Origin of the sequence: Burkholderia catarinensis, assembly GCF_001883705.2 — a bacterium.
Lineage (GTDB): Bacteria > Pseudomonadota > Gammaproteobacteria > Burkholderiales > Burkholderiaceae > Burkholderia > Burkholderia catarinensis.
Map to the genome: position 1 here is coordinate 280570 of NZ_MDEQ02000006.1, position 55452 is coordinate 336021.

A 55452-nucleotide genomic window follows, 5' to 3' on the forward strand; every position below is an offset into this window, starting at 1 on the left:
CCAGCAGCGCACCGAGAACCGCCATGCGCTCGCGATCCTGTTCGACCGGCCGCCGCAGCAGCGCGCGGCCGAACCGCCGGCGCTGCCCGACGCGGCGCCGCCGGACGTGGCGGCCGGCCTGCCGGCCAGCCTGCTCGGCCGGCGCCCCGACCTGCGCGCGGCGGAATTCCGGCTGCGCGAGTCGCTCGCGCAGGTCGACGCGACGCGCACGAGCTTCTACCCGGCCTTCACGCTGACCGGCCAGGCCGGCACGTCGAGCACGAGCCTCGAGCGCGTGCTCGCGAATCCGGTCGGCACGCTCGGGCTCGGCCTCGCGCTGCCGTTCATCCAGTGGAACACGATGCAGTTGCAGATCAAGGTGTCGAAGACGCAATACGAGGAAGCGGTCGTCGGGTTCCGCCAGCGGCTCTACACGGCGCTCGCGGAAGTCGAGAATGCGCTGTCGGCGCGCGTGCAGCTCGAACGCGAGGCCGAACAGCGCGCGCTGTCGCTGGCCCAGGCGCGGCGTGCCGAGCAGCTTGCCGCCGCGCGCTTCGCGGCCGGCGCGACCGCCGTGCAGCCGTGGCTCGACCAGCAGCAGGTGCTGAGGAACGCGCAAAGCGCCGACGAACTGACGCGGCTGAACCGGCTCAACAACCAGATGACGCTCTACCGCGCACTCGGCGGCGGGACGTCCTGACCGGCGGCCCAACGTACCGGCCCGGCCACGCACGGCGTCATTCGCACACGGCCGCCCTGCGCCGCGCCGGCGCGAACGCCACCGCGCTCGCGGTCGCGAGCACGGCCACGCCCGCCGCGCCGTACACCATCACCCAGCCGAACCCGTGCACGAGCGCCACATGCAGCGCCGCGCCGGTCGGGTCGGCCTGCGCAAGCGCCGGCGCGATCGCCTGCAACCCGTCGGTGCGGCCCGACGCGATCTCCTGCGCGAGCCGGCGCAGCGCCGCGTCGCCGATCGCGCCCGCCGCCCCGCCCTTCAGGCTCGCGACGATCCCCGCGACCAGCACGAAGCCCATCGCCGCGATGTTCAGCGCGAGCGAGATCATCCGCGCGCTCATGTCGATGCCCGACGCCATCCCGGCCCGCGCGCTCGGCACCGCGCCCGTCGTCGTGTTGGTGACGGGCGTGTTCGTGAGCCCGAGCCCGATGCCGGCGATCACGCAGCCAGGCAGCATCGTGAGCCAGCTCGCGTGGTCGGCCGCGCTGCCGAGCCGCATCAGCGCGAAGCCGGCCGCGATCGTGAACAGGCCGCCCGGAATCACGACGCCCGGCCCGTAGCGCAGCGCCAGCCGTTCGCCGAACGGCGGCGCGACCAGCGTCGGCAGTGTGTAGGCGAGCAATGCAAGACCGGCCGTCACGCTGTCGTAGCCGAGCGCGACCTGGAACCAGATCGGCAGGTAGATCATGAACGGCCAGAAGCTGAAGTTCATCCCCATCGAGCCGAAGATCGCGCCGGTAAACGCGCGAATCCGGAACACGGAGAAGTCGAACATCGGCCGCGCGCTGGCGCGTTCCGCGACGAAGAAACCGGCCACTGCGAGCACGGTCGCGCCGAGCACGCCGAGGCCGGCGGCGCTCGTCAGCCCGAGCTCCGCGCCCTGCGTGATGTAAAACGCGAGGCCGAGCACCGCGAGCGACAGCGTGACGATGCCCGCGACGTCGAGCGTGCCCGCATGCGGATCGCGCGACTCCTGCACCGCGCCGCCGATCAGCGCGAGCGCGACGGCCGCGAGCGGCGCATGGACGAGGAACACCCACGGCCAGCTCGCCAGCGCGACGATCGCACCACCGACGATCGGCCCGAAGCCGAGCCCGATCCCGAACACGATCCCCCAGATCCCGAATGCACGGCCGCGCTCGCGGCCCTCGCGGAACTGGTGCGACAGCACGGCAATCTGGCAGATCAGCATCGCGCCGCCGCTGGCGCCCTGCAGCAGCCGGCCCGCGACCAGCACCGGCACGTTCGGCGCGAGCCCGCACAGCAGCGACGTCGCGCCGAACAGCACGGTGCCGATCACGTATACGCGCTTGCGGCCGAACCGGTCGGCGAGCGTGCCGGCCGCCATCAGCACCGTCGTGCACGCGATCGTGTACGCATTCATGATCCACTGCATGCCGTTGAAGTCGCCGTGCAGCACGTGTTCGAGCGTCGGCAGGATCACCGGCACGCTCGAGATTTCGAGGCCGAACATCAGCGACGTGAGACAGACGGCCGCGAGCGCGACCGCATTCCTGCGGGAGTCGGATAGCGTCATGCGTATTGCGCCGCGGCCCGGCAACGGGCCGTGCGCCTCCAGGTGAGAAGGATTCGCCGCGTGCGGCCGGCGACGCACGCTGGACGGGAATCGGTACTATAGTGAGAATTTCAATCCCCATTGACGCACCTGCTTCTCCTGACTGGGGAATCACAGGACTCAATCAACACAACCTGCCATGACTGACAGACTCGACGGCGTGACGACCTTCGTCCAGGTGGTGGAATCGGGCAGCTTCGCGCTCGCCGCGGAGCGGCTCGACATGACGCGCTCGGCCGTCGGCAAGGCGGTCGCGCGGCTCGAGAAGCGGCTCGGCGCGCGGCTTTTGCAGCGCACGACGCGCAGCCAGAGCCTGACCGACGACGGCCAGGCGTACTACGACCGCTGCGTACGTGCGCTGTCGGAACTGGAAGCGGCGGAAGCCGATCTCGACTGCGGCCGCAACGAGGCGCGCGGCAAGCTGCGCCTGAGCGTGCCGCTCGCGTTCGGGCACCACTGCGTGATGCCGATCGTGCTCGACCTCGCGCGCACTTATCCGCATCTGCGGATCGACGTGTCGATCACCGACCGCTTCGTCGATCTCGTCGAGGAAGGCATCGATCTCGCGGTGCGGATCGGCACGCTCGCGGACAGCACGAGCCTCGCGGTGCGGCGGCTCGGCACGCAATACGGCAGCCTCGGCGCGGCGCCGTCGTATCTCGCGCGCTACGGGATGCCTAAGACGCTCGACGACCTGAAGCACCACCGGACGATCGCGTATTCACGCTCGGGCGTGATTCAGCCGTGGGACCTGCGCGCGCCGGACGGCTCGACGGTGCGCGTCGACATGCCGCACCAGCTCAGTTTCGACGACGTGCAGGCGATCGCGGCCGCCGGCGCGTCGGGGTTCGGGATCGCATGGCTGCCGAGCTGGCTGCTCGACCACTACGTGAAGCGCGGCGAGATGACGGTCGTGCTCGACCGCTGCTTCGTCTGCGAAGGCGACATCCACGCGATCTGGCCGAAAACACGTTATCTGCCGCGCAAGACGCGCTGCGTGATCGACGCGCTCGCGCAGGCGATTCCGCCGATGATCGAGCGCCAGGATCAAACGAGGTGAGGTGAAACCGACGCGCCGCGCGGCGCGTCGGGTCATCACGCCGCGCCGAGGTCGGCGAGCGGATGCGCGAACAGCTTCCACGGCGACGTCAGGAAATGCCGCACACGTTCGGCGCGCAGCTCGACGAGCGACGCGGGCGCCCAGCGCGGCTTGCGATCCTTGTCGACGAGATGCGCGCGCACGCCCTCGCAGAAATCGCCTTCCTCGATCGCGCGCGCGACGATGCCGAGCTCCATCCGGAACGATTCGGCGAGCGTCATCTGCCGGCCGCGCAGCAGCGCCTCGCGCGTCACGTGCAGCATCGTCGGCGAATGGCCGGCGAGCGCATCGAGCGTCGCCTGCAGCCATTGACGGTGCTCGCGCGACAGCTCTTCACGAGCGAGATCCTGCGTCAGCGTCGCGACGATCCGCTCGACGGTCGAGCGTTTGTCGAAGTGGCGGACGATCCACGGCATCTGGCTGTCGAGCGTCGCATGCGGCACGACGTTGCACGGCGGCTCGAACACCTTGCGCAGCAACGGCAGCGCATCGCCGTCCCACTTGACGCTCTCGATGCGCGTCTCGAACGTGTCGAGCCACGCGGACGGCACGCACAGGTCCGCGAGCTTCGCGGCCAGCGCGTCGGCGCCCGACAACATCGCGCCGGTCAGCCCGACATACAACTCGAGTTCGACCGGCATGCGCGACAGGAAATGCGTCGCGCCGACATCGGGCACGAGGCCGATGCGCGTCTCCGGCATCGCGATCCTGCTGCGTTCGGTGGCCACGCGCAGCGCCGCGCCCTGTGCGAGGCCCATGCCGCCGCCCATCGTCACGCCGTCCATCAGCGCGACCACCGGCTTCGGGAACGTGTGGATCGCGTAGTCGAGCCGGTATTCGTCGACGAAGAACGGCAGCCAGGTTTCGCGCTGAGCCACCATCCGGTACAGCGCACGCACGTCGCCGCCCGCGCAGAAGCCCTTCTCGCCCGCGCCGCGCAGCACGACCGCGACGATCTGGTCGTCGTCACGGCAGCGCTCGAGGAGCGCGGCCAACTCGCCGATCATCGCGTACGACAGCGCGTTGAGCGCGGCCGGCCGGTTCAGCGTGATCAGCGCCACGCGGTTCACCACGCGGAACAGCACCTCGGGCGCATGCTCCGCGAACCCATCGTGATTCGTCACCGGCGTGCTCATCGTTGCGGCTCTCCCTCGGTATGCCATTGCGGCGCGCGCTTGCCGAGAAACGCGGCCACGCCTTCGCGCGGGTCGTTCGTGTCGAACAGGTCGACGAAGCGCTCGCGCTCTACCGCGAGCGCCGCGCCGCGCGGCACGCCGCGGCGTGCAAGGCCGATCAGCTCCTTGCTGTACGCGACCGCGTGCGGGCTTTGCCGTGCGACGTTACGGGCCAGCGCCAGCGCCGCATCGCGTGCGGCCCCGCTTTCGACCACGTCTTCGACGAGGCCGATCCTGAGCGCGGTGGCCGCATCGACGCGCGCGCCGGTCAGGATGATCTTCTTCGCCCAGCCTTCGCCGACGAGCCAGGGCAGCGTCTGCGTGCCGAGCCCGCACGGCAGCAGGCCGACCGACGGCTCGGGCAGCGCCATCTGCGCATGCGTCTCGGCGATCCGCAGGTCGCAGGCCAGCGCACATTCGAGACCGCCGCCCATCGCATAGCCGTTGATCGCCGCGATCGTCACGACGCGCGCATCGTGCAGCGCCTCGAACGCCGCGCCGAAGCGCGACGCCATCGCGCGCGCGACCGCGCGGTCGCCGTCGGCGAACGTGTTGAGATCGGCGCCGGCGCTGAAGAACTTCGGGCCGTCGCCGGTGATCACCAGCGCGCGCACGCGCGGGTTCGCATTCAGTTCGGCGACGGTTGCCTGCAATTGCCGCAGCCCGTCGGCGGTAAAGGCGTTCGCGGGCGGACGCTTGAGCGTCGCGCACGCGATCGCGCCGTCGTCGACGTAGTCCAGTTCGATCATCACGCGTCCTTCTTCGTTGCCGGTTGGTACAGGCGGATCACCGCCGAGAAATCGAGCTGCCCGTCGCCGCGGCTGCTCATCGTCTGGTACAGCTGCTGCGCGAGCGCGCCGAGATAGACGGGCTGGCGCGCCTGCTTCGCCGCATCGTTCGCGAGGCCGAGATCCTTCAGCATCAGGTCGGTGCCGAAGCCGCCCGAGTAGCCGCGCGACGACGGCGCGGTCTCGATCACGCCCGGATACGGGTTGTAGGTATCCGAGCTCCAGCAGCGGCCCGTCGACGTGTTGACGATGCCGGCCAGCACCTTCGGGTCGATGCCGAGCGCGACGCCCAGCGACATCGCCTCCGACACGGCCGCCATCGAGATGCCGAGCACGAGGTTGTTGCAGACCTTCGCAACCTGCCCCATGCCCGTCGCGCCGCAGTGGACGATGTTCTTGCCCATGCCCGCGAGCACCGGCTTCACGCGCTCGAAATCCACATCGCTGCCGCCGACCATGAAGGTCAGCGTGCCGGCCGCCGCGCCGCCGGTGCCGCCCGAAACGGGCGCATCGACGAACGCGCCGCCGTGCTCGCGCACCAGCGCGCCGAACGCCTGCGCGCTCGCCGGGTCGATCGTGCTCGAATCGATCACCGTCGCGCCCGCGCCGAGGCCGGCCAGCACGCCGTTCTCGCCGGACAGCACCGAACGCACGTGCGGCGCGGCCGGCAGCATCGTGATCACGAACGTCGCGCCCGACGCCGCATCGCGCGGCGACGCGGCCACCTGCGCGCCGGCATCCTGCAGCGCGCGCAATGCGTCGGCGCTCAGGTCGAACGCGTGCACTTCATGGCCCGCCTTCAGCAGGTTCAGCGCCATCGGCGCGCCCATGTGGCCGAGGCCGATAAATCCGATTTTCATTTTCGTGTCCTCCGCCGCTCAATGCAGCCGGATCGTCGTATTCACCGGGCCGGCCGTCGTGTCGTCGTCGAACCAGCGCGCGGTGACCGTCTTGGTCTGCGTATAGAACTGCACGACCTGCTTGCCGTACGGGCCGAGATCGCCGAGCTTCGAGCCGCGCGAACCGGTGAAGCTGAAGAACGGCACGGGCACCGGAATCGGGATGTTGATGCCGACCTGGCCGATGTCGATCTCGCTCTGGAACTTGCGTGCGGCCGCGCCGCTCTGCGTGAACAGGCCCACGCCGTTGCCGAACGGGTTCGCGTTGACGAGCGCGATCGCGTCGTCGAGCGTGTCGGCTTCCATCACGACCAGCACGGGCCCGAAGATTTCGTGCGTATAGACCGACATGTCGGGCGTCACGCCCGAGAAGATCGTCGGGCCGATGAAGTTGCCTTGCTCGTAGCCGGGCACCGTCACGTCGCGGCCGTCGAGTTCGAGCTTCGCGCCTTCCTTCACGCCCGTTTCGACCAGCGACAGGATGCGCGCCTTCGCGCCGCGCGAGACGACCGGCCCGACGTCGGTGCCCGCTTCCGAGCCCGCGTTGACCTTCAGCGCCTTCGCCTTCGCGACGATGTCCGGCAGCCAGTCGCGCGCGTTGCCGACGAGCACGGCGACCGACGTCGCCATGCAGCGCTGGCCGGCCGCGCCGAAGCCCGCGCCGACGAGCGCGTTGATCGCCTGCTCGCGGTTCGCGTCGGGCAGCACGACCGCATGGTTCTTCGCGCCCATCATCGACTGCACGCGCTTGCCGTTCGCGCTGCCGAGGTTGTAGACGTGCGTGCCGACCGCAGTCGAGCCGACGAACGAGATCGCCTTCACGAGCGGGTGCGTGCAGATCGCGTCGACGACTTCCTTGCCGCCGTGCACGACGTTCAGTACCCCTTTCGGTATGCCGGCCTCGATCGCGAGTTCGACGAGTTCCATCGTCGACATCGGGTCCTGCTCGGACGGCTTCAGCACGAACGTGTTGCCGCACACGATCGCCATCGGGAACATCCACAGCGGAATCATCGCGGGGAAGTTGAACGGCGTGATGCCCGCGCACACGCCGAGCGGCTGCCGCAGCGTGTAGGTGTCGACGCCGCCCGCGACGTTCTCGGCGAATTCGCCGAGCTGCAGCGAGCCGATCGAGCACGCGTGCTCGACCACTTCGAGGCCGCGGAAGATGTCGCCTTCCGCATCGGGAATCGTCTTGCCCTGCTCGGCCGTCAGCGTCTTCGCGATGCGCTGCTGGTTCGTGCGCACCAGATCCTGGAACTTCAGCATGATGCGCATGCGCGCGGCGATCGGCGTGTTCTTCCACGTCGCATAGGCGGCGTGCGCGGCCTGCACGGCCGCGTCGACTTCCGCGACGGTCGCGAACGGCACGCGCGCGAGCACCTGCTGCGTCGCCGGGTTGACGATGTCGCGCCACTCGTTCGTGGCGGACTCGACGAAGGCGCCGTCGATCAGCAGCTTGACCGTCGGCACGTCTTGCCCCGTACGGGGCGTCGGATTCGCGTTCATCGATCCTTTCTCCTGGCAGAGGGCCGCGAAGCGGAATTCCGCCCGGCGGCCGGTTCAATTCGGCTGCGGGTGCCGGCCGCGGAATGCGGCGCGCGCGGCCCGCGGTCGGTCATTTCAGTTCTGCGGCGAAATCTTCTTCCCAGTATTCGCCGGGCATTCGCGCGGTCACGTCGTCGCCGCGCTCGATTTCGCGGCGGCGCAGCTCGACGCGACGGATCTTCCCCGAGATCGTCTTCGGCAATTCCGCGAACTGCAGGCGGCGGATGCGCTTGTACGGCGCGAGCTTCTCGCGCGAGAAACGGAAGATTTCCAGCGCGAGCGCGGGGCTTTCCTCGTAGCCTTGCCGCAGCGTGATGAAGGTCTTCGGCACCGACAGCCGCACGGGGTCGGGGCTCGGCACCACGGCCGCCTCGGCAATCGCCGGATGCTCGATCAGCACGCTCTCGAGTTCGAACGGGCTCAGCCGGTAGTCGGACGACTTGAACACGTCGTCCGCGCGACCGATGTACACGTAGTAACCGTCGTCGCGGCGCATCGCGATGTCCGACGTGCGGTAGTGGCCGTCGCGCATCGCGTAGGCCGTCGCGTCGGGGTTGTTCGCGTAGCCGTTCATCAGCCCGACCGGGCGCGTGACGTCCGCGCCGATCGGCAACGCGACCTCGCCTTCGGTCACGGGCGCGCCGTCCGGATCGAGCAGCGCGATCCGGTAGCCGGGCAGCGGCCGGCCCATCGAGCCCGCGACGACCGGCTGGCCGGGCGAGTTGCCGATCAGGCAGGTCGTCTCGGTCTGGCCGTAGCCATCGCGGATCGCGATGCCCCACGCCTTCTTCACGCGTTCGATGATCTCGGGATTCAGCGGCTCGCCTGCGCCGACGATCTCGCGCAGCTTCACGTCGAACGACGCGAGCGGCTGCTGGACGAGCATGCGCCATACGGTGGGCGGCGCGCACAGCGTCGTCACCTGGTATTTGACGAGCGCATCGAGCACGACCTTCGGCTCGAAGCGCGCGTAGTTGAATGCGAACACGCACGCCTGCGCGTTCCACGGCGCGAAGAAGCAGCTCCACGCGTGCTTCGCCCAGCCCGGCGAGCTGATGTTCCAGTGGATGTCGCCCGGCTGCAGGCCGATCCAGTACATCGTCGACAGATGGCCGACCGGATAGGTGCGGTGCGTATGCTCGACGAGCTTCGGCTTCGACGTCGTGCCCGACGTGAAGTACAGCAGCATCGGATCGTTCGCGTGCGTGACGGCGTCCGGCTCGAACGCGGCGCTCGCCGCGTAGCCGTCGTTCATCGCGAGCCAGCCCTCGCGCGGCGTGCCGGCGACGATTTTCTGCTTGAGGCCGAGATCGGCCTGCTCGAACTTCGCGGTTTCGTTCTCGTCGACGATCGCGTATTTCGCGCCGCCGATCCGCACGCGGTCGCGCACGTCGTCGGGCGACAGTTGCGTGGTGGCGGGCAGCACGATCGCGCCGAGTTTCATCGCGGCGAGCATCGCGTCCCACAGCTCGACACGGTTCGGCAGCATCAGCAGGATCCGGTCGCCGCGCACGACGCCGATCGAGCGCAGCCAGTTCGCGATCCGCGACGAGCGCTCGGACATCTGCGCGAACGAGTACGGATCGCCCGTGCCGGTCGCCGCGTCGACGATCCACAGCGCGGGCTGGTCGTTGCCGCGCGCCATCGGGTCGAAGTAGTCGAGCGCCCAGTTGAACGCATCGAGCACCGGCCACTCGAACTCGCGGTATGCGGTTTCGTAGTCGGTGCGATGGCGCAGCAGAAAGTCGCGTGCGTCCAGGAATGCCTGTACCGTCATCGTGTCGTCTCCTGTCGGTGAGAGTTAGCGCTTTAGCGCTTACTCTCGCCCCATGCCCTGCGCGGTCGACCCACGTTAGCGCTTTAGCGCTTACGCCGGCCCCATGCCCTGGCAAGTCTCCATGCCTCGCGGTCAACCGGCGCATGCGCCGCAGCCCATGCCCGATTCCCTGTTGCGCGGCGCACGGTCACGTCGTTGCGTGCCGCGTTCACCGCGCTGCCCTCGTGCCCTGCGTGATGCTTCGATCGGTGCGACCGTCGCGACTCAAAGCTGCCGCGCGATCACCATCCGCTGCACTTCGCTGGTGCCCTCGTAAATCTGCGTGATGCGCGCGTCGCGATAATGACGCTCGACTTCGTAATCGACCAGGTAGCCGTAGCCGCCATGGATCTGGATTGCGTCCGAGCACACGCGCTCGGCCATCTCGGATGCGAACAGCTTCGCCTGCGACGCTTCCGACAGGCACGGCAGCCCGGCCGTGCGCAGCTTCGCCGCGTGATGCACGAGCAGGCGCGCGGCGTTGATCTGCACGGCCATGTCGGCGAGCTTCTGCTGGATCGCCTGATGCTCGGCGATCGGCTTGCCGAACTGCACGCGCTCGCCCGCATAGCGGCGCGCCTTGTCGAACGCCGCGCGCGCGATGCCGAGCGCCTGCGCGGCGATGCCGATGCGCCCGCCCTCGAGGTTCGACAGCGCGATCTTCAGCCCTTCGCCGCGATTGCCGAGCAGGTTCTCTTCCGGAATCGCACAGTTCTCGAACGTGATCGCGCACGTATCCGACGCGCGGATGCCCATCTTCTTCTCGGGCTTGCCGACGATGAAGCCCGGCGTGTCGGTCGGCACCAGGAACGCGGAAATGCCGCGCTTGCCGGCCTCCGGGTCGGTCATGGCAAAAACGATCGCGATACCCGCGCGCTGGCCGTTGGTCACGAACTGCTTCGCGCCGTTCAGCACCCAATGGCCGTCGCGCAGTTCCGCCCGCGTGCGCAGGTTGTGCGCCTCGGAGCCCGCATGCGGCTCGGTCAGGCAGAACGCGCCGATCACGCGGCCGGACGCCATGTCGGCCAGCCAGCGCTCCTTCTGCGCCGGCGTGCCGAAACCGAGGATCGGCCCGCAGCCGACCGAGTTGTGCACGCTCATCATCGTCGCGCACGCGGCGTCGCCGGCCGCGACCTCCTCCATCGCCAGCGCGTAGGCGACGTAGTCCGTATACGCGCCGCCCAGCTCCTGCGGCACGATCATCCCGAGCAGGCCGAGTTCGCCGAGCTGCGCGACGACGGCATCGGGCAGGTGCGCGTCGTGATCCCACTGCGCGGCGTTCGGCGCCAGCACCTCGGTGGCAAAAGCGCGCGCGGCATCGCGAATCATCCGCTGGTCTTCGGTGTAAAGCTCGTCCATGGTGCTGCTGTCTCCCGCGGCCGCCGGGCGCGACCGTCCTTGCGTTTCGATGCAACAAGTGTAGGCAAGCCTGCGCGACTGTTCGATGCTCGCGTCGCTCATTTACACTGAGCGTTTTTGCCACACCGGCGGCACGGATGAAGCAGGAAGACAAGGGAACCGTCGCGATCAGCCTCGTCGCTTACAGCGTCGCGCTCGCCACCCGGCGCGACGTCGCGGCCGAGCCGCTGCTCGCGCAGGCCGGCATCGCGCCCGCGCTGCTCGCGCAGCCGCGCGCGCGCGTGTCCGCGCAGCAATACGGCGCACTGTGGAATGCGATCGCGCGCGCACTTGACGACGAGTTTTTCGGGCAGGATCGCCACCCGATGCGGTGCGGCAGCTTCATCGCGATGAGCCAGGCCGCGCTGTCCGCGCGCGACGGGCTGCACGCGCTGGCGCGCGCGGTGAATTTCATGCACTGCGTGCTCGACGACCTGCATGCGGAGCTCGACGCGAACCCGCAGCGCGTGCGGCTGCGTTTCGTGCACCGCAACACCGGCGCGACGCCCGCGATGTTCACGTATGCGACCTATTTCATCATCGTCTACGGGCTCACCTGCTGGCTGATCGGGCGGCGCATTCCGCTCCTGCATGCGAGCTTCCGCTGCGACACGCCGCCGGCCGACCACGAATACCCGTCGATGTTCTGCGACGACATGCGTTTCAACGAACCCGATTCGTATGTCGATTTCGATCCCGAATTCGCGACGCTGCCGGTCGTGCAGAACGCCAAGACGCTGAAGACGTTCCTGCGCAACGCGCCGGCGAGCTTCATCGTCAAGTACCGCAACCCGAACGCGCTCGCGCAGCGCGTGCGCACGGTGCTGCGCGGGATGCCGCCCGCCGCGTGGCCGGGCGCGGGCGGGATGGCCGCGCGGCTGCACGTGGCCGAGGCCACGCTGCGCCGCAAGCTGCACCAGGAAGGCCATGCGTACCAGTCGATCAAGGACACGCTGCGGCGCGATCTCGCGTTCGAGGCGCTGGCCGACCCCGCACGCACGATCGCCGACGTCGCGGCGGCGACCGGCTTCGCGGAACCCAGCGCGTTCTACCGCGCGTTCCGCAAATGGAGCGGTCGCAGCCCGGCAGACTATCGCGACGAAGTGCTCGCGCGGGGCGGCGGCGCGAGCTGAATCCGGCCGGCGCGGCCGTGGTTTCGCGCTTTACGCTGAAACCGCCTAATCTTTAAGCATCGGGCCCAGGCCCTTTCCGCAAGCCGGACGACACGCGGTCGCGCGCCGCCCGGACGTAGCAATGCACTTTCATCGTCACGGGTTGCCGCCGGCGCCTGCCGCGCCCGACGGCCACCCTCGTCGCCCGCTGTCCGCGCGGGTCGCACGCGTCGCGCTGTTCGCGGCGCTGCTCGCCGTATGCGCCGCGGCCGCCGCGCCGCCGCCCGCCGAGGCGCCCGCCGCCGCGCGCCCGGTTATCGTGATCCCCGTCAACGGCGCGATCGGGCCGGCCAGCGCCGATTTCATCGTGCGTTCGCTCGACCGCGCCGCCCGCGAGCACGCGCCGCTCGCGATCCTGCAGCTCGACACGCCCGGCGGCCTCGATACGTCGATGCGGCAGATCATCAAGGCCATCCTCGGCTCGCCCGTGCCGGTCGCCGCGTTCGTCGCGCCGGGCGGCGCGCGGGCCGCGAGCGCGGGCACCTACATCGTCTATGCGAGCCACTTCGCGGCGATGGCGCCCGGCACCAATCTCGGCGCCGCGTCGCCCGTGCAGATCGGCGTCGGCGGCGCCACGCCGCCGGGCGCGACGCCCGCCGCACCACGGGCGCCCCCGGCCGGGATGCCGGGTGCATCGGGAACCTCGGGCACGTCGCCGGCCGCGCTGCCGGCCGACACGCAATCGACCGAGATCCGCAAGGCGATGCAGGATGCCTCGGCCTATATCCGCGGCCTCGCACAGTTGCGCGGGCGCAATGCCGAATGGGCCGAGCGCGCGGTGCGCGAAGCCGTCAGCCTGTCGGCCAGCGAAGCGCGCGCGCAGCACGTCGTCGACCTGATCGCGCAGGATCCGGCCGACCTCGCGCGCCAGCTCGACGGCCACAGCGTGACGACCACCGCCGGCACGGTGCGGCTCGCAACCGCGCATGCGCCGCTCGTGGTGGTCGAACCCGACTGGCGCAGCCGCTTCCTGTTGATCATCGCCGATCCGAACGTCGCGCTGATCCTGCTGACGATCGGCATCTACGGCCTCTTCTTCGAGTTCGCGAACCCCGGCTTCGTGCTGCCGGGCGTCGTCGGCACGATCTGCCTGCTGGTCGGGCTGTTCGCGATGCAGTTGCTGCCGATCAGCTACGCGGGTCTCGGCCTCGTGCTGCTCGGTCTCGGCTGCCTCGTCGCCGAGGCGTTCCTGCCGACCTTCGGCGTGCTCGGTTTCGGCGGGATCGTGTCGTTCACGATCGGCGCGCTGATGCTGATCGACACCGATGTGCCCGGCTACGGGATTCCGTGGCCCGTGATCGGGAGCCTGGCGCTCGGCGGCGGGCTGCTCGTCGCGGGCGTGTCGAGCGTCGCGCTGCGCGCGCGGCGCCGGCCGGTCGTGACGGGCGCCGAGGCGATGGTCGGCAGCATCGGCGAAGTGCTCGACGACGGCCTGCTTGCCGACCAGCCGCACGGCGCGGCGGGCGCCGCGCCATCGGCCGCGGGCTGGGTGCGCGTGCATGGCGAGCGCTGGCGCGTCGCGAGCAGCGTGCCGCTCGCCGCTGGCTGCCGCGTGCGTGTCACCGGCCGCCACGGATTGCTGCTCACCGTCGCGCCGCTCTACGACATGCCGACGCAGGAACAACAACACCAGGGAGAACCAACATGATGGGTTACACGTTCGGCTTCAGCAGCGTCCTGATCGTCTTTGTCGTGGTGCTCGTCGCGTCGTCGATCCGCATCTTCCGCGAGTACGAGCGCGGCGTCGTGTTCATGCTCGGCCGGTTCTGGAAAGTGAAGGGGCCGGGGCTCGTGCTGATCATCCCGATCGTCCAGCAGGTCGTGCGGATCGACCTGCGCACCGTCGTGTTCGACGTGCCGCCGCAGGACGTGATCACGCGCGACAACGTGTCGGTGAAGGTCAATGCGGTCGTGTATTTCCGCGTCGTCGATCCGGAGAAGGCCGTGATCCAGGTCGCGCGCTTCTTCGACGCGACCAGCCAGCTCTCGCAGACGACGCTGCGTTCGGTGCTCGGCAAGCACGAGCTCGACGCGCTGCTCGCCGAGCGCGAGCAGCTGAACGCCGACATCCAGAAGACGCTCGACGCGCAGACCGATGCGTGGGGGATCAAGGTGTCGACGGTCGAGATCAAGCACGTCGACCTGAACGAGACGATGGTGCGCGCGATCGCGCGGCAGGCCGAGGCCGAGCGCGAGCGGCGCGCGAAGGTGATTCATGCGGAAGGCGAATTGCAGGCGTCGGAGAAGCTGCTGCAGGCCGCGCAACGGCTCGCGCTGCAGCCGCAGGCGATGCAGCTGCGCTACCTGCAGACGCTGACGACGATCGCGGCCGACAAGAACTCGACGATCGTGTTTCCGTTGCCGATCGATCTGGTGGGGGCGTTGGTGGACCGGTTGGGCTCGCCGCGCGAGCGCTGAGACGCTCGTTTTCCGGCCCGCGCGGCGCTGCCATCGATCCCGATGGACGCGGGGCCGCAACGGCCCGGCGCCCGGCGCACGTCAAGCCAGCAGCTTGCGCTCGGTCTTGCCGTACTTGATCGACTTCTCGTCCGGGATCATCAGGCCCGTGCGCTCGTCGCGACCCTGCAGCAGGAAGCGCGCGTCCGACTTGCCGATCTGTTCGGCCGCGAGCTTGCTGTCCGCGCCGATCTCGCCCTTCTTCATCCGGTTGACGATCACGCCGGCCGCGGTGTCCTTGAAGTCGCGCAGCATCCACGCGTCGCCGTCGCTGTCGCCGAACACCAGCAGCGGGCCGTAGCCCTTCTTCGACTCGAGGACGTTGCGGATGCCCACCGTCTTGCCGGGCCCCCAGTTGAAATGCCAGCCGGCCGGATACGTGCTCGTGTACTTGCCGTCCCGCATGTCGAGACGCAGGCCGATCACGTTCCCGGGCGGCACGCCGTAGCCATAGTTCGGATTGCCGGCGAACACGCGCACGACATCGTCGAGCGACGCCGTGCTCACGTACACGTCGATGCCGTTCGCACGCAACGTGTGCATCACCGCGCGGATTTCCTCATGAATGCGAATCCCGTGGAAATGCGTGTCGGCCACCACGCCGGCCTTGCCCGGCAGCGTCTTCGGGCTTTCGTAGCGGGTCTTGCGCAGCGCGTCGCCGATGCCGTAGTCGTTCGACGCTTCCGCCATCGCCTGCAGCTCGGCGGTCGTCATGTTCTTGTAGAAGTAGATGATCCACTTGTAGCCGATCTCGAGCGGATGCGTGTCGCAGATCGCGTCGTACATGAAGTACAGCTTCGCGCGGAAATCCTTGAACTGATCGGTCTCGCGAATCTCGTCGAGGCTCTTGTCGCCGCCGAATCCCTTGTAGTTCGCGTAGAGCCAGCGATAGTCGGATTCGACATCGGCCGCGAGGTCTTCCATCGTCACCGGCTTGCCGTCCACCGTCGTGTAGTCCTTCATGAAGGCGCCCTTCGGCACGTCCTTCCACATCACGTCGACGAATTCGTCCGGCGTCAGCTTGTACTGCAGATGGTTGATCTGGTACATCAGCAGCGCCTCTTCGCAGTCGTTCATGATGCACGTGTTGTCCCAGTCGAACACCGCGTACGGGCGGCGCTTTTCGTCGTAGCGCGCGCTCGCGACGCCATGCTGGTCGAGCACCGCCTGCAGGCGCGCGGCGTTGAACGGCGACCAGCGGCCCGGGTCCAGCGCATCCGGCGCGGTTGCGCTCTTCGCACCGGCCGTGCCGGCCTTGAGCATCAGCGACGTCGCAGCGGTCGCCGCGGCAAGGGTATTCATGAACTGGCGGCGTTGCATGGTCTCTCTCCGTGGAAATGTCGAATTGGCTTCAGTCACTACCCCGCGCGGCGCACTCCGCGCACCGGCGGCTCATCAGCGCGGCGAAGCCGGGACGGCTTCGAACTGGGGGCGAATGATGTGACGAAATTATTTCGGCAATTTGACAACGTCACGTCGCGACGCGACGCGAAGTTGATCCGGCACGACATGGCGGGCCGTCGCAAGGCGGCCGCACGCACGGCCATCCGGCCCCAACCTCCGGAAACCTAGAGTCTCCGCTCCATTTCGGCCCTTCATTAGGAGAAATCCTCATCTCCGGGGGCTGGCGCGCCACGCCGAACCGGCTATTATCGTTACATTACTCAATGGCACATTAAATGCTGACTGAATAATTCGCGACGGGAACGCCAGCGGATGCATTCCGGATCAGCGCCCCCCGCTTTGCACAGGCCCCGAGTAAGCGCCGAAGCGCCAACGCTGGCCGACATTTGGAGACGCATCATGGCTGACCACCCGCTGCCGGAAGTCCACCTCGACGAGCTGCCGCAATTCCGCGCGCTCCAGCAGCTTGCCTACCGCTGCGTCGAAACCGTCGGCGCGATGCTCTACCCCGGCATCACCGAAAAGGCCGCCGCGCGCCTGCTGACCGAATGGCTGCAGGACAACGGCGTGCACGACTGGCTGCACAAGCCGTTCGCGTGGTTCGGCGACCGCACCGCGTTCGAGGGCTTCTCGGGCCTCAAGCACATGGGCGGCTTCAATCTCGCGTTCTTCCCGAGCAACCGCCAGCTCGAGACCGACATGCCGGTGATCCTCGACGTCGCGCCCGTGCTCGACGGCATCGTGGCCGACGTCGGCTACGCGCACTGCCTCGGCCGCAACCCGATCCTCGAACAGCTCCAGGACGACCTGATGGACCATCGCGACATGATCGTGCGGCTCGTGAAGGAGCGCCGGTCGATGGCCGAGGTCGCGCAGGAAGTCGACGCACTGTGCCGCCGCCAGGGCGTCGAGCCGCGCCACAAGGCCTATCCGTTCAAGGTGCTCGCGCATCGCGTCGCGAAGATCCACAAGCTCTCGAAGCCGCACTTCGTCGCACGCTTCGGGCTGAACGCGACACGCAACCTGCTGCTCGACCAGGGCCGCGCGGCGAAACAGCAAGGCTGGTCGCCGCTGTGGTCGATCGACCGCCGCTCCGAGCATGCGCCCGTGCCGGGCCTGTGGGCCGTCGAGCCGCATCTCGGCTTCGACGGCGTCGGCGCGAAATTCGAGGAACTGCTCGTGATCACCGACGACGACGCGTACTGGCTCGACGACGACCTGCCGCACGTGCGCCGCTGGCAGCGCCGCCAGGCCGAGCGCAAGCAAGCCGTCGCGACCGTACCGGCCGCCGCCTGACGCGCCCCCGCACCCTTCCTCCCGAATCCCTGAACGACGGACTCACGATGCAGCCTCTTTCCGACGAAGCGCCGCTGGCCCTGTTCGAATCGGTTCATGGCGAGACGGCGGTCGCCTCGGGCGACCTGACGCTCGCGGTCAGGATCTGGGGCGACCCGGCCCGTTCGCCGGTCGTGCTCGTCCACGGCTATCCCGACGACAGCAGCGTCTGGCAGCACGTCGCGCCGCTGCTCGCGCGCAAGCACTACGTGATTGCGTACGACGTGCGCGGCGCGGGCCTGTCCGGCGTGCCGAAGCGCACGGCCGACTACCACCTTGCGAAACTGACCGACGACTTCGTCGCGGTGATCGACGCACTCTGCCCCGGCCGCGCCGTGCACCTGATCGCACACGACTGGGGCTCGATCCAGGGCTGGGAATTCGTCACCGACCCGCGCCTTGCCGGCCGCATCGCGTCGTACACGTCGTGCTCGGGACCCTGCCTCGACCACGTCGGCTTCTGGCTGCGCGAACGCGTGCTGCACCCGACGCCCGCGTCGTTGGCCAAGCTCGGCGGCCAGATCGTGCGATCGTGGTACGTGTACCTGTTCCACCTGCCGTTCATCCCCGAACTCGGCTGGCGGCTGTGGCTCGGCCGCGCATGGCCGGGCCTGCTGCGCCGGCTCGAGAAGACGCCCGCCGCGCCGCGCGCGACGCAGGCCGATGACGGTGCGCGCGGCGTGCGTCTCTATCGCGCGAACTTCATCCGCTGCCTGTTCGCGCCGCGCGAACGCTACGCGCATGCGCCGGTGCAGACGATCGTGCCGCTCGGCGACAAGTACGTGAGCCCCGCGCTGTCCGAGAACCTGTCGCGCTGGGTGCCGCAGTACTACCGCCGCGAGGTCGCGGCCGGCCACTGGCTGCCGCTCGCCGATCCCGCGCGCTTCGCGGGCCTCGCCGGGCAGTTGATCGACGCGGTCGAATCGGGCAACGAACCGCCCGCGCTCGCGAACGCGCGCCGCCGCGCAACCAGCGGGCGCTTCAGCGGCAAGGTCGCGGTCGTCACCGGCGCGGGCAGCGGCATTGGCCGCTGCGCGGCGCTCGCGTTCGCACGCGAAGGCGCGACGGTCGTCGCGTGCGACATCGATCTCGCCAGCGCCGAACGCACCGCGCTGCTGATCGGGCTGACCGGTGCGCAGGCACACGCGAAACGCGTCGACGTCGGGTCCGCCGACGCAATGGAAGCGCTCGCCGGCTGGGTCGGCAGCGACCTCGGCGGCGCGGACATCGTGATCAACAACGCGGGCATCGGCATGGCCGGCGGCATCCTCGACACGAGCACGCGGCACTGGGAGCGCATCCTGCACGTGAACCTGTGGGGCGTGATCCACGGCTCGCGGCTGTTCGCGCAGCAGATGGCCGCACGCGGCACCGGCGGCCACATCGTCAACACCGCGTCGGCCGCCGCGTTCGGGCCGTCGCGCGACCTGCCCGCGTACGCGACGACGAAGGCCGCCGTGCTGATGCTCAGCGAATGCATGCGGGCGGAACTCGCGGAGCAAGGCATCGGCGTGACGGCCGTGTGCCCCGGCTTCGCGGAAACCGGAATCATGGCATCGACGCAGTACGCGGGCGCCAACGCGCAGGACGAAGCGCGGCTGCGCAAGCGCGCGACGAAGCTGTACCAGATGCGCGGCCTGAAACCCGAAACCGTCGCGCAGGCGATGGTCGACGGCGTGCTGCGCAACCGCCCGGTCGTCGCGGTCGGCGGCGAGGCGCACGCGATGCGCTTCGTCGGCCGCTTCATGCCGTGGCTCGGCCGGATGATCGCCCGCGTCAGCATGGCATCGCATTGACGGCGCATGACGCCGCACAGGGAGACACAGATGACCGCTACCGCCGAATACCACAAGATCAAGGCCCGGCACGTGAAGTTCGACTTCAGCGACACGCCGATTACCTGGGTGCCGAACGACCCGGGCAGCACGCACATCATCAACACGCTGAACCTGCTGTTCCCGGAAGGCGAGCTGTGGTTCTGCCGCGTGTACAACAAGGCGCTGCCGCTGATCACCGATGCACGCCTGCACGACGAGGCCGAAGGCTTCCTGCGGCAGGAAGCCGTGCATTCGCGCTCGCACGGCGGCGTGCTCAAGCACTACTACGACCGGCACGGGATCGACACGAAGCCGTTTACGCAAAAGCTCAACCGGCTGTTCACGCGCGTGCTCGGCGAGCAGCCGCTCGGGCTGAAGATCGGCCATACGCGTTTCTGGCTGCGCCAGCAGCTCGCGGTGATCGCGTCGCTCGAGCATTTCTTCGGCTATCTCGGCAACTGGGTGCTCAACGCGCACGGGCTCGACGAAGGGAAAGCCGACCCGACGATGGTCGACCTGCTGCGCTGGCACGGCGCCGAGGAAGTCGAGCACCGCACCGTCGCGTTCGACATCTACCGGCACATGGGCGGCACCTATCCGGAGCGCTGCATGCACATGGCGTTCGTGATCCTGCTGCTGCTCTACTACATCACGACCGGCGCGAAGTTCATGTACCGGCGCGACCCGGACGCCGGCCGCTACCCGGGCTTCGCGCTCGCGTGGTGGCAGGGTTCGCGGCGCGGGCACCTGCCGTCGTTCTGGAAGGTGATCGGTGCCGCGCTGCGCTATTTCAAGCCGGGCTATACGCCGCACCACGAAGGCTCGACCGAGCAGGCGCTCGACTATCTCGCGCGCTCGCCGGCCGCGCAGGCGGCCGCGCACGGCGGCAACTGGGGCACGACGAAGGGTGCGTAAAACGGGTTTCTTGCGGGCGCCGCGGGCGGCGTCCGCCGAAATGCGTACAATCGCGGCTTCATTTCCCGGAGGTGCCGCGATGGCCATGAAGAAAACCGATCTCGAAAAGAACAAGGCGCTCAAGCTGACGCAAGCGATGAAGCAGCCGGGCGGCGCACGTTTCGGCAAGGGCGCCGACGACGCCGCCAAGCTCGACCGCCGTGCGCAGCGCAAGCTCGACCAGGAACAGGGGCTTGTGCCGTTCGCGTGCAAGCTCAACGCCGAACTCGTCGAACAACTGAAGGCACGCGCGGCAACGCACCCGGAAGGGATGACGGGCCTGTTGTCCGAACTGCTCGTGAACGGGCTCGCGCAACGCGACGCGTAACCGCCACGCATCTCGAAATTACCGTTGACATTGCTGCGCTGCCACGACACACTCGTTCGCATGCCTACGTTCAAGCTCATCGCCATCGCGAATCATTGCCCGGTGAACATTCGAAAGAATGGATCACGGGAGGCGCTTGTGCGTTAGCATCCGAGCAGTACCGCATGTCACACAAGGCCTCACCGGAAACGGATGAGGCCTTTTTGTTCTGGTGCGCGTCATCCGTCCGGCTCAATGAATGGAGAAGACGATGGACCAGGCAAGCCAGCTGTTTGACCGTTCCGATCGGCGCCGCGCCGGCACGATCGCGTTACCGACTGTCGTGATCCGCTTCGCGGTCGCGCCGCGCACGACGATGACCTGGCGCGCGCCGCAAGACGCGGAAATCCGCGCGCACGGCGCGGCGCTGTGGATCACGCGCCCGCCGAGCGTCGACGATTACTGGGTGCAGCCCGGCGACGTGCTGCGCATCGCGCGCGGCGACCGCATCTGGCTCGGCACCGATGCCGACCGACCGGCCGAAGCGTCGATCACGACCGCTTACGTCCGGCGCGGCGAGCGCTTCAGACGCACGCTCGCACAAGTGCAACGTTTGCTCGTCGGGGTATGGCGAAGGAGTGGATGAGCGACGCGCCGTCACGCACGCGAGACGCGGAACGGCCGCGACCGGAAACGGACGCACCCGCGGCGCAACCCGCCGCGGGTGCGCATCGAATGACGCGGCAAGCAGGTACGTGCCGCGAGCGATCGCACGATGCGCAGCACCTGATGCAGCACGTGCATCAGGTGCTGGCGGCGAGACGCGGGCCCGTGCTTCGGGGAGTGGAATCAAGGTCGGGACGTTGCGAGGCCTGCGAGGTCACCCACGGATCGATGCCTTGCTTCTGCACCTCCTCGAGGAATGACACACGTGTGCGCCAGTAATCCGCCTGTAATTTCGCATCGATGACGCGCTGTTCGGCTGTGAACAGTTCCATGCGCGCCGTCACGAGCATCGACGCGGCGGTTTTTTCCGGCGTGGGGGCGTGTCGCATCGCCCAACGGCTGATCCAGTTCAACATGCTGACCTCCGTGATTGCGGACGAACCCGCATCGGGCAATCGCAATCGGCCGTGCCTGCCCGAACGCGCAACGGCCTTGACCGCCATTCACCGCCTGGCCTGCACGGACTGCGACTCCCCCGCGTCGGCAATTACCGGCCGGCGTGTGCATGCGCGGTGTATCTATCCTAGAAAGACTTGCCGGTTTACGCGATGGGGTCTTGCAATCTTTTACACAGAAACCACAGTCGCCCCCGCATCGCGAAATGACAGTTGCGGGCGGGACGGCTTCGGCGCAGGATAGCCCGATATCTGCAGCCGCCTGGGCTGCCGAATGGCCGCTGCACGCCGCTGCGCAATCGCACCGGTCGCGCGCACGTTCACGCGCATCCGATGCCCGCACCACGTGCGTGCAGCATGCGGGCGCTCCATTTCAGGCGAATGTCATCGTGCACCTGCCACGCGCGCTGCGTGCGCACCGTTGTGTACGCATCGGCCGACCTCGTTCGTTCCTCCCGCTCCCCTTTCCGCCCTTTCTGCCGGTCCGTTCCGTCCGAACCGGTAAAATGCGCGCCTTCGTCGCGCGGCCGGGCTGCCAGACCGTTCGCGCGCAGGCAATCGATCGTGCCCCCAACTATATCGTCCGAGCTATCCGCGCTATTACAATCCGCCGATAGCCGGGCAATAGTGGCTGGTTACAGTACGCCGGCCGTGCACTGCCTTTACAACAATTCGGCACAACAATCAACACGACAACCCGACCGGAGAAACGCCTTCATGGAATCCATCAAGCGGTATTTCGGCTTCGCTGAAGCTGGCACCGACTTCCGCACCGAAATACTCGCGGGCGTCACCACGTTCCTGACGATGGCATACATCATCTTCGTCAACCCCACGATCCTCGGCGACGCCGGTATGCCGAAGGAATCCGTGTTCGTCGCGACCTGCCTCGTCGCGGCGCTCGCGTCGATCATCATGGGGCTGTACGCGAACTACCCGATCGCGTGCGCGCCCGGCATGGGCCTGAACGCGTATTTCGCGTACACGGTCGTCAAGGGGATGGGCTTCACGTGGCAGGCCGCCCTCGGCGCGGTGTTCATCTCCGGCTGCCTGTTCCTGCTCGTCACGCTGTTCCGCGTGCGCGAGGCGATCGTCAACGGCATTCCGAAATCGCTGCGGATCTCGATCACGGCGGGTATCGGCCTGTTCCTCGGCATCATCTCGCTGAAGACGTCGGGCGTGATCGTCGGCAGCCCGGCCACGCTCGTCACGCTCGGCGACCTGCACAAGCACGACACGATCCTCGCGATCATCGGCTTCTTCACGATCGTCACGCTCGACCACCTGCGCGTGCGCGGCGCGATCCTGATCGGCATCATCGGCGTGACGATCCTGTCGTTCTTCTTCGGCGACAACCAGTTCCACGGCGTGTTCTCCGCGCCGCCGTCGATCGACGCGACGCTGTTCCAGCTCGACATCCGCGCCGCGCTGTCGACCGGCATCATCAACGTGATCCTCGTGTTCTTCCTCGTCGAGCTGTTCGACGCGACGGGCACGCTGATGGGCGTCGCGAACCGTGCGGGCCTGCTCGTCGAAGGCAAGATGAACCGCCTGAACAAGGCGCTGCTCGCCGACAGCACGGCGATCGTCGCGGGCTCGGTGCTCGGCACGTCGTCGACCACCGCGTATATCGAAAGCGCATCGGGCGTGCAGGCCGGCGGCCGCACCGGCGTGACGGCCATCACCGTCGCGGTGCTGTTCCTCGCATGCCTGTTCATCGCGCCGCTCGCCGGCGTCGTGCCGGCCTATGCAACGGCACCCGCGCTGCTGTACGTGTCGTGCCTGATGATGCGCGAGATGGTCGACGTGCCGTGGGACGATGCGACGGAAGCCGTGCCGGCCGCGCTGACCGCGCTGCTGATGCCGTTCACGTACTCGATCGCGAACGGCGTCGCGTTCGGCTTCATCTCGTACGGCGGCCTCAAGCTGCTGACGGGCCAGGCGCGCACGGTCAAGCCGATCGTGTGGGTCATCGCGGCGGTGTTCCTGTTCCGCTTCTTCTATCTCGGCAGCGAGTGACCGAAGCGCGTCGGCGCGATGCACGATGAAAAAAACGCCACCTTCGGGTGGCGTTTTTGTTTGCGCACGGTTTCTTCTGCGATCCTGACGAATCGGCGCGCGCTGTCATGCCGGCACTCGAGCAGCCAGCACGGCCCGCATACGAAAATGCCGCCCGGCCCCGCCGAACGGCATTGCGCGACAGGCAACATCTTCGCGTACGCAGCGTTCAGTCATGCGCGCCGCAAGACGAGCGTCGTTTCGTCAGCTTTCGTCAGCGCAAGTTGGCCTCGTAGAAGCGCACGTAACCGCTGCGCAGCGTCACGCATTGCGCGCGCGTCTCCGACAGCAGGCGCCGTGCGGCCGCCTCGATACGATCGCGGTGCTGGTCGAATGCACCGACCATGTCCTCGAAACGCGGCGATGCCGCGCCGAAGTGATCTTCCAGTGCCTCGGCCGTGATCTGACATTGGACGCGCTCGCCATTGACCAACGCCGTGAACGCAAGCATCAGGTCACGCCCCGAATACTCAGGCTTCTCGTTCGTGAAATGGATCTGCATGGGGAGCCGCCTCGATCGGTAGAAAACGAATGACCGCGTTCGTCGTCCGCTACCGGCCGGACGAAATGTACGCGGGCTCGCCGACGGAGGCACGGCCCGCGGGGATCTGGCGCGGACAATGCATGCCGGTTGCTTTCCACTTTAGACGGTTTCGCGCAGGAGACAAATTTTCCGGCGTGCGTCGTTCCGACGCGCATTTCGTCTGACCTGAACGGCATCCGGCACCATTTCGGAAACCGGCGTCAGTGCGGATCGGTGGGCCAGACGTTGAGCGCGATCGCGGCCGTCGTGACGCCCACCGCAATCGCGGCCGCCCCGTATCGCACCGCATCGGTCAGATCGAACAGCAACCCGTGGATCGCCACGGCAATGCCGCCCAGCATGATGAAGGTGGCGATGGCCGCCAGCACGACTCTCAGTTCCGTCCGAACCATGATGCGTCTCCCGAACGGATGCATGTCGCGTCGCATGCATGTTGCAGTGCGGAACACGGCGCGCGCGTGCTCCATTTCCATCATTGCAGGCGGGCGCTTAAAAGCAAGGGGATTTTGTTCGCAGTCGCGCATCGCACGTGGCGCTTGTATGATGATGCGTACCCGGACGGCCGGCCTTCGTGCATCGATGGTGCGCCGCAAGCGGAGGATGCAATCCGCGGATGGTTTCGGCGCGTGTGGGCGCGCCGGATTGGCCGGTCGAGGAGCATGGGGCCCGCGCAAGCGCTGAAGCGCTGACTGGGACCGACTGCGAAGCATGGGTCCAGAGTAAGCGCTAAAGCACTAACTGGGCCGACCGCGAAGCATGGGACCCGAGTAAGCGCTAAAGCGCTAACTCTGGTCGACCGCGAAGCATGGGGTCCCAGTAAGCGCTGAAGCGCTAACTGGGACCGACAGGAGACAAGTCATGCCGCAACCCTTCGTGCTGCCCGCCACCGCGGGTCGCACCGACCTGCTCGCGCAGGCGCATGCGCGTTCGACCGCGGTCGGCCTGCGCGCGCACGAACGCCCCGATTTCTCGCCGCTGTCGCGCATCGCGCTGCGCGAACTGCTCGACACGAATCAGACGCTGTTCTCGCACGCGCGCCCGGTGATGGAGGACCTCCACGCACAGATCGCCGATACGCAAAGCCTCGTGCTGCTGACCGACGCCGACGGCGTCATCCTGCACAGCATCGGCGACGCGGACTTCATCGAGAAAGCCAATCGCGTCGCACTGTGCACGGGCGTGTCGTGGGCCGAAGGCGCACGCGGCACCAACGCGATCGGCACCGCGCTCGCGTCGGGCCAGGCCGTCGTCGTGCACGGTTCCGAACATTTCCTGCGCGCGAACCACATCCTCACCTGCTCGTGCGCGCCGATCGTCGATCCGTTCGGCCGCACGCTCGGCACGCTCGATGTCAGCGGCGACCCGCGCGGCTCCAGCCCGCATACGCTCGCGCTCGTGCGGATGTCGGCGCAACTGATCGAGAACCACCTGTTCGCGAACCAGTGCGGGGAAGCACTGCGGCTGCGTTTTCACGCGCACGAGGAATGCGTCGATTCGCTGTTCGCGGGACTCGTCGCGTTCGGCCCCGACGGCGGGCTGATCGCCGCGAACCGCAGCGCGCAATTCCAGCTCGGCGCGTCGTTCGACGCACTGCAACACCAAGCCAGCGATGCGCTGTTCGGCATGCGCTTCGGTCAGCTCGCGCAACAGGCCGCCCGCGCGCCTGGCGCCACCTTCCGCCTCACGCTGTCGACCGGCGTGCGCGTACTCGCACGCTGCGAATTCCCGGAAGCGCAGAAGACCACCATCGCCGTCACGCCGCCCGCGCCGGCCGCACGCGTGCGCGCACCGGATCCCGACGCGATCACGTTCGCGACGCTCGACACCGGCGACGCGCGCATGGCCGCCGTGCTCGAACGCGTCGCGAAGATCCGCGGGCGCGACCTGCCGCTGCTGATCCTCGGCCAGACCGGCACCGGCAAGGAATGGCTCGCCCGCGCGCTGCACCAGGCGTCACCGCGCGCGGACGGCCCGTTCGTCGCGGTCAACTGCGCGGCGCTGCCCGATTCGCTGATCGAAGCCGAGCTGTTCGGCTATGAGGACGGCGCGTTCACGGGCGCACGCAAACGCGGCAGCCCGGGCAAGATCGCGCAGGCCGACGGCGGCACGCTGTTTCTCGACGAGATCGGCGACATGCCGCTCGCGCAGCAGGTCAGGCTGATGCGCGTGCTGCAGGAACGCGCGGTGATGCCGCTCGGCGGCGCACGCGCGGTGCCGGTCGACGTGCGCGTGGTCTGCGCGACCCATCGCGACCTGCGCGCGATGATTGCGGAAGGCACGTTCCGCGAAGACCTGTTCTACCGGATCAACGGGCTTGCGGTCACGCTGCCGGCGCTCGCCGCGCGCACCGACCTGCCCGCGCTCGTCGAACGGATTCTCGCGCGTCTCGCGCACAGCGAACCGATGCCGCACCGCATCGCGGCCAACGTGCTCGACGCGTTCGCGCGCCACCGCTGGCCCGGCAACCTGCGACAAATGACCAACGTGCTACGCACGGCCGGCATGCTCGCCGAAGACGAAACCGAAATCGCGCTCGCGCATTTGCCCGACGATTTCTGGCTCGACTGCGACGACGCACCGGCTGCGCCGGCAGCAACCACACCGGCCACGCCGGCCGGCGCGCACGAACGAACGACGCTGCAAAGCCACCAGGCCGCGGTGATCGACGCCGCGCTCGCACGGCATGGCGGCAACGTATCGGCGGCCGCGCGCGAGCTCGGTCTCGCACGCAATACCGTGTACCGGTACCTGCGCCGGCATTGACCCGGCCGGCGCCGGCCGCCGGCGGTTCGGGTATGCTTGGCGCGTTGCCGCCGAACCACCGCCCGCGCCGCCCGCCTCGACCATGACCGATCCGGAACACCCGCCCCTCGTGCGCATCGAGCCGCTCGGCACGACCTTCGATGCGCCCGATTCGCTGACGCTGCTCGAAGCCGCCGCATTCGCGCACGTGTCGCTGCCGCGTTCATGCCGCAACGGCACGTGCCGAAGCTGCCTTTGCCGGATCGTCAGCGGCAGCGTACGCTACACCATCGAATGGCCGGGGCTGAGCCGCGAGGAAAAGGCCGACGGCTATACGCTGCCGTGCGTGGCCGTCGCCACGTCGGACCTCGTGCTCGACGTGCCCGACGCGGTCATGCTCGACTAGACTGAAACTCGGCGCGCGATCGCGTGCCGTCCTGCAACGGTTGATCCTGCCTGGAGAACGTCATGACCCAGCAAACCGATCGCATCGAAAAGCAGACCCAGCTCGCCGCAACACCGGACCGCGTGTGGGAAGCCGTCAGCAATTCCGGGGAATTCGGCACCTGGTTCGGCGTCACGTTCGACGGGCCGTTCGTGGCCGACCAGCCGCTGTTCGGCCGCATCACGCCGACGCGCGTCGACGACGACGTCGCCAAGGCGCAGGAACCCTATGCAGGCACTGTGTTCGAAATCGTCGTCGATCGCGTCGAGCCGAAGCAACTGTTCTCGTTTCGCTGGCATCCGTTCGCGATCGACCCGAATTTCGATTACACGTCCGAGCCGATGACGCTCGTCACGTTCGCGCTCGCCGCACAGGCCGGCGGCACGCTGCTCACGCTCACCGAAACGGGCTTCGACCAGTTGATCGAAGCGCGCCGCGCGAAGGCCCGCGAGATGAACGACCAGGGCTGGACCGCGCAGATGATGCTGATCACGAAATACCTGGCGAAACACGCGTAGCGCGCCGCAATGCCGCACGCCGTGCCGGCGTCGCGACGTGCGTGGCATAATCCGCTCCATCGTCGTCCACACGCCGCCGCGCATCGCATGCTGAGTCGTCGTCTCCGGAAAATCGGCAGTCTGATCGGGATGCTCGCCATCCTGATGACGGCGCTCGCGCCGACGATCTCGCAGGCGCTGACCACCCAAGGGCGCGTCGACGCGCTGCTGGCCGGCTACTGCACGGCCGCGCCGGCCGGCGCCGACCACGCCGCCGATTCGGCGTCGAAAAGCCTACAGGCTCATCTCCACGCATGCGGCTATTGCAGCCTGCTTGCCCATACACCCGCGCTGCCCGCGCCCGAACTGACGTTCGCGGCCAACGTGGGCGTCATCCAGCACCGCGCAGCAACCCGCTTCGACAGCCTGCGCCGCGCGCTGCCACTCACGGCCGCGCAACCGCGCGCCCCTCCGCTCGCGTCCTGAACCGTCGTCATCACGCGTGATGCCGTAGCGCATCGCGTGGTCCGCGCACGCCGCCGGCGTGCGTGACGTGTCACGTTTCGAAGGACGATCATGTCTCACCGTGTTGCGCGCGGCGTCGTGCCGTGCGCGCGGTTGGCCGCTTCCCGTTCGGACTGTCGCGCCGGCATTCGCTCGCATGCGAACGTCCGGCCGCGCACGTTCGCGCCGGCGGCAGCCGGCACCGGTGCCTTTGCGATGCCGCTTGCGCATCCGTCCGTCGAATCCGTCTTTCTCCATCCGATTCGCCACTCAACCAGCCACCCATGAAAACCGCCACTTTCGCTCGCGGCGCACTCGCCGCACTCGGCTTCGCCGTCATCCAGGCCGCCCATGCGCACGCGTTCCCGAAGATGCAAGACCCGGCCGCCAACGCCACGCTCTCGGCCGCGCCGCACGCGGTCACGATCGATTTCAGCGAAGCGCTCGAGCCGGCGTTCAGCTCGATTGCCGTCACCGACAGCCACGGGCAATCGGTCGCCGACGGGAAATCGGCCGTCGACGCCGGCAACCGGAAGCGGATGCACGTCGCGCTCGCCAACCTGACGGCCGGCGCGTACACGGTCGCGTGGATCGCAGCGGCCAGCGACGGCCATCGCACGCAAGGCCGCTACACGTTCACGCTGAAGTAATTCACGCGATACCCCCGCATCCACCCATAAGGAAAACCAACAATGAAACACCCGATTCCGGCCGGCCTGCTCTTCGCGCTGCTGGCGCTGCAAGCTCCCGCCACGTTCGCCGCGCCGGCCGTGCAGGCCAACGCCTGCTGGATCCGCGCGATGCCGGCAACGGTGCCGTCGTCCGGTTACTTCACGCTGAAGAACGACGGCGACGCGCCCGCCACGCTGACCGGCATCGACACACCCGCATACGGGATGGCGATGGTGCATGAAACGCAGACGAATGGCAGCACCGCGAGGATGGTTCATGTCGACTCGGTCGTCGTCCCCGCGCACGGCACGGTGACGTTCAAGCCGAAGAGCTATCACGTGATGCTGGAGCAGCCGCGCCAGGCCGTCGCGCCCGGTGCGAAGGTGCCGTTCCGGCTGCATTTCGCGGACGGCTCGACGGTGTCCGTGACGTGCGACGCCAAGGCGCCGACGTACACCGGCCAGTAACGCCGCCCGCACCACGATCGAAGGAGACGTATATGAAAAACCGCCTGCCGCTGGCCGCCCTGATCGTCCGCTACCGGACGCCGCTGAATCTCGCCGTACTGATCGCCTGCGGGTTATGGGCCGCGTGGATCGCGTGGATGACGCGGCCTGCCGCGATCGATACGCCGCCGTCGATCCCCGCGTACTGCATGCGCGACGCGCGCTGACGCGCCGCGACGGCACGGTTCCGGCGCAAGCCTGCGCCATTTTGGCGTGGCATCATCGATTCATCCCGACCGCCGGAACCGCCTCTCGGAGCGACGCATGTCCATTCAGAGCTGGATACTGTTTGCCGCAGCCTATCTCGCCACGACGCTGTCGCCGGGGCCCAACGTGCTGCTCGTGATCCGCAACACGGTGCGCTACGGCACGCACGGCACGGCCGCGACGATCGCGGGCAACCTCGTCGCGCAGGGCGTGGTCGTGCTGCTCGTCGCGCTCGGCGTCGGCGCGGTGCTGGCCGCGATGCCGCCGCTGTTCGTTGCGATGAAGGTCGTCGGCGCCGCCTACCTGATGTTTCTGGGTGTCCGGCAACTGCGCGGCGACCGGAAGGCCGCCGCCGCGGGCAGCACGGAGGAGATCGTCGTGCCCGGCCGCGTGAAGCTGTTCCGCGAAGCGCTGTTCGTGTCGGGCAGCAATCCGAAGACGATGATTTTCCTGTCGGCGTTCATGCCGCAGTTCGTCGTGCACGACCGCCCGCTCGCGCTGCAGTTCGTCGTGATGTACGCGACGATCGCGTGCACCGTCGTGGTCGTTCACAGCGTCTATTCGGCCGGCGTGCGCCGGTTCCATCGCGGCTTCGCCATGAGCCGCGCGATGCGTGCGCTCAAGCGCGCCAGCGGGCTGCTGTTCGTCGGGCTCGGAATCAGGCTGCTGACTGCGCGGCAGGCGTAAGCAGGCGCGATCCCGTCAGCGCATGCATGCGGCCAGCGCAGCCGTAATCCCGTCGAAAGATGGCCGGGCATCGACGTCCTCGTTCAGGCAGGCCGCCGCAAGCGCATCGAGCGCGCTCCTGCCGGCCCACGCGCGCGGTTCGCATCGCTCGAGCAACTCGCCGAGCAGATAGCCGAACGCCCGCACCTCGAGCCGTTCGAACCTGGCGCCACGCGTGTGATCGTTCACGTCGTAGAGCGACGCCGCACCGAAATCCCCGAGCAGCGCGCAGCCTTGGCCGTCGTGCAGGATGTTGTGCGCATACAGGTCGCCATGCATGATGCCGCGCGCGTGCAGATGGCCGGCAACCGACGCGATGCCATGCGCGATCCGCACCGCTGCCGCCGGCTCGAATCGCGCATCGGCCGCATACACGTCGCGCGTACAGGACGCGAAGCTCGGCGGCCCGGCGAGGTTCGTGAGCGCGGGATCGACCAGTTCCATCACGAGGCCGTGCGTGCCGTCCGGATGCCCGCGCACCTTGCCGATCACCGGGATCACGTTCGGGTGACGGCCGGCGTGCAAGCACGCCGCCATTTCGCAATCGGGCAGGCCGTCGCTCGTCACCGCCCCCTTGAACAGCTTGACCGCGACCGCTCGCGGCACCTGGCCGTCCGCCCGCCACTGCGCGCGGTAGATGACGCCCGATGCGCCTTCGCCGAGCTTCTGGTCACAGGTGAGCGACGTCCAATCGACGTCCGCAACGTCCGGCCCGGCCGACGCCGCGGCCTCCGGCGCCGCACCGAACGGATTGCCGGCCACGGCGAGCCACGCGAGACGCGGCAGGTGCAACAGCCAGTCAGGCAACGCATCGAGCCGGTTCGCCGACAGGCGCACCAGTTCCAGCGCGCGGCAGGCGGCCATTTCCGCCGGCAGCGCACGCAGCCGGTTGCCCGCGAGCATGAGCTTCTGCAAGCGCGAACAATCGCCGATGTCGGCGGGCAACGCGTCGATTTCGTTGTCGGTGAGGATCAGCCAGCGCAGCGCGCGCGGCAGCGAACCGCGCGGCACCGTGCGGATCCGGTTCGCCTTGAAGCCGATCATGTCGAGCTGCGCACACGTACCGAGGACTTCGGGGAACGCGGTGAAGCGGTTGCCGGACGCGAACAGGATGCGCAGGCGATGCAGCCGCGGCAGGTCGTCCGGCAGCGCGGACAGCGCATTGCCGGTCAGGTCGAGCACTTCGAGCGTGTCCGCCAGATCGAAGATCTCGCGCGGGAATTCGGTCAACCCGCATGCGAGCTTGAGTTGCCGTGCGCCCGACAGTTGTCCGGCCTGCAGTTGTTCGAGGGTGTTTGTCACGGGGAGAAAGCGGGTTGCGGTTGCGATGATCGTCGGACCGATCGGATGAATTCTACCGGGATCGCTTCCGCACGCACCGCAATCGTGTCACATCCCCTTCACAAACGCGCAATGTGACGCTAGAATTGCGCCCCTGCAGTGCCGACGTGGTGAAATTGGTAGACACGCTATCTTGAGGGGGTAGTGGCGAAAGCTGTGCGAGTTCGAGTCTCGCCGTCGGCACCACATGCGATTCCATCGTGCGCAACACACGCGCAGCCATTTCAGGGTCGTGCATGACCCTGGCGACGTCAATTGGTCGACGATTCTTCCGCGAACTTGTCGAACACGTCCTGCACCAGTGAATTGATCCTGCGCATCGTGACCGACTGGGTTCTGCCTGCGAGCACGACGATCCCGAAACGGGCCGAACCGGCCAGCGGCGGATCGAGCGGCACCGGGTGCAGCCGTCCCGCCCGGACCGCTTCATCGAAGACCGGAAGGCTGCCGAGAATGACGACGTCGCTCACGGCGGCCGCCGCTTCCAGTTCGCCAAAATCGTCGCTCTGAAGCTTGATGCGATCCGTAATCGAAAATCCGAGATGCTGATGAAGATCGTCGAGCGCGTACTTCGACAGGTGCGTGCAGCCGATCGGGTATTTCAGCAACGCTTCCGGCGACACGCACGCCATGCCGCCGAGCGGATGTGCGCGACCGCAAAAGAATGCGGCCCGCCATCGCGGCAGCGGCGTGATTTCGATTTCCGGCTGCTGCGTGAGCGACGCGATATCGCCGACGAACATGTCGATGCGCTCCGCCAACAACATGCCGAGCAGATCCGCGGTATTGCCTCGCTTGAGTACCACGCGCACGTCGGGCGCATTGACGGCCCCGAACGTCAGAATGGGTTGTCTGAGCAAAGCGGCCGGTGTCGCGCCCAAACCGATGCAAAGATCGCCGAACTCCCCGCGCTCGAGCAGCGCGAGATCGCGCCTGAGTTCCCGCACCTCGAAATCGATCCGACGCGCCCGCTCGACGAATACCTTGCCGTACGGCGTCAGCGCGATGCGTTGCGCGCTGCGGTCGAACAATGGAAAACCGAACTCCGATTCAATCGACTGGATGCTGCGGGACAACGCGGATTGACTCAGATGGACCTCCGCGCACGCGCGGCTGAAGGTCTGGTACTCAGCGAGCGCGAGGACGTGTTGCAGTTTGCGAAGATTCATGGGAAACCACGGCAGGAAACCAGGCATTCGAGGGCAGCGACCCCGCCCGCATGCGGCAAGTATATTCGCACCCTCCACCTGCTCGGTGCAATCGCGGCAACCGGGCGAGTGCGACTATACGCCCGATCGACCGCCCGTTGCCGGCCGTCATTCCGCGAGCAGCGCCCGCATCAGAACTTGTGGTGGATGCCGACGCTCACCCCGACCTGACTCTTGCCGGGCTGGCCCACACTGGAAAAGCTGTTGACGCCGAACGCGCTCTCGCCGGAGTTCCAGACCGTGCCGACATGGGCATACAGAAACGTTGTCTTCGACAGCAGATACTCGGCCCCGCCGACGAAAAGCGTCGGGTGTTCCGGCGCGTTCTGGAAATCGTAACGGCCGCCCAGCACGTACCATTGAATCGTCGGCGTCGCGAAGCCCTTCGCGCCGCCCCAGTAAACCGTGCCGCGCGGCGTCAACTGGAGGTCGCCCAGCACGCGGGTGACGCCTGCGGAAAGGGTCACGCCGCCGACCGTATAACGGAGCGCCGCGCTGTAACGCTCATCGGCCCGCCCGGACGCATCGACACCGCCGGCGCTCGCACCTCGACTCTGCTCGTACAGCACGCGAGCGACAAGCGCTCCGCGGACATATTCGAGCGCCGCACCGATGTAACGACCGGCCAGCCTGTTGCCGGGCAGTTGCTGGCCGAAACCATACTCGGCCTCGACATTGAATCCGTAAAACGGCTCCGACTGGAACTTCACCGCATTGTTCAACCTCAGCGTCGCGAGCGGGATCAGGTTCAGCGACAGCGTTGAATCGTTCGCGAAATACGTCGGATCGTAGAGCACCGTCTTGTCGAACTGTACGCTGTACTGACGCCCGAACGTCAGCCGGCCATAGGGCGATCGAAACCCGACGCTCGACAGCCGGTTGAACAACGTCCCCGGCGTCACGAACGTACCCTTGCCGAGGTCGAACCCGTTTTCAAGCTGAAAGATCGCACCATAGCCGCCACCGAGATCCTCGTCGCCCTTGAACCCGAAGCGGGAAGGCAAGAATGCACTGCCCAACATGCCGAGCGACGATTTCCCGTCTCGTCCGACGTTGGTCAGGCTCTGCATGCCGATATCCAGAATGCCGTACATGACCACTGAACTCTGCGCGCGAGCGTTACCCGTGCCCGTTGCGCACGCAATGATCAGCGCGGCAGCAGCCAGTCCCCTCATTGATTTTCCCTGATTCATGTCGTTCCATCACTTGATTAGGATTTCGCTCAGATCCGGTGTCGATCCTGCGGACTGATTCGTCTGCTCCAGGCTTCGTCGTCGCGCATGATTCGATCCATTCCAATTAATTCGTATAACGAATCATAAAGAGAATGAATACACCGTCGAATCCAACGACCCGCGCGAAATCCAGAGCACTTGACGGACCACCGTTTCGCGTAGCGCCCGCGCCCTCGTCGGCATTTCATGCGCAGGCGAATGCGCGGCACACGCGCGAACGGCCACATGCGGCTTCAATACCGCGACGCATCGTAAGCAGCTAAAAAATCACAATCCAATGAGATTCTTGTCGTCGGGCGATGCAGGATTTGCATGCCCTCGGGCGGCGGCGCACGAGATGCGCAGGCCAGGTGTGTTTCAGTCTCAACCGGAAAATTTCACCTTCGGACGTCGCCGGTCATGTCGCCGCGACCGACGCGATCTTCAGCGTCAAAAAAAAACGCGTATCGGTCGTCTGACTGACACGCGCTCAAGGAGACACGGCTCTGTTGAAAATGGTGAAAAACACCCGGTTCGACTTCGGGCTACGGCGAAGCACGGCGACCTGAAGAGGCATTCGGCGTGGCCGCTGCCGCTGGACCGTTCCGCGGAATCCCGGTCGCGCGGCGTATCGATTCGTACCGAGCGCGGCACGTCCGCGCACCGCATTTCATCGTCGCGGATCCGGACGCGCCGGCTGCTCGTTCATTGGGCGATACGGTGAACGAGCGGGTCGATCCACCGACCCGCTATCCACACGTACGCCCCCGTCGCGATCGCGCAGAACCAGTAAAGCCCGACGCCGACGACAATCCCGATCGTCATGGGCGAATCGACGGAGAAAGGTCGCGTCAGCACGCCCGGCGCGAACGCGACGGTCAGGATGAACGTAAAGTAGACGCCCAGCACGAGCAGGCTCATGCCGATGCTCAAGCGGGCGCGACGCCGAATCAGGCGGGTGACATCCGGTGCAGGCGCGTCGGCGCGTGCGTTGGCATCGGCGCCGCTCGCCATGGCTGCCGGGTGATTGACGTTCGACATGGTTGCTCCTGTGTTCAGTGAGTTTGGGCGACACTGATGCCGACGCCGGTCGCGCTGCGGAACATCTGCGCATCGAATCGCGCACGCTCCGCCGCCGCGCGAGCGGATGAATCGGTGATCGACGCGAGCCACGCAACGCCGAACGCCAGCGTCATCGAGAACAAGGTCGGATTCGCGTACGGAAAGAGCGCGGCATCGTGCTTCAGAATGCCCACCCAGATCGTCGGCCCGGTAACGAGGAGCCCGACCGAGGACACCAGCCCGACCATCCCGCCGGCCAGTACGCCGCGCGTCGTCAGCCCGCGCCAGAACATCGACAGCATCAGGATCGGGAAGTTGGTGCTCGCCGAAACGGAGAACGCGAGTCCGACCAGGAAGCTGATGTTGAGGTTCTGCACGAGATGCGACAGCAACAACGCGGCCGCCACCAGCACGAACGTCGCCCAGCGGGACACCGTCAGTTCGCGCGCCGGATCTGCGTGCCCCCTGCAGACGATTCGCTTGTACAGATCGTGCCCGACCACCGACGCGCCCGAGATCGTCAGCCCCGCGACCACCGCCAGGATCGTGGCGAACGCCACCGCGGACATGATGCCGAGAAAGACGTCGCCGCCAATGTAATGGCTCAGATGCATCGCCGCCATGTTCCCGCCACCGATCAGCGTGTGCGTCGCCGGGTCCAGAAACGCCGGATTGCCGAGCACGAACACGATCGCACCTGCACCGATCACGACGACCGCGGTATAGAACCACGCGATGATCCCGGTTGCATAGAATGCCGATTGCCGGGCCGCGGCACCGTCGCGCACGGTGAACAGGCGGCTCAGAATATGCGGCAGGCCCACCATGCCGAAGATCAGCGACATGCCGAGCGAAATCGCGTCGACGGGGTTCGTGACGAGCCGGCTCGGCGCCAGCACGGCCGTGCCGGCCGGATGGGACTGCACCACCGCGCCAATCAGCCGGTTCGCACTGAAGCCGGTCGCCTGCAGCACCTTGAACGACAAATACGTACCGATCGCGACCATCAGCACCGCTTTCACGATCTGCACCCACGTCGTGGCCAGCATGCCGCCGATCAGCACATAGACCAGCACCAGGGCGCCGACCGCCAGCATCGCGACCCCGTAAGGCACGCCGAACAACAACTGGATCAGTTTGCCGGCGCCGACCAACTGGATGACGAGATAGAACAGCACGATCACCAGTGAATTCACCGCGGCCATGCTCCGTACCGGACGCTCTTCAAGACGGAATGCGACGACGTCGGCGAGCGTGAAGCGGCCGAGATTGCGCAACGGTTCCGCGACGAGAAACAACAGGATCGGCCAGCCGATCAGCGTGCCGACGCCATAAATGATCGAGTCGTAGCCGGAGCCGGCCATCATGCCGACCGCACCGAGGAACGACGAAGCAGACATGTAGTCGCCGGCGAGCGCGAAGCCGTTCTGCAACGGCGTGACACCACCGCCGGCCGTATAGAACTGCGACACCGAGCGGTTGCGACGCGATGCCCAGTACGTGATGCCGAGCGTCAACGCAACGAAGCTCAAGAACGGCACAAGCGTATACCAGCTTGCGACGCCCCGTGTCGGCGCACCGGCTGCGGCATGCGCGGCCGGCGCGAACACGGTGCACGCGCCTGCCGACAGGACGGCCATCGTCCGCCAGGCGCGGAACGTTGCGTGTCCCATGATGTTCTCCTCCAGTTTTTTTAAGAATGTTCCGGCCGCGCGACGTCGATTCGGCCGCGCGAGCGATGCATCAGACGCCGAGACGACGCCGCACGACTTCGTCGAAAATCGCGACGCCGATCGGCGCCACGTCATCGTTGAAATCGTATTCGGGGTGATGGCACATCGGGCCGCCCTGCCCGAGGAAGAAGTAACAACCGGGCCGCGCCTCGAGAAAGCGCGCGACGTCGTCGCCGGCCATCAACGGCGCCACGTCGGTCAGCACGTTCGCGGCGCCGACCACCGCGCCCGCTGCGGCCATGACGCACCGCGCCGGGGCCTCGGCGTTGATCGTCGGCGGCGTGCCGTGCGAAATGTCGAGATCGATCGTGCAACCGTGCGACAGCGCAACGCCGTCGCAGATCTCGCGCAAGCGCCGATGCACGCGTTCACGCGCCATCGGGGACAACGCACGTGTGGTGCCTTGCAGCGACGCGCGATCGGGAATGACGTTCGCCGTCGCACCTGAAACGAACTGGCAGATACTCAGGACCGCACTGTCGAGCGGGTCGATCGAGCGGCTGACGACGGTCTGCAATGCCGTGACGAGCAACGCGCCGATGGCGATCGGATCGACGCTGCGATGCGGCGTCCCGCCATGGCTGCCGGTGCCGCGAATTTCGATCGAGAAGAAATCCACCGCGGCCAGTTGCGACCCGACGCGCACGCCGATTTTTCCCGGTTGAAGCTGCGGATGATTGTGCAACCCGTAGATTTCGTCGAACGGGAAACGCTCGAGCAACTGGTCGTCGAGCATCGCCTGGCTGCCCTTGACGATTTCTTCGGCCGGCTGGAATACCAGCACGACGCGTCCCTTGAACTGGCGATGGTCGGCCAGCAACTTCGCCGCGCCGAGCAGGATCGCGGTGTGTCCGTCGTGACCGCAACCATGAAACAGTCCGTGATGGACCGAGCGATAAAACGGCCTGCCCTCTTCCTGGATCGGCAGCGCGTCCATGTCCGCGCGCAGCGCAAGCGTGGGGCCGGGCCCGCCTTTGCCATCGATCACGCCCACCACGCCGGTGCGGCCGATTCCGGTATGCGTGTCGATGCCGAACGAGCGCAACAATTCCGCGACGAACGCGGCCGTGCCGGTTTCCTGAAACGCGATTTCCGGGCGACTGTGAATCTGTCGGCGCCACGCTTTCATGTCCTCGGACAGTGCGGCGACAGGTGAACTGATCTGCATCGAGCGATTCCTCGTAGTGCTGACGCGCGGCGAGCGCGGCATCGGAAACGAACCCTTCGAACAAGGTTCAACATTCGCCCGATTCTAGAAATCGCAAAATGTGCAGTCCAATGCAAAGTTTCGGCATTTCCTATGCAGAGACCGCATAGGCCAGCGGCGGCGCACGAGACCGGCTTCGCCCCCTGGATCGCCGCTTCGGCGCATGCCGCGCTCACAGCACCGGCAACACCGCCCGGATATGCTCGGCAAACGCCGCGGTCAGATGCGACGGCCGCTTGCGATCGAACCTGAGCGTGATGCCCACGGCCGGCAACGCCGGCAACCGCGGATCGCCATTGACGATCGCCAGATCGGCCGGCACCGCCGTCTGCGTCATCACCGCGAACGCCTGCCCCGAGCGCACCAGCGCGATCAGACCCGCGAGGCTGCTGCTCGCATACGCGACGCGATAATCGCGGCCCGCGCGATGCAACGCATCGCAGGCCGCGATGTGATCGAGCGTATCGGGATCGGAAAGCGCGAGCGGCAACGGATCGAACTGCGCGGCATCGAGGCCGGGATAACCGATCCAGACCAGTTGCTCGCGGCGGATGACGTCGTCGTTCGAACCGTCGTCCGGCAGCGAAATCATCGCGAGATCAACCGCCCGCTTGTCGAGATGCTCGAGCAGCCGCGGCGTCGGCCCGCAGACGATTTCGACGATCGCCTGCGGATGCTGGCTCGAGAACTGCCGCAGCAGCGACGGCAGAAACACGGCGGCGTAATCGTCCGGGCACCCGAACCGGATCGTCCCCGACAGCCCCGTGCCGCACAGGTCGGCCATCGCCTCGTCGTGCAGCCGCAGGATGCGCTGCGCGTGCACGAGCAGCCGCTCGCCCGGGTGCGTCAGCACCACGCCGCGCCCGGTACGCTGGAACAGCGGCTGGTCGACGGCCTCCTCGAGCCGCTTCATCTGCTGGCTGAGCGCGGACTGGGTCCGGCCGACGCGCGCGGCCGCGCGGCTGAGCGCGCGCACCTCGGCGATCACGACGAACGAACGCAGCAGGTCGATTTCAAGCGAAAGCCCCAAGGTATTAGCTCCTTTTCTATCTTGCATAAGAACTATTCGTTTCCATCAAACCAGACGCGCGCCTAGACTGCAAGCGATCCCTGCCCCCTTGCCCGGAGATGCCCGATGTCCCTGAACGACGACGCAACCTTCTGGCGCAACGCCAGGCAGCACCTGGTCCGCTACGGCGGCACGTTCGAGCCGATGATCATCGAGCGCGCGAAAGGCAGCTTCGTCTATGACGCGGACGGCCGCGCGATCCTCGATTTCACGTCGGGGCAGATGAGCGCGGTACTCGGCCACAGTCATCCGGAGATCGTCTCCGTGATCAGCGAATACGCGGGCAAGCTCGACCACCTGTTCAGCGGGATGCTGTCGCGGCCGGTGGTCGATCTCGCGACGCGCCTCGCCGACATCACGCCCGATGGGCTCGACCGCGCGCTCTTGCTCAGCACCGGCGCGGAATCGAACGAGGCGGCGATCCGGATGGCGAAGCTCGTCACCGGCAAATACGAGATCGTCGGCTTCGCGCAGTCGTGGCACGGAATGACGGGCGCGGCCGCGTCGGCCACGTACAGCGCCGGCCGCAAGGGCGTCGGCCCGGCCTCCGTCGGCTCGTTCGCGATTCCGGCGCCGTTCACGTACCGGCCGCGCTTCGAGCGCGACGGCGCATACGACACTCTCGCCGAACTCGACTACGCGTTCGACCTGATCGATCGCCAGTCGAGCGGCAACCTCGCCGCGTTCATCGCGGAGCCGATCCTCAGTTCAGGCGGGATCATCGAGCTGCCGGAAGGCTATATGGCGGCGCTCAAGCGCAAGTGCGAGGAACGCGGGATGCTGCTGATCCTCGACGAGGCGCAGACGGGTGTCGGCCGCACCGGTACGATGTTCGCGTGCCAGCGCGACGGCGTGACGCCCGACATCCTGACGCTGTCGAAGACGCTCGGCGCCGGGCTGCCGCTTGCGGCCATCGTCACGTCCGCGGAAATCGAGGAGCGCGCGCACGCGCTCGGCTACCTGTTCTATACGACGCACGTGTCTGACCCGCTGCCGGCGGCCGTCGGCCTGCGCGTGCTGGACGTCGTACAGCGCGACGGGCTCGTCGCGCGCGCCAACGTCATGGGCGACCGGCTCAGGCGCGGCCTGCTCGACCTGATGGAACGATTCGACTGCATCGGCGACGTGCGCGGGCGCGGGCTGCTGCTCGGCGTCGAGATCGTCAAGGATCGCCGGACGAAGGAACCGGCGGACGGGCTCGGCGCGAAGATCACGCGCGAGTGCATGAATCTCGGGCTCAGCATGAACATCGTGCAGTTGCCCGGCATGGGCGGCGTGTTCCGGATCGCGCCGCCGCTGACCGTCAGCGAAGCGGAAATCGATCTCGGGTTGTCGTTGCTCGAGCAGGCGATCCGCCGCGCGCTGTAACGGAACGCCAGGCGCAACGCCGCACGCAAACAGCGCACGGCAAGATTCGAGCAGGACCAGGCGTGCCGCGCCGCGCGCCTCGAAACCTAGTCAAGCCTCCCGGCCCGAAACACGCTGCGCAATTCGTCATGGTTGTGTACGTTGAGCCGGCGATAGATCTTGCGAACATGATCGACGACCGTGCTGTCGCGCAGCGCGAAGTCACGCGCGATCTCGCTGTGCGAGCGGCCCAGCACGAGCTGCTCACAGAGTTCGCGTTGTCTCTCGGTCAGGCCGAACGCGAAACCGAGTCGTTCGACCATCAGCTTGAGCGGCGGAAAGTGTTCGATATAGATCACGATCGCGGCATCGCGTTGCAACGCGACCTCGTCGGTACATCGATAGGCCTTGAAGCGGAAACGCCCCGCATGGTTGCGACGCTCGAGCGTCGCGGGTGGCGCCGGGTAGCCGAGCCAGATCCGGTTGATGTTCGACCGCAGCGGCGCGAGCCAGTCCGGCAAGCGTTCGTGATGGTAGAACGCGAGCGGCTCGCCGGTCGCGAGCGACAGCATCCGGATGCTGTCTGTGTTGTGCAGCAGGAGCCGGCCATCGTCGTCGACCACCATGACCGCGGACTGGCTGCATTCCGATTCGTGAAGCGTTGGCTTCACGGGCCGCGACAGCGCATGGGCAAGATGCCGTGCCACGGGTTCGATGTCGCGATGGTTCTTTTCCGAGAACGGACGACAGCCTGATGCGCGCGACAGCAGCAGGCTGCCCCAGCCGCGCGTGCCGTCCGTCGCGGTCAGCTCGAGACAGTGGCGCATCGACATCGGCCGCCACAGGTCCGCATACATCTCGCTCGACAGCAATGCATCGTCGTAGTGCGCGCTGTTGTCGAAACCGCGCCCGCGGCGCATCGCATCGGGAAACGAGATGCCCAGCACCTCCTGACAGGAAGTGTTGTGGATGTTCGCGAAATACGCCGGCAATAACGTGTAGACCACATCGTTTTCGCTGCACACGTCCGACACTGCGTAGTGCTCGTCGGCATAGAGGAACATGCCCCAATCGGCACCAACGATGTGCCGGGTCGCCTCAATCACATGAGGAATGACGAGGTGAGGCTCGACGGCAAGCGAACAGAGCCGACGAATATGACTCGCAAGCGCGACGTGTTTGTCAGACATGAATGCGCTCCTCGAACATGCACCGGATTCGCGCGCGGGCCGGGGCGAGACGCTCGACTTCACACGTTCCGCGATGTCTGTCGAGTTTAGCCATCCCACATGACAAAGACGGCAATTGCCCCCTTTCAATAGGGCGTTAAACCGGCATGTGGGCTCTATCATTCCGCCATTCCGGCTGCATTTGCGTGACGAACCCACTGCTGCGTTCGGCATGCGGGATTTGTCCGGCGCGATGCAATTGCGGCGGAATGACCCGATTCGCGATGCGCGAGTAAAACGCGCACAAGACGACTCGACACGCGCGACAGAACCATGGCGAGAATCTGCGCATGCCGATGCGTCAGTCGTCGGAAAACCTTGGGAATTGCCGGGGGAGGATCGACGTTACGCGTGCGGGCGTCGACAGGCGCAGGCCTGTCGACCACGGATGCCGGCACGTCGCGCGTCACGATGCAGGTGAGCGCGCCGAAAGCAGCCGTATGCACGCGGAGTGTCGACATACGCGGACGATACGGAATCCGCGTCATTGTTGTTGCATCGCTTTTTCATGTGAGGTGCCACGATGAAGAGCATGTACAAGGCGGCACTGGCCGTCATTTGTGTGTTGGGTGCGTCGGGTCTCGCCCGGGCTCAGGACGATGGCGCCGCGGCAGCGTCGAGCAAGCCGTCCGACTCGGCGATCAGCACGACGTCGATGGGCAGCATGCCCAGCGCCGGTTCGCAGGCGGGTGGGCCGACCGGGCTCACGCGCGCGCAAGTCAAGGAGGAATACTTGCGTATGCAGAAGTCGGGGGAACTCCAGCGTCTCAACGAGCTGTATGGCGGCGGCCAGTAGCAGTGGGGGTCCGGCTCGGCATGGTCGCCCGTGTATCGGGTGGAGTCGCGATGGCGCGACCATGCACGGCCGACGGATAGACGGCGAGCAGAAGCGCTCCCGGCGTTCTTTCATGCCGAGCGCGACATGCTGAAAAGCACGGACCGCATCCGTCCGTGATACATGCACGGACGTGCAGGCCGGCGGCATCCTGCATCACTCGCGCAAACAAGCCTGCTTGATCCGGTCGTTGGCAAGCAGATTCGCGCCCAGGTCGGCGAGCCTCAGCCTGCTTCGGCCGCCCATGCTTCGGCATCGGCGCCGGCCGGGATGCGCAGCGGGCACGACGGATCGGTCGCCGCGCGCCACACGGCTTCGGCGACGTCCCGCGCATGCGTGATCGGCGCGGATTCGTCGCGTATGCGCGCAAAGGCCGCCGCGGCAAATTCCGCATAAGCTTCGTGCTCGAAGCCGTGCATGTACGCTCGCGCGTTGTCGGCGAAACGCGTGTCGGGCGCGCGGCCCGGCAGCACGAGGCGCGCACGCACGCCGAACGGTTCGAGTTCGAGCGCCATCGATTCGGTGTACGCATTGACCGCCGCCTTGCTGGCGCGATAGGCGCCGAGCAGCGGCAGCGCCTTCAGCGTGACGCTCGACGTGACGTTCACGACCACGCCGGCCCCGCGCTGGCGAAACTGCGGCAGCACCGCTTGCGTGACCGCCATCGTGCCGATCGTGTTGGTCTCGAACAGCGCGCGCACCGTGTCGAGCGGCGCCAGTTCGGCCGGTGCGGCCGCGCCGAAACCCGCATTGTTGACGAGTACGTCGATCGGGCCGGCGGCGTCGATCGCCGCCCGGATGCTGTCGGGGTTCGTGACATCGAGCGCCAGCACGCGCAGGTGCTCCGACGGCGGCAGGACGTCCTCGCGCGGCGTGCGCATCGTCGCGACGACCTGCCAGTCGCGGGCCAGGAAATGGCGGGCGATCTCGAGGCCGAAGCCGGACGAACAGCCAGTGATCAATACGGTCTTCATGCGAACTCCTGTGAGTGTGTTGGGCATGTGTTCGTACGATAGATGGCCGGATCCGTATTCGCTACAATCGAAAATCCGATTTTCTTTTGCGAGAGTCCGGCGATGATCGATCCGTTAGCCGAGGTCGTGACGCTGCTGCAGCCGAGCATGCGGTATTCCAAGCTCGTTCACGGCGCGAGCCCCTGGCGCATCAGCCGGACGGTCGCCGGCGAGCCGTTCTATTGCGCGGTCCTGGATGGCGGGTGCCGGGTCGCGATCGACGGGCATGCGCCGATCGAGCTGCTGCCCGGCGATTTCGTGCTGATTCCGGCTGCCCACGGCGTCGCGATATCCAGTCTCGAACTGCCGCCACCGGGCGTCGAAACGGCCGCGCCGGTCGCGCTCGACAACGGCGAATACCGGATCGGCGACGCCGGCCGCCCGGTCGACACGCGCATGATGGCCGGCAACTGCAGCTTCAGTTCGCCCGACGCGGCGCTGCTGGTGTCGCTGCTGCCGCAATTCGTGCACGTGCGCGACGAACCGCGCCTGACCACGCTCGTGCAACTGGTGCGGGACGAATCACGCGCGCAGCGGCCGGCGCGCGAACTCGTGCTGTCGCGCCTCGTGGAAGTGCTGCTGATCGAGGCATTGCGGTTCTCGGCCGGCACGGGCGCATCGCCCGGCCTCGTGCGCGGCCTCGCCGACAGCCGTCTCGCCGCCGCGATCCGCGGGATGCACGAACGCCCCGCGTACCCGTGGACGGTCGTCGAGCTCGCGAAGGAAGCCGCGCTGTCGCGTTCGACCTTCTTCGAACGCTTCAGCCGCGCGATCGGCGTCGCGCCGATGGAATACCTGCTCACGTGGCGCATGGCGCTCGCGAAAAACCTGCTCCGCCGCGACGAGGGCCGCATCGCGGAGATTGCCGGGCGCGTCGGCTACAGTTCCGCGAGCACCTTCAGCGTCGCGTTCACGCGGCACGTCGGCCGGCCGCCCGCGCAATATGCGCGCGACGAACGGGCGGCGGCGAGCGACGAATGAACCGCGCCCGCCACCGCCATCCCGCGACCTGCGTACACTACCGGTCACGCAAAGACGACACGCGAGGCAGCCGATGACGAAAGCGGCAAAGGCCCCCGGCACGACCGATCACTGGCTCGTCGCGCGGCGCGATCAGGAAACCGGCATCGAAAGCCTGCATGCGCATTTCAACGGCCATGCGTACGACGCGCACGATCACGACGACATGCTGGTCGGCTTCACCGAACAGGGCGTGCAACGCTTTCAGTGCCACCGTTCGCTGCATACGAGCGTGCCGGGCCGCGCGATCCTGATCGAGCCGGGTGCGATGCACGACGGCTACGCGCCCGAAGCCGGCGGCTTCACCTACGGGATGCTGTACCTGCCGCAAGCGTGGGTCGAGCGCGCCGCGCGCCGGCTGGGTCTGCCGGGGCTCGGCAGCGTCGAAGCCGCGTTCGGCCACACGCTCGTCGACGATCGCGGCCTGGTCGACGCGATCCGGAGTGCATTTTTTGCGATCCACGGCAACGAAGGCCGGCTCGCGCGCGACCAGACGCTCGACCGCCTGCTGACGCGGCTCGGCAGCCAACTGGGCAGCCCACTCGCGCTGGAAAGCGGCGTCGTGCCGCCCGCGATCGCGCGCGTGCGCGATCTGCTGCATGCGCAGATGGACGGCAACCTCGGGCTCGACGAGCTGGCCAGCGTCGCCGGGATCGACCGCTTCCGGCTGACGCGGCTGTTCCAGCGCGCGTTCGGCACGTCGCCGCACGCGTACCTGGTACGCTTGCGGCTGCGTGCCGCGCGCCGGCTGCTGGCGGCCGGCCGCACGCCCGCGCAGGCGGCCGCGGACGTCGGCTTCGCCGACCAGAGCCACCTGGGCCGCTGGTTCCGCCGCGCGTACCGGATCACGCCGGCCGCCTACCGGCAACTGTGCACAAACGTTCCAGACTGATCGCGCGCGGCATCCGATCATCGGGGCTCCAACAAGGAGCAAGCATGTTCGATACCAAAGTGGCGCTGATCGTGCGCGACGATCTCGCAGCGTGGCAGAAACTCAACGTGGTCGCGTTTCTCGCGACCGGCGTCGCGGCCGAGGCGCCCGACGCGCTCGGCGAGCCTTACGAGGATGCGGCGGGACGCCGCTACGGCCGCATGCTGGGCCAGCCGATGCTGGTGTTCGCGTCCGACTTGAACGGGCTACAGGCCGCGCACCGGCAGGCGCTGTCGCGCGAACTCACGATCGTGCCCTACGTGCACGCGATGTTTTCGACCGGGCACGACGTGGCCAACCGTGAAGTGTTTCGTGCCGGAGATGCGGAGAATCTCGATCTCGTCGGCCTCGCGCTGCACGGGCCGAAGAAGGCTGTCGACAAGGCGGTGAAGGGGCTGGCGTTGCATGCGTGACGCACCATCGTTTCGAGCCCGTTCGACCGGCAAACCGAATGTCTGCGGAAGTGTCGCCGATTTTGTATCGATTCGGATGGATTGCTCGGATGCAGCTTATTTGACGACGATCGGAGCCGATTTGACTACACATTAACTGCGATCGGCATGCATCCCGCCCGCGCTACCAGCGCATCAGCGGCCGGCCGCCTTCATTTCCGCCCGCCGCGCCCGCGCGGGCCGCTCGACGTGCTTGCCGGCCAGCCACACACCGATCGCGACCACGACGATGCCGAGATAGGTCGTCACCTCGATCCTGTTGCCGAACATCCACGCGGCCCATATCAGCGTCACCGGCGGTTCGAGATAGACGAGGGTCGCCACGCGCGTCGCCGGCATGCGCTTGAGCAGCGCCCACAACGACAGGTAAGCGATGAAGGTCGCGAACACCGTCAACCACACGACCGACACCCACACGTTCGGCTGCGTCGGCACATGCAGCTCGCCCGTGACGAGCCCGCATGCCGCGAACAGCACGAGGCTGACGCAACCCTGCACGAACAGCGGCAGGAACAGCCCGTCCTCGTTGCTGCGCGCGGCCGTCAGTGCGCGGCGCCGCTGATAGATCGTCGCGATCGACAGCCCCAGCGCGGACACCAGCGGGAGCAGGTACATGACGAACCCGACCGACCCGGCCGGCAGCGCATATTGCCCGCCGATCACGATGCCCACGCCGACGAACCCGACGACGAGCCCGGCCCACTGGCGCGCCCCACTGCGCTCGCTGCCTTCCAGCGACGTCATCGCCGCCGTGATGAGCGGCTGCAACGCCGCGACGATCGCGGCGATGCCCGGCGGCAGCCCATGCTGAATCGCGACGTACACGCAGCTCAGATAGAGAAACTGCGACAGGAAGCCGATCACCGCGTGATAGCGGAGTTTTTCCAGCGTCAGGCGCCCGAGCTGCCGGTTGAGGACGATCGCCAGACAGAGCGTGACGAGCAGGAAGCGCCAGAACAGCAGGTTGAACGCGCCGGCCGTCTCCGCGCCGAGCTTGGCGCCGATGAAGCCGGAACTCCACGACAACACAAAAACGAACTGGAGCAGGAATAGCTGCATGGGGCGACGGCTCTCAGAAGGTGGCCGGGGACAGGCGCTGGTCGTTCAGATCCTCGGGCCGGATCGGTTCGAGCCCCAGGCGACGGTACTGCAGTTCGGCGTCGTCCTTGAGGGCGCGCTGCAGCGCCAGCCAGTTGACGATGGTGCGCGGAATGCCGTCGTCCGACGCGAGATGCCAGAACCCGTTGTCGTCCTCGCGCGTGGTCGGGCAATGAAACGACAGCACCAGCGACATGCGGCGCCCGGCCTCGACCGGTTCGACGCCATGGAACAGCTTGCTGCCGTAGATGAGCAGCGCGTCGCCCGCGTTGTCCAGATTCGCGGTCTTCACGTGCCGGCGCGCCCGATCGTGGCGGTCGAACGTCTCCGTGGTCGATTCGTAGAACAGAAAGTTGCCGCCCTCGTAGTCGGCGCGATCCGACAGCACGATGTTCAGCACGAAACTGGTGCCGTCGGTGTGCCACATGCCCAGCTGTTCCTTGCCGTCGCGCTGGTTCGTCGGATAGTAGTAGTTGAACTGCGAGCGCGCATTGACCATCGGATACGGGATCAACGGCACACCGGCGAGACGCGACACCCGCAGCAGGAACGCGCGATCGCGCATCATGTCGTCGATGAAGCGCGAGCGATTCGTCACGGCACGCACCCGCTTCGAGATGATCCAGTTGCTGCTCGACGCGCTGCGCTCCAGCGCGCGGCCGATCTCGCGCAATGCGTCGACCGCTTCGTCGGAAAACAATCCGCGCAGATGACACACTGCGTTCAACGAATCCGAGCGCGTGCCGCGCATCGGCACATCGCGATAGCCGAGATCGTCGAGGTTGCGGCGGTATCGCACCTCGTAGCCGTCGCGCAGGCAGGCGCTCGTCCAGCGCATCGGTTCCGTCGACGCGTCCAGCGCGCCTCCGACGTTCACGCCGCCGGACAGCGACGTCTGCAGCGCAAGCCTGACCCGATCGAACCCTCGCGCAAACACCGGCAATGCATTTCCCTTGTTCATCGCGCGCCTCGCTGTCGTCGATTCGCCACTCAGCCCTTGAACTGCGCAATCTGGTACACGACGCTGCCGTCCCCGCTGCGCACCTCGTCGATCACGCGGCAATTGCCGTGGTTCAGGCGGACGTGGCGGAATTGCTCCGGCGTGTATTTCAGGCAGACGTTGGTGATCAGATGCCCGTCGGCCCCCGCTTTCGATACCGGTTGCAGCGTGACCGCGACATGAAACTGGTCGCCGAGCAGATTGAGCCGGACGATCGAAACATGATGCTCGCCGAGCGGCTCGAAGCCCTGCTGCCGGCTGACGATTTCGGAGAACCGCACCATGTTCTCGTTCTGGTAGAAGTTGTAGATGGGCTCTTCGCGCCCCTCCACGAGCAGCTGCATCTCCGATACGACATAGGTCGACTTGCCGCCGAGATTGCGAATGAGCCGGCCGATCGTCACGGGCAACTCGTTGCCCTCCTGGAACCCGAGCATCGTGATGAACGTGATGTCCTGGCCCAGGTCGATATGGTTCCACTGCACGTTCCGGTAATCGTCGGCGATGTAGTTGAAACAGCCGGGCGTTTTCAGGAACGGCATGATCGCGTGCCGCATCGCGTCTTCCGACGACTCGTTGATGTCGACGGCCGTGTAACGCAGATGGTCCGGGCCGCCGTTGCGGACGGCCTTCATCAGTTCGGTCGTCTTGACCGGCTCCGGCCCGAGCTCGATGTAGTGGACATGGCGGCCGCGCGACAAGGTCGCGAGCCGCTCGCTCAACGCGCCGATCGCTTCGCGCAGCGAACCGTTGCCGTCGCGGTCCGCGCACAGTGCCGGGCTCCGCACGCCCAGCTCGTTCAGGTTTCGCATCAGCGAAAAGACTTCGCGCCCTGCTTCGCGTCGCCGCGCGCCATCGTCAGCCCGATTCAGCGTCGAATACTTTTCGTGATTCTCGACCGTCCATACCGACTCCGCCTTCAGCTTCCTGTCCCGCACCAATGCATCTACGACAAAATCATTGATCGACATGAATCGTTCCCCGGATGCGTGCACGCCCAACCGGCTGCCTGCCGTTGTCTGCCTGTTGACCCGAGAATAGGGATGCCCAATAATTCCGTCAATCGACATTACCTGAATCACTGATTCGGAAAATCCAAATCATGCCGCGCACCCTGGACGTCGACCTGCTGCGTACCTTCCACGCCGTTGCGAAGCTCGGCCGCTTCAAGGATGCAGCGGCCCATGTGAATCGCAGCCCGTCGTCGGTCACCGCGCAGATTCAGAAGCTGGAAGAGATGGTCGAGCAGCGCCTGTTTACGCGAAACAACCAGGCCGTCGAACTCACGCAGTTCGGCCACAAGCTGCTGAGCGACACCACCGAGTTTCTGTTGAGCCACGACCGGCTCGTCGAATCGCTGTCCCCGCAAATGCTGACCGGCAAGTTGCGGCTCGGCATCCCCGATTCCTACGCGGCGCACTTCATGGCGGAATTCCTGCCGCGCTTCGCTGCCGACCGGCCGTTGCTCGAACTGACGGTCGAAGCGCGCTCCAGCGAAGAACTGCAGCTGCTGTTCTCCCGCGGCCAACTCGACATCACGATCGCCGTGGTGCCGAAAGCGCCGCCGCACGCGGAGCTGCTCAGCAAGACCCATCCGGTGTGGGTCGCCGCGCGGACCTTCAAGTTCAATCCCGATGCGCCGCTGCCGATCGCGGTGCAGCTGCAGGGCTGCCCGTACCGCGACACCGCGCTGAACGCGCTGAAAAAAGCGAAGATCGCGCACCGGATGCTGCTCGAAAGCGCCAGCTCGCCGGCGGTCGAAGCCTGTATCGCGAACGGTCTCGCGGTCGGCCTCATCGAGCACGATCGCGTGTCCGGCAACCTGACGAGCCACGTCGCCGGGATCGTGCTGCCCGATCTGCCGCCGCACCTGATCACCATCCTGACGGACGACAGCAATCGCGCCGCGCTGCATCTGCGCGACGTACTGAAAAGCACGTTCAGGATCGGATAGGGAAGACAAGGCCGGGAACCGGCCTTGCATGCGAAACGAACGAGCAAGCAAAACGCCGCCGGCCCGTTGCAGGCCGGCGGCATCCGGCATCAACCGCCGAGGTACGCCTGCTTGATCCGGTCGTTCGCGAGCAGGTTCGCGCCCGTGTCGGCCAGCACCACGCGCCCCGTTTCGAGCACGTAGCCGCGATCGGCCACACCGAGCGCCTTGTTCGCGTTCTGCTCGACGAGGAACACCGTGACGCCTTCGTCGCGGATCGTCCGGATGATGTCGAAGATCTGCGCGATCACGAGCGGCGCGAGGCCGAGCGTCGGTTCGTCGAGCAGCAGCAAGCGCGGCTTGCTCATCAGCGCGCGGCCGATCGCCAGCATCTGCTGCTCGCCGCCCGACATCGTGCCGGCCCGCTGCACCGCCCGCTCCTTCAGGCGCGGAAACAGCTTGAACACGTGCTCGATGCCGTCGTCGATCTCGTGACGGCTCGCGAAGAAGCCGCCCATCTTCAGGTTCTCGAGCACCGTCAGGCTCGGGAACACGCGCCGCCCTTCCGGCGAGATCGCCATCCCCTGCCGCATGATCTGGTGCGTCGACATCGCGGTGATGTCCTTGCCCTCGAACATCACGCGGCCCGACGACGCGCGCGGCGTGCCGCACACGGTCATCATCAGCGTCGTCTTGCCGGCGCCGTTGCTGCCGATCAGCGTGACGATCTCGCCCTTCTTCACCTCGATCGACACGCCCGCGAGCGCTTCGACCGCGCCGTAGTGCGTATGGACCTGTTCCAGCTTCAGCATCACTCTTCCCCCAGATACGCCTTGATCACGCGCGGGTCGTTGCGGACCGCTTCCGGCGTGCCGATCACGATCGGCCGGCCGTGCTCCATCACGAGGATGCGGTCCGACACGCCCATCACGAGGCTCATGTCGTGCTCGATCAGCAGCACCGACACGCCGAACTCGCGGCGCAGCTTGTCGATCAGGTGCTGCAATTCGATCTTTTCCTGCGGGTTGAGGCCGGCCGCCGGCTCGTCGAGCATCAGCAGACGCGGCTCGGTGATCATGCAGCGCGCGATCTCGAGACGCCGCTGGTGCCCGTACGACAGCGTGCCGGCCGGCCGGTTGGCGACCGACGTCAGCCCCATCCGGTCGAGCCACACGGCCGCGCGTTCGAGCGCTTCCTTCTCGGCGCGACGATAGGCGGGCGTCGAGAACAGGCCCGGCAGCAGCCCGGCCTTCACCTTGCGATGCTGCGCAACGAGCAGGTTCTCGACGACGGTCAGCGACTTGAACAGGCGGATGTTCTGGAACGTCCGCACGAGGCCCTTCAACGCGATCTTGTGGCTCGGCAGCCCGGCGATCGCGTGGCCGTCGAGCACGACGTCGCCGCCGGTCGGCTTGTAGAAGCCGCCGACGCAGTTGAACACCGTGGTCTTGCCCGCGCCGTTCGGCCCGATGATCGCGAACACCTCGTCGCGGCGCACGTCGAAATCGATGCCGTCCACCGCGAGCAACCCGCCGAAGCGCATCTGCAGCCCGGCGACCTTCAACAGTTCTGCATTCGCACTCATTGGGGCAGCTCCACGTGGGGACGGCTCGCGGGCAGCAGGCCCTGCGGACGCCACATCATCATCAACACCATCACCAGACCGAAGATCAGCATCCGGTACTCGGCGAAGCCGCGCGCGACTTCCGGCAGCACGGTCAGCAGGATCGCCGCGAGAATCACGCCGAGCTGCGAGCCCATCCCGCCGAGCACGACGATCGCGAGGATCAGCGCCGATTCGATGAAGGTGAACGATTCGGGATTCACGAGGCCCTGGCGCGCCGCGAAGAACGCGCCGCCGATGCCCGCGAACGCCGCGCCGAGCGTGAACGCCGACAGCTTGATGCGCGTCGGGTTGAGACCCAGCGAACGGCATGCGATCTCGTCGTCGCGCAGCGCTTCCCACGCACGGCCCATCGGCATGCGGATCAGGCGGCTCGTCACGAACAGCGTGAAGCCCACCAGCAGCAGCGCGATCAGGTACAGGAAGATCACCATGTGCTCGCCGCTGTATTCCAGCCCGATCAGTTCATGGAAGGTCTTCGCGCCTTCGACGCTCGCCGAGCGCGCCATCTCGAAGCCGAACACCGTCGGCTTCGGGATGCTCGAAATGCCGTCCGGGCCGCCGGTGAGGCTCGTCAGGTTGTTCGCGAGCAGGCGGATGATTTCGCCGAAGCCGAGCGTGACGATCGCGAGATAGTCGCCGCGCAGGCGCAGCACCGGGAAGCCGAGCAGGAAGCCGAACGTCGCCGCGGCGATCGCCGCGATCGGCAGGCACTCCCAGAACGACAGCCCGAAATACTGGTTGAGCATCGCGTACGTATAGCCGCCGACCGCATAGAACCCGACATAGCCGAGATCGAGCAGCCCTGCGAAACCGACCACGATGTTCAGCCCGAGGCCGAGGATCACGTAGATCAGCGCGAGCGTCGCGACGTCCACTGCCCCGCGCGAACCGAAGAACGGCCACACGAGCCCGACCGCGAGCAGCACCCAGATGATCACGCGCTGCTGCTGCGCGCCCATCGCGGGCGCCGCCGGCAGCTTCACCGCCGCTTTCGCGCGCATGAGCCACGGCTTGAACAACTGGAACAGGAACACGGCCGCGACCGCGATCCACACCGGCCGCCAGTGCGGCGTCAGCACCACCTGATAGCCGTCGAGCTTCAGTTGCAGCCCGAGCACCGGAATCGTGAGGATCGCCGTCAGGAACGCGGCGGCCACGGCATTCTTCAGCGCCTGGCCGATCGAAGCGTCGGCGGCCGGGCGGCGAATGGAAATGACTTGACTCATCTGCGTCTCCCTCAAACCTTTTCGATGTCCGACTTGCCGAGCAGGCCGGTCGGGCGGAAGAGCAGGATCAGCACGAGCAGGCCGAACGCGACGACGTCCTTGTACTCGGCCGGCATGTAGCCCGCGGCGAATGTTTCGGCGAGGCCGAGCAGCACGCCGCCGAGCATCGCGCCCGGGATGCTGCCGATCCCGCCGAGCACCGCGGCGGTAAACGCCTTGATGCCTGCGACGAAGCCGATATACGGGTTCAGCTTGCCGATCGTCAGCCCGATCAGCACGCCGCCGACGGCCGCCAGCATCGCGCCGAGCACGAACGTGAACGAGATCACGCGGTTCGTGTCGATGCCGAGCAGGTTCGCCATCTTCATGTCCTCGGCGCACGCGCGACATGCACGGCCCATCCGCGAATGCGAGATGAACAGCGTGAGCGCGATCATCAGCACGAGCGTCACGCAGACGATCAGGAGACGCGCATACGGAATCGTCACGTCGAAGTCGCCGCCGAGATGGATCTCGAACGCGCCGGAGATCAGCACCGGCACGGACACGTCGCGCGCGCCCTGGCCGATCTGCACGTAGTTCTGCAGGAAGATCGACATGCCGATCGCGGAGATCAGCGGCACGAGGCGCGGGCCGCCGCGCAGCGGCCGGTACGCGACGCGCTCGACCGCGAAGCCGTACAGGCCGGTGACGATCACCGACACGATCAGTGCGGCGCCGAGCACGAGCGGCAGCGGATAGCCGGCGGAGATGCCGATCGCAGTGAGGGTCACGAGGCCCACGTACGCGCCGATCATATAGATCTCGCCGTGAGCGAAGTTGATCATGCCGATGATGCCGTAGACCATCGAATAGCCGATGGCGATCAGCGCATAGATCGCACCCAGCGTCAGGCCGTTGACCAGCTGCTGGGCGAATTGCGGAAAGAAGTCAGTCATGTGCGGGAAGCTCCCGTTGGCGCTGGGTCGCATGCCGTCGCCGGATCACGGCGTTCGGCCGCGCGCAACGCACGGTGTCGTCTCGGGCCGCCCGTTGGCCGTGAACAGCCAAATGCGCACGCGCCCTGCCCGGGTGACGGGCAGAGCGGGTGCGCGGGGCGGGTACTCCGTATTACTTGGCGGCGGTCTTCGTCGCGTCCTTGTGCCACGTGTAGACGACGAACTTGAACGCCTTCAGGTCGCCCTGTGCGTCATACGCGACCTTGCCGATCGGCGTGTCGAACGTCGTCTTGTGCATGTACGCGGCGACCTTCGTCGGGTCGGTCGTCTTGGCCCCTGCGATCGAGTCGGCGATGATCTTCACCGCTGCGTACGACGGCATCTGGAACGCGCCGTTCGGGTCGCGCTTCTTGTCCGCGAACGCTTTCACCAGCGCCGCGTTGGCCGGGTCGGCCGAGAAGTCGGCCGGCAGCGTGACCAGCATGCCTTCCGAGGCCGGGCCGGCGATCGCCGTCACGTCCTTGTTGCCCACGCCTTCAGGCCCCATGAACGCTGCCTTCACGCCCTGCTCGCGCGCCTGGCGCAGCAGCAGGCCCATTTCCGGGTGGTAGCCGCCGAAGTAGACGAAATCGACGCCCTGCGACTTCAGCTTCGTGATGATCGCCGAGTAGTCCGAATCGCCGGCGTTGATGCCTTCGAACAGCACGACCGGGATCTTCGCGGCTTCGAGGTCCTTCTTCACCGACGACGCGATGCCCTGGCCGTACGACTGCTTGTCGTGCAGGATCGCGACCTTCTTCGGCTTCACGTTGTTGATGATGTAGTGCGCGGCGGCCGGGCCTTGCTGGTCGTCACGGCCGATCGTGCGGAAGATGAAGTGGCGCTTCTTGCCTTCGGTCAGCTGCGGCGCGGTGGCCGACGGCGTGACCATCACGATGCCTTCGTTCTCGTAGATGTCGGAGGCGGGAATCGTCGAACCCGAGCACACGTGGCCGATCACGTACTTGATCTTCTGGCTGACGATCTTGTTGGCGACGGCGACGGCCTGCTTCGGCTCGCATGCGTCGTCCATCATCACCACTTCGAACTTGTTGCCGCCCGCACCGCCGGCTGCGTTGATCTGCTCGATCGCGGTCAGCGCGCCGGCCTTCACCATGTCGCCATACTGGGCGACCGAGCCGCTCATCGGACCAGCGATGGCGATCTTCACGGTTTCCGCTTGCGCGGCGGCGGCGCCGGCGGCGAACAGCACGGCGGCGACGGAAATGGACGTAAGACGGGACAGCGTCATCAGGAGCTCCTCGATGTTGTTAGTCATACGGGCAAAGGCGGCATGACTTGCGCAATCGAACAGCACCCGGGGCGAGGACATGGGACACGCCCGAGACACATAGAAGACGGAACTCCGGCGGAATGTTGCGTAGCGGGGCCCGGCTCTTGCAGTCCCCGAAGGGGACGTCTGGTTCGGAAAGACATCGTGATGC

The 55452-nt window shown here is 66.9% G+C and carries 53 protein-coding genes and 1 tRNA gene (1 of these 54 only partly in view); 26 read left to right on the plus strand and 28 right to left on the minus strand.

Annotated elements, in window-relative coordinates:
* Positions 1-679 carry the final stretch of an efflux transporter outer membrane subunit gene (locus tag BFF94_RS12300; protein ID WP_219139386.1) on the plus strand. It extends 695 nt beyond the left edge of the window, so the window shows 679 of its 1374 coding nt (coding positions 696-1374); its start codon lies off the left edge, out of view; it ends in the stop codon at positions 677-679.
* Positions 680-716: 37 nt separating this feature from the next.
* Here the strand turns inward: BFF94_RS12300 and BFF94_RS12305 are convergent, their stop codons facing one another.
* On the minus strand, positions 717-2255 hold the full coding sequence (locus BFF94_RS12305; RefSeq protein WP_219139387.1) for an MFS transporter: 1539 nt from the start codon (positions 2253-2255) through the stop codon (positions 717-719).
* Between the two features lie 178 nt (positions 2256-2433).
* Here BFF94_RS12305 and BFF94_RS12310 point away from each other — a divergent pair, with 178 nt between their 5' ends.
* Complete coding sequence (locus tag BFF94_RS12310) at positions 2434-3354, plus strand: LysR family transcriptional regulator (RefSeq protein WP_128845532.1); 921 nt, start codon at positions 2434-2436, stop codon at positions 3352-3354.
* Between the two features lie 35 nt (positions 3355-3389).
* On the opposite strand, the gene BFF94_RS12315 is transcribed toward BFF94_RS12310, so the two are convergent.
* The 6 genes from BFF94_RS12315 to BFF94_RS12340 form a co-directional block, all read right to left on the minus strand.
* Entirely contained in the window at positions 3390-4529 is a 1140-nt protein-coding gene (locus tag BFF94_RS12315) for an enoyl-CoA hydratase/isomerase family protein (protein ID WP_128845535.1), read from the minus strand.
* On the minus strand, positions 4526-5317 hold the full coding sequence (locus BFF94_RS12320) for an enoyl-CoA hydratase (protein WP_128845537.1): 792 nt from the start codon (positions 5315-5317) through the stop codon (positions 4526-4528). The genes BFF94_RS12315 and BFF94_RS12320 overlap by 4 nt, the downstream gene beginning before the upstream one ends.
* The gene (mmsB, locus tag BFF94_RS12325) at positions 5317-6216 is read right to left on the minus strand and encodes a 3-hydroxyisobutyrate dehydrogenase (RefSeq protein ID WP_219139388.1); all 900 of its coding nucleotides are present in this window, start codon (positions 6214-6216) and stop codon (positions 5317-5319) included. The genes BFF94_RS12320 and mmsB overlap by 1 nt, the downstream gene beginning before the upstream one ends.
* Positions 6217-6234: 18 nt before the next feature.
* The gene (locus tag BFF94_RS12330; protein ID WP_219139389.1) at positions 6235-7764 is read right to left on the minus strand and encodes a CoA-acylating methylmalonate-semialdehyde dehydrogenase; all 1530 of its coding nucleotides are present in this window, start codon (positions 7762-7764) and stop codon (positions 6235-6237) included.
* 109 nt (positions 7765-7873) lie between these two features.
* A complete protein-coding gene (locus tag BFF94_RS12335; protein WP_219139390.1) occupies positions 7874-9580 on the minus strand; it encodes an AMP-binding protein in 1707 nt (568 codons plus the stop codon).
* A 264-nt stretch (positions 9581-9844) separates the two neighbouring features.
* Positions 9845-10978, minus strand: a complete 1134-nt coding sequence (locus BFF94_RS12340) for an acyl-CoA dehydrogenase (protein WP_128846489.1) — start codon at positions 10976-10978, stop codon at positions 9845-9847.
* 137 nt (positions 10979-11115) lie between these two features.
* Between BFF94_RS12340 and BFF94_RS12345 the strand changes: the two genes are divergently transcribed.
* The 3 genes from BFF94_RS12345 to BFF94_RS12355 all read left to right on the plus strand — a co-directional run bounded on the left by BFF94_RS12345 (position 11116) and on the right by BFF94_RS12355 (position 14607).
* Complete coding sequence (locus tag BFF94_RS12345; protein ID WP_219139391.1) at positions 11116-12150, plus strand: AraC family transcriptional regulator; 1035 nt, start codon at positions 11116-11118, stop codon at positions 12148-12150.
* A gap of 121 nt (positions 12151-12271) precedes the next feature.
* Positions 12272-13837 carry an NfeD family protein gene (locus tag BFF94_RS12350; protein WP_219139392.1) on the plus strand — a complete coding sequence of 522 codons (1566 nt, stop codon included), beginning with the start codon at positions 12272-12274 and terminating at the stop codon, positions 13835-13837.
* Positions 13834-14607 (plus strand): slipin family protein, encoded by a 774-nt coding sequence (locus BFF94_RS12355; RefSeq protein ID WP_128850420.1) that lies wholly within the window; start codon positions 13834-13836, stop codon positions 14605-14607. Before BFF94_RS12350 ends, BFF94_RS12355 begins: the two co-directional genes overlap by 4 nt.
* A gap of 81 nt (positions 14608-14688) precedes the next feature.
* Here the strand turns inward: BFF94_RS12355 and BFF94_RS12360 are convergent, their stop codons facing one another.
* Entirely contained in the window at positions 14689-15966 is a 1278-nt protein-coding gene (locus BFF94_RS12360) for an HAD family hydrolase (protein ID WP_128850418.1), read from the minus strand.
* Positions 15967-16449: 483 nt separating this feature from the next.
* On the opposite strand from BFF94_RS12360, the gene BFF94_RS12365 reads away from it, so the two are divergent.
* The 5 genes from BFF94_RS12365 to BFF94_RS12385 all read left to right on the plus strand — a co-directional run bounded on the left by BFF94_RS12365 (position 16450) and on the right by BFF94_RS12385 (position 21109).
* Entirely contained in the window at positions 16450-17346 is an 897-nt protein-coding gene (locus BFF94_RS12365) for a M24 family metallopeptidase (RefSeq protein WP_128850415.1), read from the plus strand.
* Positions 17347-17393: 47 nt separating this feature from the next.
* Entirely contained in the window at positions 17394-19181 is a 1788-nt protein-coding gene (locus BFF94_RS12370) for an SDR family oxidoreductase (protein WP_219139393.1), read from the plus strand.
* 30 nt (positions 19182-19211) lie between these two features.
* A complete protein-coding gene (locus BFF94_RS12375) occupies positions 19212-20117 on the plus strand; it encodes a metal-dependent hydrolase (RefSeq protein ID WP_128850413.1) in 906 nt (301 codons plus the stop codon).
* A gap of 79 nt (positions 20118-20196) precedes the next feature.
* Positions 20197-20484 (plus strand): hypothetical protein, encoded by a 288-nt coding sequence (locus BFF94_RS12380; RefSeq protein WP_128850411.1) that lies wholly within the window; start codon positions 20197-20199, stop codon positions 20482-20484.
* 250 nt (positions 20485-20734) lie between these two features.
* The gene (locus BFF94_RS12385) at positions 20735-21109 is read left to right on the plus strand and encodes a DUF2917 domain-containing protein (RefSeq protein WP_128850409.1); all 375 of its coding nucleotides are present in this window, start codon (positions 20735-20737) and stop codon (positions 21107-21109) included.
* Between the two features lie 157 nt (positions 21110-21266).
* Here BFF94_RS12385 and BFF94_RS12390 read toward each other — a convergent pair whose 3' ends face one another.
* The gene (locus tag BFF94_RS12390; RefSeq protein WP_128850407.1) at positions 21267-21545 is read right to left on the minus strand and encodes a hypothetical protein; all 279 of its coding nucleotides are present in this window, start codon (positions 21543-21545) and stop codon (positions 21267-21269) included.
* Between the two features lie 756 nt (positions 21546-22301).
* Here BFF94_RS12390 and BFF94_RS12395 point away from each other — a divergent pair.
* Complete coding sequence (locus BFF94_RS12395; RefSeq protein ID WP_128850405.1) at positions 22302-23603, plus strand: NCS2 family permease; 1302 nt, start codon at positions 22302-22304, stop codon at positions 23601-23603.
* Positions 23604-23856: 253 nt separating this feature from the next.
* Here BFF94_RS12395 and BFF94_RS12400 read toward each other — a convergent pair whose 3' ends face one another.
* Entirely contained in the window at positions 23857-24144 is a 288-nt protein-coding gene (locus BFF94_RS12400) for a DUF1488 family protein (protein WP_128850399.1), read from the minus strand.
* Positions 24145-24386: 242 nt separating this feature from the next.
* On the minus strand, positions 24387-24662 hold the full coding sequence (locus tag BFF94_RS12405; RefSeq protein ID WP_308286047.1) for a DUF2964 domain-containing protein: 276 nt from the start codon (positions 24660-24662) through the stop codon (positions 24387-24389).
* Between the two features lie 382 nt (positions 24663-25044).
* Between BFF94_RS12405 and BFF94_RS12410 the strand changes: the two genes are divergently transcribed.
* From BFF94_RS12410 to BFF94_RS12445, 8 genes are all read left to right on the plus strand, one after another.
* Positions 25045-26949: a sigma-54-dependent Fis family transcriptional regulator gene (locus BFF94_RS12410; protein WP_219139394.1), complete on the plus strand. Its 1905-nt coding sequence runs from the start codon at positions 25045-25047 to the stop codon at positions 26947-26949.
* A gap of 82 nt (positions 26950-27031) precedes the next feature.
* Positions 27032-27334 (plus strand): 2Fe-2S iron-sulfur cluster-binding protein, encoded by a 303-nt coding sequence (locus tag BFF94_RS12415; protein ID WP_128850396.1) that lies wholly within the window; start codon positions 27032-27034, stop codon positions 27332-27334.
* A 62-nt stretch (positions 27335-27396) separates the two neighbouring features.
* Positions 27397-27891 (plus strand): SRPBCC family protein, encoded by a 495-nt coding sequence (locus BFF94_RS12420; RefSeq protein ID WP_128850393.1) that lies wholly within the window; start codon positions 27397-27399, stop codon positions 27889-27891.
* Between the two features lie 87 nt (positions 27892-27978).
* The gene (locus BFF94_RS12425) at positions 27979-28356 is read left to right on the plus strand and encodes a DUF2946 domain-containing protein (RefSeq protein ID WP_128850390.1); all 378 of its coding nucleotides are present in this window, start codon (positions 27979-27981) and stop codon (positions 28354-28356) included.
* A 302-nt stretch (positions 28357-28658) separates the two neighbouring features.
* Positions 28659-29024, plus strand: a complete 366-nt coding sequence (locus tag BFF94_RS12430; protein ID WP_128850386.1) for a copper resistance CopC family protein — start codon at positions 28659-28661, stop codon at positions 29022-29024.
* A 42-nt stretch (positions 29025-29066) separates the two neighbouring features.
* On the plus strand, positions 29067-29513 hold the full coding sequence (locus tag BFF94_RS12435) for a copper chaperone PCu(A)C (RefSeq protein ID WP_128850383.1): 447 nt from the start codon (positions 29067-29069) through the stop codon (positions 29511-29513).
* Between the two features lie 32 nt (positions 29514-29545).
* Positions 29546-29719 carry a hypothetical protein gene (locus BFF94_RS12440; protein ID WP_164497772.1) on the plus strand — a complete coding sequence of 58 codons (174 nt, stop codon included), beginning with the start codon at positions 29546-29548 and terminating at the stop codon, positions 29717-29719.
* A gap of 97 nt (positions 29720-29816) precedes the next feature.
* Complete coding sequence (locus BFF94_RS12445) at positions 29817-30446, plus strand: LysE family translocator (protein ID WP_128850381.1); 630 nt, start codon at positions 29817-29819, stop codon at positions 30444-30446.
* Between the two features lie 15 nt (positions 30447-30461).
* Here BFF94_RS12445 and BFF94_RS12450 read toward each other — a convergent pair whose 3' ends face one another.
* Positions 30462-31787, minus strand: a complete 1326-nt coding sequence (locus BFF94_RS12450; RefSeq protein ID WP_128850378.1) for a leucine-rich repeat-containing protein kinase family protein — start codon at positions 31785-31787, stop codon at positions 30462-30464.
* Between the two features lie 140 nt (positions 31788-31927).
* Between BFF94_RS12450 and BFF94_RS12455 the strand changes: the two genes are divergently transcribed.
* Positions 31928-32012: transfer RNA gene (locus tag BFF94_RS12455), tRNA-Leu, on the plus strand.
* A 65-nt stretch (positions 32013-32077) separates the two neighbouring features.
* On the opposite strand, the gene BFF94_RS12460 is transcribed toward BFF94_RS12455, so the two are convergent.
* From BFF94_RS12460 to BFF94_RS12485, 6 genes are all read right to left on the minus strand, one after another.
* Positions 32078-33022: a LysR family transcriptional regulator gene (locus tag BFF94_RS12460; protein WP_128850376.1), complete on the minus strand. Its 945-nt coding sequence runs from the start codon at positions 33020-33022 to the stop codon at positions 32078-32080.
* Positions 33023-33165: 143 nt separating this feature from the next.
* Positions 33166-34227 carry a porin gene (locus BFF94_RS12465; protein ID WP_128850373.1) on the minus strand — a complete coding sequence of 354 codons (1062 nt, stop codon included), beginning with the start codon at positions 34225-34227 and terminating at the stop codon, positions 33166-33168.
* A gap of 726 nt (positions 34228-34953) precedes the next feature.
* Entirely contained in the window at positions 34954-35289 is a 336-nt protein-coding gene (locus BFF94_RS12470; protein WP_201260479.1) for a DUF485 domain-containing protein, read from the minus strand.
* Between the two features lie 14 nt (positions 35290-35303).
* Entirely contained in the window at positions 35304-36983 is a 1680-nt protein-coding gene (locus BFF94_RS12475) for a sodium:solute symporter family transporter (protein WP_372454189.1), read from the minus strand.
* 70 nt (positions 36984-37053) lie between these two features.
* A complete protein-coding gene (locus BFF94_RS12480; RefSeq protein WP_128850371.1) occupies positions 37054-38211 on the minus strand; it encodes a M20 aminoacylase family protein in 1158 nt (385 codons plus the stop codon).
* 211 nt (positions 38212-38422) lie between these two features.
* A complete protein-coding gene (locus BFF94_RS12485) occupies positions 38423-39307 on the minus strand; it encodes a LysR family transcriptional regulator (RefSeq protein WP_201260478.1) in 885 nt (294 codons plus the stop codon).
* A gap of 78 nt (positions 39308-39385) precedes the next feature.
* On the opposite strand from BFF94_RS12485, the gene BFF94_RS12490 reads away from it, so the two are divergent.
* Positions 39386-40687 carry an aspartate aminotransferase family protein gene (locus BFF94_RS12490; protein ID WP_128850365.1) on the plus strand — a complete coding sequence of 434 codons (1302 nt, stop codon included), beginning with the start codon at positions 39386-39388 and terminating at the stop codon, positions 40685-40687.
* Positions 40688-40773: 86 nt separating this feature from the next.
* Here BFF94_RS12490 and BFF94_RS12495 read toward each other — a convergent pair whose 3' ends face one another.
* A complete protein-coding gene (locus BFF94_RS12495; protein ID WP_246637286.1) occupies positions 40774-42069 on the minus strand; it encodes a helix-turn-helix transcriptional regulator in 1296 nt (431 codons plus the stop codon).
* Positions 42070-42418: 349 nt separating this feature from the next.
* Between BFF94_RS12495 and BFF94_RS12500 the strand changes: the two genes are divergently transcribed.
* A complete protein-coding gene (locus BFF94_RS12500) occupies positions 42419-42691 on the plus strand; it encodes a DUF4148 domain-containing protein (RefSeq protein ID WP_128850362.1) in 273 nt (90 codons plus the stop codon).
* A 263-nt stretch (positions 42692-42954) separates the two neighbouring features.
* Here the strand turns inward: BFF94_RS12500 and BFF94_RS12505 are convergent, their stop codons facing one another.
* Complete coding sequence (locus BFF94_RS12505) at positions 42955-43704, minus strand: SDR family NAD(P)-dependent oxidoreductase (RefSeq protein WP_128850360.1); 750 nt, start codon at positions 43702-43704, stop codon at positions 42955-42957.
* 42 nt (positions 43705-43746) lie between these two features.
* Between BFF94_RS12505 and BFF94_RS12510 the strand changes: the two genes are divergently transcribed.
* The 3 genes from BFF94_RS12510 to BFF94_RS12520 all read left to right on the plus strand — a co-directional run bounded on the left by BFF94_RS12510 (position 43747) and on the right by BFF94_RS12520 (position 46107).
* Positions 43747-44724, plus strand: a complete 978-nt coding sequence (locus tag BFF94_RS12510; RefSeq protein WP_128850357.1) for an AraC family transcriptional regulator — start codon at positions 43747-43749, stop codon at positions 44722-44724.
* Positions 44725-44797: 73 nt separating this feature from the next.
* A complete protein-coding gene (locus BFF94_RS12515) occupies positions 44798-45655 on the plus strand; it encodes an AraC family transcriptional regulator (RefSeq protein ID WP_219139395.1) in 858 nt (285 codons plus the stop codon).
* Between the two features lie 44 nt (positions 45656-45699).
* The gene (locus tag BFF94_RS12520; RefSeq protein ID WP_128850354.1) at positions 45700-46107 is read left to right on the plus strand and encodes a DUF2000 domain-containing protein; all 408 of its coding nucleotides are present in this window, start codon (positions 45700-45702) and stop codon (positions 46105-46107) included.
* Positions 46108-46281: 174 nt separating this feature from the next.
* Here the strand turns inward: BFF94_RS12520 and BFF94_RS12525 are convergent, their stop codons facing one another.
* Genes BFF94_RS12525 through BFF94_RS12535 form a run of 3 tightly spaced genes read right to left on the minus strand, consistent with a single transcriptional unit; the run spans position 46282 to position 49215 of the window.
* Complete coding sequence (locus tag BFF94_RS12525) at positions 46282-47205, minus strand: DMT family transporter (protein ID WP_128850351.1); 924 nt, start codon at positions 47203-47205, stop codon at positions 46282-46284.
* A gap of 13 nt (positions 47206-47218) precedes the next feature.
* Complete coding sequence (locus tag BFF94_RS12530) at positions 47219-48205, minus strand: 2OG-Fe(II) oxygenase (RefSeq protein WP_128850349.1); 987 nt, start codon at positions 48203-48205, stop codon at positions 47219-47221.
* A 29-nt stretch (positions 48206-48234) separates the two neighbouring features.
* A complete protein-coding gene (locus BFF94_RS12535; protein WP_128850347.1) occupies positions 48235-49215 on the minus strand; it encodes a hypothetical protein in 981 nt (326 codons plus the stop codon).
* Positions 49216-49346: 131 nt separating this feature from the next.
* Between BFF94_RS12535 and BFF94_RS12540 the strand changes: the two genes are divergently transcribed.
* Positions 49347-50198, plus strand: coding sequence for a LysR family transcriptional regulator (locus BFF94_RS12540; RefSeq protein WP_128850344.1), 852 nt, complete (start codon positions 49347-49349; stop codon positions 50196-50198).
* An 89-nt stretch (positions 50199-50287) separates the two neighbouring features.
* Here BFF94_RS12540 and BFF94_RS12545 read toward each other — a convergent pair whose 3' ends face one another.
* From BFF94_RS12545 to BFF94_RS12565, 5 genes are all read right to left on the minus strand, one after another.
* Positions 50288-50989 (minus strand): ABC transporter ATP-binding protein, encoded by a 702-nt coding sequence (locus BFF94_RS12545; protein WP_128850341.1) that lies wholly within the window; start codon positions 50987-50989, stop codon positions 50288-50290.
* Complete coding sequence (gene livG / locus BFF94_RS12550) at positions 50989-51762, minus strand: high-affinity branched-chain amino acid ABC transporter ATP-binding protein LivG (RefSeq protein ID WP_122947781.1); 774 nt, start codon at positions 51760-51762, stop codon at positions 50989-50991. Before livG ends, BFF94_RS12545 begins: the two co-directional genes overlap by 1 nt.
* On the minus strand, positions 51759-53030 hold the full coding sequence (locus BFF94_RS12555) for a high-affinity branched-chain amino acid ABC transporter permease LivM (RefSeq protein ID WP_128850339.1): 1272 nt from the start codon (positions 53028-53030) through the stop codon (positions 51759-51761). The genes livG and BFF94_RS12555 overlap by 4 nt, the downstream gene beginning before the upstream one ends.
* Before the next feature lie 11 nt (positions 53031-53041).
* Positions 53042-53968: a high-affinity branched-chain amino acid ABC transporter permease LivH gene (gene livH / locus BFF94_RS12560; RefSeq protein ID WP_006749488.1), complete on the minus strand. Its 927-nt coding sequence runs from the start codon at positions 53966-53968 to the stop codon at positions 53042-53044.
* 172 nt (positions 53969-54140) lie between these two features.
* Complete coding sequence (locus tag BFF94_RS12565; RefSeq protein ID WP_128850337.1) at positions 54141-55259, minus strand: branched-chain amino acid ABC transporter substrate-binding protein; 1119 nt, start codon at positions 55257-55259, stop codon at positions 54141-54143.
* Positions 55260-55452: the final 193 nt, after the last annotated feature.

Bases quoted from the DNA above. Each gene is read 5' to 3' on its own strand.
- BFF94_RS12305 (WP_219139387.1), bottom strand. From the start codon at position 2,255: ATGACGCTATCCGACTCCCGCAGGAATGCGGTCGCGCTCGCGGCCGTC.
- BFF94_RS12310 (WP_128845532.1), top strand. From the start codon at position 2,434: ATGACTGACAGACTCGACGGCGTGACGACCTTCGTCCAGGTGGTGGAA.
- BFF94_RS12315 (WP_128845535.1), bottom strand. From the start codon at position 4,529: ATGAGCACGCCGGTGACGAATCACGATGGGTTCGCGGAGCATGCGCCC.
- BFF94_RS12320 (WP_128845537.1), bottom strand. From the start codon at position 5,317: ATGATCGAACTGGACTACGTCGACGACGGCGCGATCGCGTGCGCGACG.
- mmsB (WP_219139388.1), bottom strand. From the start codon at position 6,216: ATGAAAATCGGATTTATCGGCCTCGGCCACATGGGCGCGCCGATGGCG.
- BFF94_RS12330 (WP_219139389.1), bottom strand. From the start codon at position 7,764: ATGAACGCGAATCCGACGCCCCGTACGGGGCAAGACGTGCCGACGGTC.
- BFF94_RS12335 (WP_219139390.1), bottom strand. From the start codon at position 9,580: ATGACGGTACAGGCATTCCTGGACGCACGCGACTTTCTGCTGCGCCAT.
- BFF94_RS12340 (WP_128846489.1), bottom strand. From the start codon at position 10,978: ATGGACGAGCTTTACACCGAAGACCAGCGGATGATTCGCGATGCCGCG.
- BFF94_RS12345 (WP_219139391.1), top strand. From the start codon at position 11,116: ATGAAGCAGGAAGACAAGGGAACCGTCGCGATCAGCCTCGTCGCTTAC.
- BFF94_RS12350 (WP_219139392.1), top strand. From the start codon at position 12,272: ATGCACTTTCATCGTCACGGGTTGCCGCCGGCGCCTGCCGCGCCCGAC.
- BFF94_RS12355 (WP_128850420.1), top strand. From the start codon at position 13,834: ATGATGGGTTACACGTTCGGCTTCAGCAGCGTCCTGATCGTCTTTGTC.
- BFF94_RS12360 (WP_128850418.1), bottom strand. From the start codon at position 15,966: ATGCAACGCCGCCAGTTCATGAATACCCTTGCCGCGGCGACCGCTGCG.
- BFF94_RS12365 (WP_128850415.1), top strand. From the start codon at position 16,450: ATGGCTGACCACCCGCTGCCGGAAGTCCACCTCGACGAGCTGCCGCAA.
- BFF94_RS12370 (WP_219139393.1), top strand. From the start codon at position 17,394: ATGCAGCCTCTTTCCGACGAAGCGCCGCTGGCCCTGTTCGAATCGGTT.
- BFF94_RS12375 (WP_128850413.1), top strand. From the start codon at position 19,212: ATGACCGCTACCGCCGAATACCACAAGATCAAGGCCCGGCACGTGAAG.
- BFF94_RS12380 (WP_128850411.1), top strand. From the start codon at position 20,197: ATGGCCATGAAGAAAACCGATCTCGAAAAGAACAAGGCGCTCAAGCTG.
- BFF94_RS12385 (WP_128850409.1), top strand. From the start codon at position 20,735: ATGGACCAGGCAAGCCAGCTGTTTGACCGTTCCGATCGGCGCCGCGCC.
- BFF94_RS12390 (WP_128850407.1), bottom strand. From the start codon at position 21,545: ATGTTGAACTGGATCAGCCGTTGGGCGATGCGACACGCCCCCACGCCG.
- BFF94_RS12395 (WP_128850405.1), top strand. From the start codon at position 22,302: ATGGAATCCATCAAGCGGTATTTCGGCTTCGCTGAAGCTGGCACCGAC.
- BFF94_RS12400 (WP_128850399.1), bottom strand. From the start codon at position 24,144: ATGCAGATCCATTTCACGAACGAGAAGCCTGAGTATTCGGGGCGTGAC.
- BFF94_RS12405 (WP_308286047.1), bottom strand. From the start codon at position 24,662: ATGATGGAAATGGAGCACGCGCGCGCCGTGTTCCGCACTGCAACATGC.
- BFF94_RS12410 (WP_219139394.1), top strand. From the start codon at position 25,045: ATGCCGCAACCCTTCGTGCTGCCCGCCACCGCGGGTCGCACCGACCTG.
- BFF94_RS12415 (WP_128850396.1), top strand. From the start codon at position 27,032: ATGACCGATCCGGAACACCCGCCCCTCGTGCGCATCGAGCCGCTCGGC.
- BFF94_RS12420 (WP_128850393.1), top strand. From the start codon at position 27,397: ATGACCCAGCAAACCGATCGCATCGAAAAGCAGACCCAGCTCGCCGCA.
- BFF94_RS12425 (WP_128850390.1), top strand. From the start codon at position 27,979: ATGCTGAGTCGTCGTCTCCGGAAAATCGGCAGTCTGATCGGGATGCTC.
- BFF94_RS12430 (WP_128850386.1), top strand. From the start codon at position 28,659: ATGAAAACCGCCACTTTCGCTCGCGGCGCACTCGCCGCACTCGGCTTC.
- BFF94_RS12435 (WP_128850383.1), top strand. From the start codon at position 29,067: ATGAAACACCCGATTCCGGCCGGCCTGCTCTTCGCGCTGCTGGCGCTG.
- BFF94_RS12440 (WP_164497772.1), top strand. From the start codon at position 29,546: ATGAAAAACCGCCTGCCGCTGGCCGCCCTGATCGTCCGCTACCGGACG.
- BFF94_RS12445 (WP_128850381.1), top strand. From the start codon at position 29,817: ATGTCCATTCAGAGCTGGATACTGTTTGCCGCAGCCTATCTCGCCACG.
- BFF94_RS12460 (WP_128850376.1), bottom strand. From the start codon at position 33,022: ATGCCTGGTTTCCTGCCGTGGTTTCCCATGAATCTTCGCAAACTGCAA.
- BFF94_RS12465 (WP_128850373.1), bottom strand. From the start codon at position 34,227: ATGAATCAGGGAAAATCAATGAGGGGACTGGCTGCTGCCGCGCTGATC.
- BFF94_RS12470 (WP_201260479.1), bottom strand. From the start codon at position 35,289: ATGTCGAACGTCAATCACCCGGCAGCCATGGCGAGCGGCGCCGATGCC.
- BFF94_RS12475 (WP_372454189.1), bottom strand. From the start codon at position 36,983: ATGGGACACGCAACGTTCCGCGCCTGGCGGACGATGGCCGTCCTGTCG.
- BFF94_RS12480 (WP_128850371.1), bottom strand. From the start codon at position 38,211: ATGCAGATCAGTTCACCTGTCGCCGCACTGTCCGAGGACATGAAAGCG.
- BFF94_RS12485 (WP_201260478.1), bottom strand. From the start codon at position 39,307: ATGCAAGATAGAAAAGGAGCTAATACCTTGGGGCTTTCGCTTGAAATC.
- BFF94_RS12490 (WP_128850365.1), top strand. From the start codon at position 39,386: ATGTCCCTGAACGACGACGCAACCTTCTGGCGCAACGCCAGGCAGCAC.
- BFF94_RS12495 (WP_246637286.1), bottom strand. From the start codon at position 42,069: ATGCCGAACGCAGCAGTGGGTTCGTCACGCAAATGCAGCCGGAATGGC.
- BFF94_RS12500 (WP_128850362.1), top strand. From the start codon at position 42,419: ATGAAGAGCATGTACAAGGCGGCACTGGCCGTCATTTGTGTGTTGGGT.
- BFF94_RS12505 (WP_128850360.1), bottom strand. From the start codon at position 43,704: ATGAAGACCGTATTGATCACTGGCTGTTCGTCCGGCTTCGGCCTCGAG.
- BFF94_RS12510 (WP_128850357.1), top strand. From the start codon at position 43,747: ATGGCCGGATCCGTATTCGCTACAATCGAAAATCCGATTTTCTTTTGC.
- BFF94_RS12515 (WP_219139395.1), top strand. From the start codon at position 44,798: ATGACGAAAGCGGCAAAGGCCCCCGGCACGACCGATCACTGGCTCGTC.
- BFF94_RS12520 (WP_128850354.1), top strand. From the start codon at position 45,700: ATGTTCGATACCAAAGTGGCGCTGATCGTGCGCGACGATCTCGCAGCG.
- BFF94_RS12525 (WP_128850351.1), bottom strand. From the start codon at position 47,205: ATGCAGCTATTCCTGCTCCAGTTCGTTTTTGTGTTGTCGTGGAGTTCC.
- BFF94_RS12530 (WP_128850349.1), bottom strand. From the start codon at position 48,205: ATGAACAAGGGAAATGCATTGCCGGTGTTTGCGCGAGGGTTCGATCGG.
- BFF94_RS12535 (WP_128850347.1), bottom strand. From the start codon at position 49,215: ATGTCGATCAATGATTTTGTCGTAGATGCATTGGTGCGGGACAGGAAG.
- BFF94_RS12540 (WP_128850344.1), top strand. From the start codon at position 49,347: ATGCCGCGCACCCTGGACGTCGACCTGCTGCGTACCTTCCACGCCGTT.
- BFF94_RS12545 (WP_128850341.1), bottom strand. From the start codon at position 50,989: ATGCTGAAGCTGGAACAGGTCCATACGCACTACGGCGCGGTCGAAGCG.
- livG (WP_122947781.1), bottom strand. From the start codon at position 51,762: ATGAGTGCGAATGCAGAACTGTTGAAGGTCGCCGGGCTGCAGATGCGC.
- BFF94_RS12555 (WP_128850339.1), bottom strand. From the start codon at position 53,030: ATGAGTCAAGTCATTTCCATTCGCCGCCCGGCCGCCGACGCTTCGATC.
- livH (WP_006749488.1), bottom strand. From the start codon at position 53,968: ATGACTGACTTCTTTCCGCAATTCGCCCAGCAGCTGGTCAACGGCCTG.
- BFF94_RS12565 (WP_128850337.1), bottom strand. From the start codon at position 55,259: ATGACGCTGTCCCGTCTTACGTCCATTTCCGTCGCCGCCGTGCTGTTC.